The following is a 57,671-nucleotide window of genomic DNA, read 5'->3' on the forward strand; positions in this document are numbered from 1 at the left end:
CACCAACACCCACGTGGGATTAGGGATACCCCCCTTTCTCTGGATGCCTGCCCTCTTCATCAGATCCTTCATCTCGCGTCTTGTTTGCCCCCTCCCCCCCCCCCCCTCCCCCCCCCCCCCCCACGACCTGGTTCTCGCTTCCAACGTCCGCCGTTGAACCGACAACTGCGATCGGCTGCGACGAACCCGCACTATGGCAACCGGTCCCGGGGTTCATTGCAAGGTCCGCCGAAGCAGCACCGTGAACATCCACAGCGGACCGGTCACGGTGCGGTTCGCGCCAAGCACTTGCCAAAGCCGCAGCCCCGGCCACCTGCTACGACGGCTACTAGCTCCGGACCGGCCCAGTTTCACGGCCCGCTGACCAGCAACCGCAAGCATCCGCAGCCTGGCCAACTACCGCCTGCGACCGGCTACGACGGCAACCAGCTCGGGACCGGCCCAGTTTTACGACCCGCTGACCAGCAACCGTGAGCATCCTCGACGAGCGGACCACGGTGCGGCTCGGCGCCAAGCACCTGCCAAATCCGCAGCCCGACCAACTACCGCCTCCGACCGGCTACGACGGCAACCAACTCCGCACCAGCCAAGTTTCGACACGCTTCGCGTGCGAGAGGTCCGCAGACCAGCCCCGCGACGATGGGCCACGGTGCCGCTCGTATCGAGCACCACCGCGCCTATCCGGCAGCCTCTCCTCTTCCGAAAACCTCGCGGACCACAATGGCTCGGCCACCCCGCCAGCCCTTCGCCGCACTTGAGACCAGCCACGACGGACCCGACCTGCTCCAAGCCCCGCCCAGTTTTCCGGCCCGCGCTGAACCAGCGAGCGCGAGCATCCCGCGCTAAGCAAGGCACGGCGCACTCACGCCGAGGCAGGCCAAGCCCCCGCAGAACCAACAACCGCGAGCACACCCAGCCCGACATAACCCGGCCGGGCACCGCCAGGTTTCCAAGCCCGTTGCTCTGGCACCGCAGGAAGAGCTGGCGCCAGCAAGCCTTCCTCACCCTTGCCAGCGCCGGAATCCAAGCCGTACCAGCCGCCCAACCGCCGACTCCCGATCACCCACCGTATCGGCGACCCAGCTCAATCCCCCACCGCGACCGCGTACAGATACCACGTCGAATGCGGCAGCCACTGTTCATCCCACCGCCAGTCATCGTCCTTTCCAGTGACCACGTACCCGCGATCCCATGCGATTCCGCTGCCATCCTCGTTCAAGCCGGTGATGCCGTTGACAATCCCGCCCGCCGTCGGCAGGAACTGCCACGACCCGAGCCAGCCGTACTGCGGGTTGGCGTGGCCGCTCCCGTCCAGCATGCACACGCCGTACGGGTTGCTGCCGCAGATCCAGTTCAGCTGGTCAGCCGCGTACGACCGCAGGCGTGCCGCGAACTCGCCGGAAAACCGTTGCGCGGCAAGCCGAGCCGCGGTCGCCAGCGACGCGATCCGCGCGTTCTCACCCTGCCACCACTGATCTTTCACTCGCGGCGTGACGTTGTGCGGGAAGAAAAATGAGCTATACCTCTTACCCTCCCCATCTTGCACAAGATTCCGCGCATACCCAAACGGGTTAGGCACCTCGGCAGTCACCGCGAGTTCGAACTCCAGCGACCGCCGCACTACGTCCAGAATGGCGGAAACCGTTGCCGCGTCAGCGATCTCGGCGTACGCGAGCAGGCTGATCACCGGAAGACCAGCGTCCGAGGGATGGAAGTACGGCCGGTCGCCGTCGTCCGCCCGCCAGTAGTCCCGGTAGGACTTCCAGGAAACCAAGCGCCGCAACAGGTTGTGTGCCCGACGATCCGCCGCCTCGCGGTACACTGGCTTCTTAGTCGCCTGATACAACTCGACCGCCGCCAGCAACGCACCGTAGTCGTCCTGGATGTTTTCCTTGCCGTCATTGGTCATCTCGACGTTGTGCTGCTCCAAGAAGCTGAACGCGGCTTCCGCTGTCGCCAGATAATCCTCGTGTGAGTAGTCGCCCGACGCGTCCAGCGTGGTCGCCGCAGCCAGTGCCGCGATCGCAACCCCGCCGCCTTCGCGGTAATTCACCTGGACCGGTTCGCCGTCGCTGTTCGCCAGGACGTACCGCAGCTTCGGATCCTTCGGCGGTCCAGGCTGGATCACCGACGTGACGAATGTGCCGTCCGCGAGCTTCACCCGGTGCAAGTAGTCAGCGCCGAACAGCGCTTCGTCGGCTAGCCAGGTCCGCAATTGGGTGAAGTTGGTGTCACCCCGCGCAGTGAGCCGTTGGTACGCCTTGGCCAGCACCCAGGCGGTGAGCGGAATCTGGAGAGTGTTGAAGTAGCTGCGGTCTGACAGCTGCGTGAAATGCTTGCCGAAGTCGCCCGTCGCGTCGTACCAGCCGCCGTGCGCGTCCATGACCTGCGAGCCCTTGGGACCGATCGGCGCTTGCCGGTCCTGGCGATCGAACCGGTCCGAGCTGCGGGTGCCCTTGAAGTAGTGCACGACGTGGGAGAGCGTGTACCGCTCAAGCACCAGCGGAGTGATACGAAACGGCTGAGACCGCCCATCCGCGGCGAGCAGGACGTACTCGCCCTCGGTCTTCAGCGCGGAGAAGTCCGCGGCCCAGTAATACCGGCCGTCCCACCCCGGGACCCGCACCGCAGGCTGCGGGCTGCCAGTGAAGACGACCTTCCCGGTAGCGACGTCCACGACGGTGAACGACCGCGGCTTCGAGGGTGCCAACCAGCCGTTTTACACGTAGTCGATACCAGCCGCCCGTAACCGAGCTTCTGTCCGCTCGACGGCACCCGCCAACTCCGGCCGCGCTATCTGGATGAAGGTCGACACGACGTCGTCCGGTCCGTACCGCTGCTGAATCTCCTTCGTGCGTTCCTCGAACGTCACGACTTGTCCATCTGGCGACGTCGTCATGTCGGCCCACCACAGGGCGTCCCTCAGCGGCGTCCGCTCGTCGGTCCAGTCGGCCAGCTCGTTGACCAGGCCCCGTAGTTCCGCCTCTAGGTAAGCCGCCGAATGATGCGCAACCAACGCGCACAACCGCTCCGGAGCCTCGACCTCCCGGAGATACCGCGCACCATACAGCGCATGCAGGCCTGTGACCGCCAGGTCCGGTGCGTACCCAATGTCGTGAACAAGGCCAGCCGCAGCGAGCACCTGCGCATCATCTGCGGAAAACAGCCTCTCTGCCGTCCCCAACCGCTCACGCACTCCCTGGGGAGTGCTTCCAACGACGCGGCAAGTCCGCACTGAGCCGTCTAGCCGCCAGCTCGCTAGCCCACGCCATTGGTCGCAGCTAACTCGCCTTCTCTGCCACCCGGAACCACTCCTCGCGCACAGCCGAAGTTATCAACCTAGCCAGGTCATTCATGAATGTTTCACACTTTTTTCTATGTGCATCGAATAGGCCAGCTGCGATTCTCTTTTTGCGACTTCCGTGAGCAATATCATTTCTAGCGTTTCGCACAAACTCAAGCGAGGAATAGTAGCTTTTATCAACTTTGTCATCAGGAATAGCCAATCGATAAAGTGTTCTACGCAGCACATCACTCCCGAAGTTCATTTCCATCGAAACGGCAGCCTCCGCATCTATACTCACTGGTGATTGATATGCATCACGCATCTTCTCGATGAATTCGACTTGCTGCCTAGCGCGCCGACTCAGGCGGCCAGACTCACTTTCTTGCTCCGACGCGTTGCCCAGCCTCAAAGCGTCAAACTCAGCTATCAAAGCAGAGGCTGCTAATTGTGGATGAACTTCATCCGACTGCAACGACCTGGAGTTTATAGCGGAAACATATAGAGAGAAGGCGTTACGCGCGAAGCCTTCGAGGTGCGCGTACTGCATTACGAGAATCGCCCGTAATGCAGATGCTGGCCATTCTTCTGGTTCGCGACGTCCTAGGAGTTCGTTCCTTAGGTGGCGCAATTCATCCAAGCGCCACGCAAGGTCCTCCTCTAGAGCAGTACGCAAGTCCTCTATATTCAACGGAGCGCCGCCAAAAATCTATCCGAGAAGTACTCAATTCGAGAACGGGTCGGGTTTCTGTAGTTCTTTCCAGCGCCGCCATGCTTCAAGAACTCTTGATCCGACTTTCCTTCACGTACAACTTCGGCCAACTTTTCGATCTGCTCATCATTTTCCAAGTCCACCCTAGACAGAACACTTTGCAGGCCCAGTGTAAGGCCTTCAAAATGATAAACCGAGAACTGACTTCGGGGTTCATTGCCTCCTCTGCCAATTGTCCCAAAGATCCTGGAATCTATGTTCAGAAGATCGCTAATCGCTTTCAAGATCGAGAAGGTTTTCACGAATGCGACGCGTTCTGAGTCGAAGTCAAAGTCCGTTGAATCAGCAGGATCTGAAACCTTCTCCATGTAGTCTGTCAAGAATTCGCTAACGTCGTGGACATAACTTGAGAAGTCGTTCTTCAGCGCAAAGAACCGCAGAACCAGTTCTTGATCGAACTTTCTGCTTCGCGCATCTACAGAAATAATACTTGTACAAGTGACAAAGTCGGAATTTTGGCTCAGGTCGATAATAAAGCTATTGAAATCGTTCGACAGTAGCTTGATTGTTGCGTTGCGAATTTCTTGCTGAGACAGTATCGCGCCACCAGTATTCAAGCGCTTAAACATATAGTAACGCAGCCGCGGATCACTTTCTTTGCGCAAGATTTCCGCTCGAACATAGCTTCGCCGCAACTTAATCTTTAGGGGACGGGGAAGCGACTCATAAGAATACCCATTGAGCTTTTCAATAATATCGCAATCAGAAAGTTCGAGTGGCGGTAGTGGTTTACCTTCGGGTGCCAACCTGCTGGTGAAGTGCAGGTACGAAGACAGGCGTTGTAGACCGTCGATCAACTCGTAGATACGATCTTCTCGTTCAATCAGGAAAATCGGCGGAATCGGCAGTTCGAGTAAGAGAGATTCGATGAAACGTGATTGCGCCCCTTCGCTCCAACGAAACATTCGCTGAAACTCAGGATCGATGATGAGTTCGCCAGAAGCATGCATGTCCGCCAATTCGTTGAATGAAAAGTCAAGCGAACTGGTGCGAACAGCAGTTATCTTCTCGTCAACCTCACCGATGATGTCTTCTGACTCATCTGGTCGCGCCATACGCGGAACTACCCCTTTCTGAGCGTGAGAACCGTCTCAGACACCTTACCCTTTACGTAAGCCTGAGCAGCCTTATTAACTGTAGTAAGGCTCCGACTTACCTCAAATTCTTCTCTTCCGGAGACCGACCAGCCACGGGAAATGACCTCTTCTTCACATATATCAGCAAGCCTAACCGCAACATCCTTGTAGTACGAGTCTTGCACGACAAGAATTAGTGTTGCTTCTTTTCTGCACACCCGGTCTATCTCGCTTAGGCTACCAACCAGGTCATCCAAGTATTGCACTACTTGCTTGCGATAATAGCCTGATGAAGCCTTACTTTTATGCTCGGATACCTGACGAACTAGGTCATTCGCAAGGTCGCCATACGTAGTCAATTCAGTTGCAGAGGGACGAATCAATGTTGTACCCATAAGGGATGACCTAAGCCGGCGATCGACAGATATATCAACGCCTAGGACCGCAAGTTCTCGCGAGTAAGAAACGGCATAATCGATTCTCGTCAAATATGGCGGAGAAGTTAGCACTAAGTCGACGCAATTATCTTGCAATGGCAAGCTCGCCGAGGAGCCGGTTAGCAAGTTAACTGCAGCATTAGACTGGACGCGACTATCTTTAATTCGCTCCATCAGCGCATACTGATCGGAAATGATCATTTCATCTAGATCGCGAGGACTGATGTCAACAAGGTCATTGGCGTCACCAGCTCGTCGAACCCAAGTAGGGTTACTGCCTTCAAATTTCTTAGTCAGTTGGCGAACCACACGAAAGATCGAAACAATACCTAATGTCGAAGTCGAATTAGCTAGCCCGTCGAGTGAGCGCACCCAGGAGCGTGCCCGGTTCGCTGCACGTGGAGTTAGCCATGCCATGAGCGGATCACCACTCCTTTTACGAGACGTCGTTCTCACCGGAGCTGCAGATACCGCTATACCTTCAGCGGCGTTCGCGCGCAGTCTCGCAACCACGTTCGCGATCGGGTTGAGGTCCAATCCTATAGACCGGATTCCGATATCCTGTGCAGCGAGCGTAGTAGTACCGCTGCCGTTCCACGGGTCGAGAATGACTTCCGTCTCCGAGCTAGCGGCGTGCCTCAGGTGATCCTTTGCCCACTCAAAAGAGAAGCCTGCGTAGTAAGGGAACACATCCGCCAAGCCCTCTACTTCGAGCCGCGGACGTTTTGGGGAAAGCTTCGGGCGGGGAGTTCGAGCAAGAGTGCCGAGAGCGAACATTTCATGTTGACCATCACCCTCCGTTCGGTCGTACGCCACTCTTGGTCCCTACCTCTACTTTCGTGTGCTACAGCAACGATCACCTTACTCGAGTCAAGGGTTGGGCTCGAACACCAGATGTAGCTGCGGGGCAACATGCCCGTTGCACACCAAGCATGGCTCCTGACCTGCATGCTCCCGCCGGTAAGGCTCAAGCTGATCACACCCTTGCCCCTGGGTTATGCGGCCAACCGAACCACGCATGGAGACATCGCATCGTCATCCGAGACTGCAGCCTTAGTCCCTGCCGAACTTGGCTCTAGGGGATCAAGGCACCGCCGTCGGCGGCGCACATCGAGGCCGCGCGGCGGCCCCGCCCAAGTGCGGCACGGACGGCCTGCCGCTCCGCTCCGGCCGCCGGCCGCAGGCGGGCCGCCGGAGGTCACCTTGTGCGCAGCGCCGCCGACGGCGCCACCCCATGAGCAAGAACGCAGCACCCGGTCACATCGCGCGCGGAGTTTGGCCCTGCTCAACGCCGATGCTCTCGGGTGCCGCGTCCTGCACTCTACGGCCGCACGAGCGAGCACCCAAGATCGATGACCAGTTCGGGCGAAGCGGCCGACAGAGCCGACATAGAAGGCGTTCGAGCCGGGGACGGCGACAGGGAGGCTGTGGCCACTCCCTCGCAGGCGATCCTTTAACACCGGCCCGCCGCCATCAAGGGCGCCTGCGGCGTCGCTGCGCGATGAGCTGCACTCACCCTTGACACCGACGATCCGGCTCTAACTGCGGCGGGGGCGAGGGTAAGCGCAGGACTGAGGTCGAGACTTCCCACGTCACGTCGCCTTCGTCTTGTCTGTCGGTCGGTTGCCCTTGCTGTCCCGCTTGCCAGAACTACGTAGTCGAACCCCATGAAGAGGAAGACAATTACGAAGAAGAACATGACCATCGCGATGAGCATCGACCACCACTGATCGACTAGGTACAGCAAGATCCCGCCATAACCCAAGGCGAGGACGAAGATGAAGCACCACAGAGCCCCGAACTTGTTCCGAGTGCCTTCCCGTTCGACCTCGGCCATGGCTGCGATCTGATCCCAGAGATGCTGCGACAGGGCCTTGTGAGCATCCGAACTCTTCGGGGAGCTCCTTCAATGTCTCGGCGTCGTATCTGATGTTGGCTCGCGTCCGACGCTGTCCCTTGGTCCACCCGAGCTGCAGTAACGCCCGCTGCGGCGACCGGTGCAGCTTGACCAATCCATCCGAGATCCATGAAGTGATGCTAGTCACCGGCACCGACAGGCTTCGGCCGTGTAACACACGTACAACTAGCGACGGCAACCTGCGGTCAACAACGGCCACGGCCAAGATCAGCCTCAGACACAAGAAGCCGCCTTGACGTGGGTCAAGACGGCTTCTACGGCTGTGGCCAGGGCCGGGGTCGAACCGGCGACCTTCCGCTTTTCAGGCGGACGCTCGTACCAACTGAGCTACCTGGCCGGGAACGCCGGCTAGGAGCCGAACGATCTTGCGACCCTGACGGGACTCGAACCCGCGACCTTCGCCGTGACAGGGCGACGCGCTAACCAACTGCGCCACAGGGCCTTACTGGTACTGCGTACTCCCAACGGGATTCGAACCCGCGTTGCCGCCTTGAAAGGGCGGAGTCCTAGGCCGCTGAACGATGGGAGCCCGGTCGGTTTCGGTGTACCGACCGACCGCGCTCTCAGGTGTTCCCCTGGGAGCGATTACAAGCATAGGGCACGTTCCAGGGGCCGTGCACCGGGGGTTCCTTAAGCGATCAGCAAGCCTCCGACCTGCGGTAACGTCCACCTCGACGAGCTGGTTCCGCCGCTTAGCGCCGATCGCCCCCTGCGAAGCCGAGCCAGGCGATCGGTGTGTGCCACGCCACTCTACGCCGGAGACAGGCCCGCCCTCCGAGAATCCAGGCCTGCCAGCCCGCGGTCCCGGCCAGCGAGACACGAGTTCACGGCGACTCCCGCCCCGGCAAACCGGCTCACGTCGAGCCGACCCAGCCAGTCCGTCCTGGACAAGCCGAGCTCACGCCAGGGTCAGCGCTGCACGGGCGCCTGGCCGTCGTCGCCCGGAGTCAGCCCGAGCATCTCCAGCAACTGCGCACAGTCCTCGACGTCCAGCGCACCGGCCGCGACGGCCAAGCGGGCTCGGCGGACCTGGTCGTCGGAGACCCGTTGCCCTTCCGACGACCCGCGCTGCGCCGGCACTCCGCCGGACAGTGACGTGCTTCCCCCGTCGGCACCTTCGTACCGAAGGAGGAACTGACGAACTTCGACCGATCCGCTCATGGCCCCTCCGCGCGGTTCGCAACAACTGGCCGCGAGGCTAACCAGCGGCGAGCGGCACCGGCAGCCCCCCGGAGAGTGAACCTGTGAACACTCTCCGAAGCTCCCCTGGTAAAGCATTCCAAGATCGCGCAGAACGATTTCTCGCGGCTTCCCCTCGCCGATCCCCGGAACTCGTGCAACAATCGGTGTTGCTGACACACCCCCGGTCAGCGCCTGTGGAGATCCCCTCCGACCCCCGCGTTCCTCCCCCTGGCGCGGGGGTCTCTCCATTTCCGCACACTGGTGCTGACCTGCGGATCCACTCTCCGTACCCCTGATCAACAGACAGTCGCGAAATGCGTTTACCGACTGGGCTGAACAGGTGATCGAATTAGGCTTGCCGAGTACGGAAATGCGTGTGTCGTGGCTCACAGTGGTTTCTTTGCCGAGACCCAACCGTTATCGTGTCGGCGTGCCTCTTCCCTCCCTCGGCCGCCTCAGCAGCCGCACGAATCTCAAAGCCGTCTCGAGCGGGCGGCATCGCAATGCCGCCAAGGCAGCCGGCGACGAAGTCGTCGAGGACAAGGAGCTCACCAGCTACCTCGCCGCGCTCGCCCCGGACTCCGACCCGGAGAGCACCGGAACCGGCAGCCGCTTCGGCGACGCGCAGGTTTACCAGCTGCGCATGAACCTCATCGCCAGCCAGCAGCTCAAGGACATCGCCGTCGCCCGGAACCTGACCCCGCAGGCCCTGGCGCAGGAATGGATCCTGGAGCGCCTCTCGTGGGAGGGCCAGGCCGCCTCCGCTCAGGAGCGCCGCCACTCCGACGCGATGACCGACGAATTCCACTTCCCGGCGGACGCGTTCGACCAGCAGCCCCTCGTCGGGCACTGATCCCCCGCCCCCTGAACGAAAACCCCCGGCTTCCCCCGACGGCCGGGGGTTTTCCCTTTGCTGGGGCGGGGGGTTCCCGGTGGCCGGGACAGTGCGAGGGTTCTGCCGCCGACGGCTTGGCTCCGATGTGAAAGGGACGGCGCGGCTGATAGTTCGCCACAGGGGGAGCCGGGCAGGTTGAGGCAGGGCAGAACCCGGCCTCGCGCCCGGTGAACTGCGACGCGGCGGCGCTCGGCCTGGTGGCACGGCGCTGCGGCGGATCAGCCGAGCGAGGTCTCGCGGCGGCAGGCTGGACAAGGCCCCGACACGAACCTCGCTCCATTGGCGGTAAAGGCTCGGCAGCCAAGGGCGGCCACCAATCCGGATATCCGGCTCCGCCCCAACCGCCAGCTCCTGCGGACGGCAGCCCGCTTCCGCAGCTGACACCAGATGGCCAACCTCGTCGCCCCGCAGACCACACCGGCCAGCGGCTTCGGCAACCCTGCTCCAGCACGCCCGCTATCGCGGAAGACGGCCAGTCATCGACTCCGGCAGCCCCGCCCACCCGCTCCCGCGGAAACACTGGTCGCACGCACCAGCCGCCAGCCTCCGCTGACGACGCCGGTCCTCGGCCTGGGCAGCCGGGCTCCAGCCGCTCGCTCCTGCAGATGACACCCGTCATCGCCTCTGGCAGCCGCACTAGCTCTCGCGGACGACAGATACTTGTCACCTACTCCAGCAGCCCGCCTAAGCCGCCAACCTCCGTGGAAGACGCAGGTCGTCGGCCCGGGCAACCCTGCTCCAGCGCACCTGATCCTGCAGTCGACACCAGTCGCTCCGACAGCCCCGCGCCCCCCTCCGCTGACGACGTTGGTCATCGAGCCCTCGCGACCCCGCTCCAGCGGCGGACGCCAGTCACTCCGGCAGTCCCGCGCCAGCCGTCAGCCCTCGCAGACGACTCCGGTCATCGCCCCGGCGACCCCGCCGCGCTCACTTTGTGCCGCAGACGACACCGGTCACCGATCCGGCAGCCCGCCTAGCCGCCAGCCTCGCAGGCGACCCCGGTCATCGCCCTGCAACCACCTCGCCCACCACTGCCGCAGAATTCCGGCAACCCGCGCGAACCGGCAGTGACCCGGTCATCACCCCGGCAACCCCGCCGCGCTCACCAGCTGCCGCAAGCGACGCCCGTTGCCAATCTCGACAACCCCGCACCAGCCACCTGCCCGGCAAACAACCCGGTCGCCCACTCCAGCCCACCCCATCCGGCCACGAGCCCACTCCACGCCCGCGCCACTCAACCGAACCGGATCAGCCCCACCCACCCACAGTCGAGCAACCAACCAATCCGGGGTCACCCACCCGTGCCCCGCCCCGAAAAACCCGCCCACACAACCCCGCCAAACCACCCCAGCCCCGCTCCCCGCCCCCCGGCAAGCCCCCGCCCACCACCCGCCTCCCCGCAAGCTGTGACGCATCCCACCGCCCCGCTCAACCCCACCCGAGCCACCCGGCAGCCCCCAACCACCCGCTCCAACCCAGCCCCGGATCAACCGCGGGAACCGTCTCTCCAACCATTCCCCACAACGGATCCAGTAATGAAAAAAGGCCCCGACGGGAAATCCCGTCGGGGCCCTTCATTCAGGCCTGAGAAAACGCGCGGGCCTGACTCAGATCGCGCGGACCTTCTGGGCCTGCGGGCCCTTCTGCCCCTGGCCGACCTCGAACTCCACTCGCTGGTTCTCCTCGAGGGTGCGGAAGCCGCGTCCCTCGATCTCCGAGTAGTGCACGAATACGTCGCCTTCGCCGCCGTCCTGCGCGATGAAGCCGAAGCCCTTCTCCGCGTTGAACCACTTCACAGTGCCTTGCGCCACCGCTGTACTCCTCGTAACAGATCCGCTTCGAATGCCACCGAAGCGGCACCCAGGCCGTCCCGGGCGGTTCCAACGAGACGAGCGAAGAGCTTTTCGGCCCCACGGCTCGCGTCAGAAGTTCCGCGAGTGTGAAGCCACGAACACGCAAAACGACGGCCTGGTCAGCAGCCTACCGGGATCTCACCAAATCTGAACCCCGTTGATCGCAAGGATCGGTTCCATGGTGCGCGCATCACCGGAACGTCGTATCGCCGCCTACGCACCGAAGTCGGACTCGCGGCTACTCTGATCCAGTACACCCAGCGCAATTCGACGATGCACAGTGCGCTGTCGGTCGAACCGCCTCCGTGATGGTCACTCCGTGCAGTGTGATGCTGGTCACACCTTTTCTAGTGAACGTGCAGGCCGCTCGGGACGTCTGGGTGTTCGGGGTACCAAGGGGAGATTGGGGATCGGTGTGACAATCCGACACTTCGCACGCCGCCGGGCCGGCGTCGCGGTGCTGGGCTTGGTCGCCGCGCTGACGCTCGGGGCGTGCAGCAGCGGCGGGTCGAGCGTGAACGCGGGCGGGACCGCGGGCGGTGGGCCTACCGAGGCGCCGGCCACGCCTGTGAAACCGGCGGCCGTGGCGCTTACGCCCGCATCCGGGGCGGGCGACGTGGCACCAGGCGCACCGGCGAAGGTGACCGTCGCGAACGGCACCATCGGGGCGGTCACGCTCACGAACGCCGACGGCAAACAGGTGCAGGGACAGCAGTCCCCGGACAAGAAGAGCTGGAGCAGCACCGAAGACCTCGGCTACGGCAAGACCTACACCTGGTCCGGCCAGGCCACCGGGGAGGACGGCAAGCCGGTCCAGATCACCGGCTCGTTCACCACGGTCAAGCCGCGCAGGCAGATGCAGGGCAGCCTGAACGTCGGCGACGGGCAGACCTACGGCATCGCGATGCCGATCGCGCTCACGTTCCCGAGCGCGGTCAAGGACAAGGCCTCCGTCGAGCGCGCGCTGTCGGTGGAGACCACGCCGAAGACCGAGGGCGCGTGGGCGTGGCTCAACGGCGACACTTCGGTGCACTGGCGGCCGAAGGAGTACTTCAAGCCGAACACAAAGGTCGTCGTCTCGGCCAACATCTACGGCGTTTCGATGGGCGACGGCGTCTACGGCAAGCAGGACGTCTCGGCGAGCTTCACCATCGGCCGCTCGCAGATCGTCAAGGGCAACACCCAGGAACACACCATGCAGGTCATCCGCGACGGCCAGCAGGTGATGGACTTTCCGGTGAGCTACGGCCTCGACTCCGACCCGGGCCGCGTCACGCACAGCGGCACGCACGTGGTGATGTCGAAGCACGCGACGTACTCGATGAGCAACCCGCGCTACAACTACACCGACGTGAACGTGCCGTGGGCGGTCCGGATCTCCAACAACGGCGAGTTCATCCACGGTCTCGCCGGGTCGATCTGGGCGCAGGGCAAGAAGAACATCTCTCACGGCTGCCTCAACCTGTCGCCGGCCAACGCGAAGATCTACTTCGACAGCGTCCTTCCCGGCGATCCGGTGGAGATCTCCGGCAGCACCCAGCAGCTGGGCGCGAAGGACGGCGACTACAGCGACTGGACCTACGACTGGGCGGCGTGGACCAAGCTGTCGGCGCTGGCCGCCTGAGCACCACCGAACAAGCACCAACCGGACGGCCGGGGGCGATCGATCGCCCCCGGCCGTTCGCCTGCACCGGCCGGAAAAAAGAAAAATCCGATGCAACCCCGGCGTCCGCCGACCGCATGACTAGAGCAGAGGAGCGCCACCCGGCGCTCGCCTGAACCAGGAGGAAACTCGTGCGTGTTCGCTTCGCTCTCGCCATCGGTTCGCTGCTGCTCGCCGGAGGCGCGCTGACCGGCGGCGCGGTCGCTTTCGCCGCGGACGCCCCGCCGTCGGTCTCGCAGCCCGCGCCGCAGCAGACCGGTGCCCCCACCGCCGCGCCCGGCGCTCCTGCTCCCACCGCCGCTCCGGCGCCCGCGGACCGCAAGACCACCGCCCCGGGCGCGCGAGTCGCCACTCCGGGTCACCCGGCGAAAGCGGGCAAGCGCGTTCCGACCGCCGTGCCCGCGGGCCCGACCGGCGACCTGCACCTCCCCTCGGTCTGGGGCTGATCACCCGGTGCCCTCCCGCTCCCGTCCGGCGTCCGGGCCGAGCTCGCCGTGGGACGGCGAGTTCGCCCGGTACTTCGGCGAGCGCGCGCACAGCCTGCGGTCCACTGCCTACCTGCTCTGCGGGGACTGGCATCGGGCCGAAGATCTCGCGCAGGCGGCGCTGCTCAAGCTGTACCTCGCCTGGCCGCGGCTGGCCCGGCACGACGCGCTCGACGCTTACGCGCGCAAAATCGTGCTGCGTACTTTCCTCGCGGAAAACCGCCGCAGCCGCTGGAAACGGGAGCGGCTCACCGACGCACCACCTGACGTCCCGGCTCCGGCCGCCGAGAATGAGCACGACCAGCTGATCCAGCAGGCACTCGCCGCGTTGGCCCCGCGCCAGCGCGCGGTGCTGGTGCTGCGGTACTTCGAGGACCTGTCCGTCGAGGAGACCGCGGCGGCACTCGGCTGCCGGACCGGCACGGTGAAAAGCCAGGCCGCGCGCGGTCTGGCCACCCTGCGGGCCCGGCTCGGCCCGCACTTCGAAGCACTGCCCGTCCCTGGAGGGAGGTGAACGAGATGGTTTCCGACGACACCGGAGACACCGAATCCGCTGACGCCGCACGCGCCTTGTTCGCGCGGACGCCGGACGGCCCGCCCATGCGGCTCGACGCGGCGGATGTGATCGTGCGAGGTGCCACCGTCCGTCGCAGGCGCAAGCGTTTGGCGGTCGCGGGCAGCTCCGCCGCGACGGTCGCGGTGCTCGTGCTGGCCGGTCTCGCGGTGGGCCGCGGGACCGCGCCTCCGCCGGTCATGCCTGCCGGACCGGGACTCGCCACCGTCTCGCCCGCCCCGTCCAGTCCGGTCGCGCCGATGAAGGTCCCGCCGAGTCAGAAGCAGGTCCCGACGCCCGATCCGCAGGTGAGCCCAGGCTCGCCGGACAGGGAGCCGCCGTCGGCGCCGCGCGCGGGCACGTCCCGGCCGGGGTCGCCTCCCCGGGCGTACCCGACCACGAACGAACGAGCGCCGGTATCTGTGGGTTCACCTGCGGGAAGCACCTCGTTACCCAGCCCGACCACTCGTTGAAACGCATCCGCGGCAAGAGTGGCGCACGTCACCGGATTCAGTGGGTTTTCGACGAAATATCCCGGGCTTTCGGGGCGATGTTCTCAGTGGCGGCCGGAGCGGCCGTCGAACCCGTCGCTCAGCCGGCACACCATTGGCCGGCCCGAGAACCCGAGGAGGAAGCACCATGGTGCTCGTCGCACTGATGATCGAAACCGTTGTCGCCGTCGTGGTCGCCGGTGGCCTGGCAGCTTGGGCACGCAAGCGCTTCACTCCGCAGGCGGTCGAGGCGACGCAGAACAGCTGACTTCATACGAAACCGCCCTCTGTCCTTAATGGACGGAGGGCGGTTTCGCGTTGGCTCAGAGACTCACTTGCTGACGCCGGCCAGCTTGCCGCCGGTGTCCGCGGTGTCGATCTGCTCGATCGGAACCCGTGCCGTCTCCGGGATCTTGATGATCGGGATCAGTGCGATCAGCGCGGCGATGATCAAGTAGTAGGCCGGCCAGTCCGCGTTGCCCGTGCCGTCGATCAACGCCGTGACGATCACGCCGCAGGTGCCGCCGAACAGCGACGTCGAGATGTTGTAACCGATGGCGAACGAGCCGTAGCGCACGCGCGTCGGGAACATCGCCGGGAACGTCGAGCCGATGACCGCCAGCATCAGCGCCAGCAGGATCGCCACGACCAGGAAACCGACGATCAGCCACAGCAGGCTGCCGCTCTGCATCAGCTTGATGCTGGGCCAGCTCAGCACGATGAACCCGATCGCCGCGGTGAGCAGCAGGGGTTTCCGGCCGATTCGGTCGGACAGCGCACCGAGCGGAATCAGCAGCGCGAACTGCACGATTTCCACGCCGATGATGATCAGGCTGGATTCGGTGTCGCCGATGTGCAGGGTGTTGGTGAAGTACGTCGGCATTGTCGTGAGCAGCATGTAATCGGCGATGTTCAGCAGCAGCACGATCCCGATCAGGTTCAGGATCATCCGCCAGTTGCGCTGGATGGTCTCCTTGAGCGGAGCCTTCTTCGCCTTTTCGCCCGCCGCCTCGAGCCGGCGGAACTCCGGCGTGTCCTCGAGCTTCGACCGCAGGTAGAGCCCGATCGCGCCGATCGGAAGCGCGATGAAGAACGGGATCCGCCAGCCCCACGAGTTGAACTGTTCGGTCGACAGCGACAGGAAAGTGATCAGCACGACCGAGTTGCCGAGCACGTACCCGGCCAGCGTGCCCATCTCCAGGAACGAACCGAAGAAACCGCGCCGTTTGGTCGGCGCGTATTCGGCGATGAACGTCGCCGCGCCGCCGTACTCGCCGCCGGTCGAGAAACCCTGGACGAGGCGCAGCAGCAAGATCGCGATCGGTGCCGCGATGCCCATGCTGTAACCGCCCGCGTACGTCGGCAGCACGCCGACCAGGAAGGTGCAGCCGGACATCAGCAGAATGGTGAGCGCGAGAACCTTCTGCCTGCCGAGTTTGTCTCCCAACGGCCCGAAGAACGCTCCGCCGAACGGTCGCACGATGAAGCCGACGGCCAGCAGAGCGAGCGATTTCAGCACCGCGTTGCCCTCGCCGGGGAAGAACAGTGTTCCGATAGTGGTCGCGATCGCACCCGAGGTGAAGACGCCGTAGTCGTACCACTCGGTCGCGTTACCCATCGCGGACGCGATCACCGCGCGTTTGACTGTTCTCTGATCGACCTCGGGTTTCCCCGTCTTTGGCTCACTCATCCCGGCGGTGACCTCCTCCTGCACACGTCCCGGTCCATCCGTTGGAGCACATTTCCCCAGTCTTGACCCGTTGAACCAAGCTGGCAGGATGAGTCGCGAAATTTCTACCGTGCGGAATTTTCCGACTACCCTGCGCTCAGGAAATACGGACGGGCCGGTCAGGGCGGGTGCGAGCGGGTCCTACCGCCGGGTTAACGTCGTCGCATGAGTCCTGTTTCCGGCCCGTGGCCGCCAGTGCCGGTGGAGCCGCCGGAGATCCACCCGAAGGCCCCGGCCCCCGGCACCGAACTAGGCGCACACTTCGCCGAATGCTTCGGCTGCGGCGACGAGGTAGACGACGGCCTGCACCTGCGATCCGCCATCGGCGAGGGTTACCGGGTGCTCTCGAAGTTCACCGTGACCGCCGCCCACCAAGGCGCCCCCGGCCTAGCCCACGGCGGCCTGCTGGCCTGCGCCTTCGACGAGGCCCTCGGCTCGACAGTAGGAAACCTGCTGCACCGCCCCGCGGTAACCGGCAAGCTGGAGACAGACTTCCGCCGCCCAGTACCAGTCGGCTCCACCCTGTACATCGAAGCCCGCCTGGACGGAGTCGCAGGCCGCAAGATCTATGTCAGCGCAGACGGCCACCTAGACGCCGCAGACGGCCCGATCGCAGTCAACGCCCGAGCAGTTTTCATCGCAGTGGGCTTCGACCACTTCAGCACCCACGGCGACCCCCAAGCACTGGAAAAACTCGCCGAACAACACCGCCGCAACAAACGCGACTGGGACATCAACCCCTAACCCCCGCACCAGTTCCGTGAGGGCCACCCTCACGAACTCTGATTCCCTCAGGGTTCCCCTCACGACCGCCATCCACCCGCAGCCCAACAACCCCACGCATCCAAGCAGCCACACCCGGCCCTGCACCCCGATACGAAGCCTCCCTGCGGTCTGAGGGGGCTTGTCAAGGCACGCTTTCCCGCCTTGACAAGCCCCCTCAGACCGTCAGCACAATCAAGCTTCGGGGTGCCCCAAGCAACCCCACGGCAATGTCGCCCCCCAGGGCGACGAGCCGCCCCTCACGTCAACGTCCGAGGCCGAATCGCATTAGCCCGATCCACCAACGCGATCCGATCCCCAGCGTTATCCGTCAACCGAGCCAACGACCGGTAACACCGCTCCAACCCAAACCGCACATCCCGCTCTTCCAGCTCACACCCCAGCACCTTCGCACCAGCACCCGGCTTAGCCTGCCCAGGCACCCGCAGCCAGTCGTAAGCCGCCTCCAGCACCTCCGCACTCAACCGCGTATGCCGCTCCGCATCGAGATTGAGCCGCTGCAACCGCCCAGACGCGTCGACCAGATCCCCCTCAGTCACCGTCGGATGCCCACCAGCAGCACCGCCCTGCGCCCGAGTCTTGATCTTGATCGCCGCGACCTGCGCATCCACGTAATGCGTCGAAGTAGCCGGAACCCCCTCCAGCACCTCGACCGCACTCTCCCGCGCCCCCTGCGCCAGATACACCCGCGCCAGCCCGAACGCGGCACTCACATACGTCCGGTCCGTCCGCCAGACCAGCTCGTAAAACCGCGCCGCACCAAAGTAATCCCCCACTCCCTCAGCGCTGACCGCCAAGGCGAGCTTCGGCGCGATCTCCCCCGGCAAGTCGTCATACACCGCGTCGAACGCCACATGCGCCACCCGCGGCCGCCCACCGGCCAGCTCGATCAGCCCGCGGTACCAGTCGATCCGCCAGTCATGCGGGAACCCGTGCCGGATCGCCAGGTACTGCGCCGCCTGCAACTGCCGCTGCGCCTCCACGAACTCGCCCAGCTCAATCCGCGCCCGCACAATCCGCAACCGCACCTCGATCGACTCCCGCGGAGCCGTAGCGAGCGCCTCAATCGCCTCGTGCGGATCAAGCGCGGTCGTCGTCGCGAGCACACCAGCCGCCGGGTCATCCGTGTCCACCTGCGGAATCGGCAGCCCGGCAACTACCTCAGCGGCGTCCGGCAGCGGCACCCGCTCGCCCTGCTCCGGCACCACCAGATGGACGCCGAACGTCCGGCTCTCCGGCCCGAACACCGTCGACGCGGCCGGCCGCGGCTGCCCGGTGCCCAGCGCCATGATCTCGCGCAGCACGCCGGTCAGCTGGTCGGCCATGTCGTCGGCGGCGATGAACCGGCGGTCCGGGTCGGCGTGCGTCGCGCGCTTGAGGAACCGGTAGTAGGAACCGAAAAGCGCGAACAGCGGCACCTGGTCCGGGCCGGGCAGCGTGTTCTTGTACTCGCGGGTGTAGCCGGCGAACTCGAAGCTCAGCACGGCCAGCGTGCGGCCGACCGTGTACAGGTCCGAGGACACCGAAGCGCCCTGTGACGCCAGCTCGGGCGCGCTGTAGCCGGTGGTGAAGAACAGCGGGCTCTCGTAGTCGTCGATCCGCCGCACCGCGCCGAGGTCGATCAGCTTGAGCTGTTCGCGGGTCTGGATGACGTTGTCCGGCTTGAGGTCGCAGTACAGCAGGCCCTGGCTGTGCAGGTAGCCGAGCGCGGGCAGGATCTCCAGGCCGTACGCGATGACCTGGCCGATCGGCAGCGGCTCCGGCCGGTTGCTTTCCCGGTGGTGCTGCAGCGCGAGCTGGCGCAGCGACTGGCCGCCGACGTACTCCATGACGATGTAGCCGACGGTGTTGCCGGTCTGCGCGTCCGGATGCTGCACGAAGTTGTGGATCTTGACGATGTTCGGGTGCTCGACCTCGGCGAGGAACCGCTGCTCGTTCGCCGCGGCGGCCATCGCGGTGGAGTCGCCGGTGTCGATCAAGCCCTTGAGCACGACCCAGCGGTCGGACACGTTGTGGTCCTTGGCCAGGTAGATCCAGCCGAGACCGCCGTAGGCGAGCGCGCCGAGCACTTCGTACTGGCCGCCGACGAGCTCGTGCGGCTTGAGCTTCGCGACGAACGAGAACGGCGTGCCGCACTTCTCGCAGGTGCCTTCGGGCTCGCCCGGCTGGCCGTCCTTGCCGCGGCCGACCTTCGCGGTGCAGTTGCCGCAGAACCGCTTGTCCTCGGCCACGACCGGGTTCGCCAGCACGGCGGTCGACGGATCGCGGTAGGGCACCGGCGGCACGTCGATGAGGCCCGCGCCGAGCCGTCCGCGCCGGGAGCGGCGGGTGCCGCGCGAGCCGGTGCGCCGGGAGGTGCCGGGGAACGACCCGGTTCCGGTTCCCGTGCCGGTGCCTTGCGAGCCCTGCGAACCGTGGGTGCCGGTGCCGTGTCCCTCACTGCCTCCGGAGGGCAGGACGCTGTCCGTGCCGTGGTCGGGCAGCGGGCCGCCGTCGGCGGGGGCCACCCGCGGGGTCGGCGGCATGATGCTCTGGGTGTGCGGCGTCGGGCTGGCCAGCACGCTGGTCGGCATCGGCGCGGCCGGGTCGACCGGAGCGACCGGCTGGTTCGACTGCGGCAGGATCACCGGCGCGAGGTCGCCCGGCGGACGCGTGGGGGCGTCGCCGCTGTCCGCGGGAGGCTTGCCCTGCGCCGCGGCCCCCATCGGGATCGGACCGGAGTTCGGGCCGGTGGCGCGGTTCTCCGGCAGCCGCGCGGGACGGTTTCCCTGCGCCTGCTGCGGACGGTTCGGCGGGACCGGCCGCTGTCCGGTGCGCGACTGCGGCGGATACGGCTGGCCCTGCGACGGCGGTGCGGGCTGACCCGGGTACGGCTGGCTTTGCGACGGCGGCTGGCCCTGCGGACGTCCTTGCGGCGGCATCGGCTGGCCGCCGCGCGGAGCCGGACGACCCTGCGTCCGCGGCTGCTGCCCGGCCGGACCTGGCTGAGCCGACTGCCCCTGCTGACCTGGCTGCCCGACCTGGCCTTGCTGGCCCGCCTGGCCCGACTGCCCGGCCTGGCCCTGCTGTCCTTGCTGCGGAGGCTGCCCCGCCTGCTGAGCCTGTCCCGCCTGAGCGCCGGGGGCGGACGGCCCACGCTGCGCCTGCTGCCCGCCCGGAGCGCCCTGCGGACGCTGCACCGGAGCGCTGATCAACGTCTCGGCGTCGGGATCCGGCTGCGGGTTCAGCCGCCCGGACACCGACGGTTCCGGGGTGTCCCAGCGCACCGGTGGCGGCGGGGTCCACGAAGCGTCGGCCGCCTCGCCCCGCCCGGACGGCTGGTCCGCGGCTTTCGCCTGGTCGCCGTCCCCGTCCGGTGCTGCGTGCCGAGGACGGCGCGCCTCCTCCGACACAACTACCTCCCGAGCTCCCCGCGGCAAACCTGCCGCTCAAAAAGTACAACTCGCGCCGCGCTGGCGCTGCGAGACCGGTCTCGTCACCCGTATTGCGGGGACGGCGGGTTCGCCGGTCCCAGCCGGGAGCCGACCCAGTTCTGGTAACTGCTCGCCCAGGTGCCGTCGCCGCGGATCTTGTCCAGCACCGCGTTCACGAAGCGGACCAGGTCCTCCTCGTCCTTCGGGATCCCGACGCCGTAATTCTCCTGCGTCATCGGATCGCCCGCGACCTTCACCGTCGGGTCCTGCGCGGCCATGCCGGCCAGGATCGTGTCGTCGGTGGACACCGCGTCGACCTGGCTTTGCTGCAGCATCACCAGGCAATCCGACCAGTTCGGCACCGACACCGCGACCGGTTTCGCCGGGTCGGTGGCGATCTTCGCGAGCGAGGTCGACTTCGCCGCCGCGCACACGCGTTTCCCGGCCAGATCGGTCAGCGACTGCGCGTTCGACGACTTCGGCACCAGGATTTTCTGCCCGGCCACGTAGTACACCGACGAGAACTGCACCTGCTTGCGGCGGGCGCAGGTGATGCTGTAGGTCCGGACCACCACGTCGACCTGGTGTTCCTTGAGCACGGTCTCCCGCTGCGACGACGTGATCGCCCGGTACTGCACGTGGCCGTCGGAACTGCCGAAAATCGCCTTGGCGATCTCGTTGACCAGGTCGATGTCGAAGCCTTCGAGCTTGCCGGTCTTCGGATTCCGGAAGCCGAACAGGTAGGTCGTCTGGTCCACGCCCGCGATGAGTTTCCCGCGCTGTTTGATCTTCTGCAGACTCGGTCCGGAAGGGTCGAGACCATTCGGGGCGAGGCTGGCCAGCGGGTTGCAGCTGGTGTCGGAATCGCCGCCGGCCGCGGCGTCCGGGCCGCCGACACCCGCCGGGGTCGGCCAGGCCGCGTCAGTGACCGGTGCGGCCTCCATCGGCTTGCTCGCCGTCCCGCAGGCGGCGGCGAGAACCGCGACCACCGCGAGCACGGCGGTCCGGACGAAGTGCCGCGACCGGATCACCGGTACTCCCTCAGTCTCTCTCGCACGCCGACTGTGACGCCGCCCGCGGCGAGCACCGCCAGCACTCCGACGCCCGCCGCGAGCGCGGTGAGCGCGTTGTCGCCGGATCTGGTGCTGTCGAGGAATTCCTGGCGGCAGACGTCGATCGCGGCCTGCAGGTTGGTGTCGAGCCGGGCGAACGCGGCGGCGGCGCTGTTCGGGCTGACGCTCGTCGCGAAGTCGACCGCCTCCTGGTACTGGCCGCCGTCGTCGAGGCGGCGCACCTGGAGGTGGGCGAGCGACCATTCCCGCGCGGCCTGTTCCGCCACTTCGATCTTCTGCTCGCCCGCGGTGCCGGAGGCGAGCCCGCGAGCTTCGCCGAGCAGACCGCCCTTGCCGTCGGCACCGACGAGCTTCTCGGCCAGTTTGATGAACTGCTGTTCGTACGCGCCGCCGTCGCCGCGCGCGACCAGCGTGAGGGTTTCGTCGGCGCGGGCCTGCAGCGCGTAGATCCGGGCGCGCACCAGGATGTCGACCTGCGACGTGCCGTCGGTGCGCCCGGTCGCGACGAGACTGCCCTGCACGACGAGCGCGACCGCGCCCCACAGCAGCGACAGCACAATGCAGCCGGTGGCCACGAGCAGTCCGATGTTCAGCACCCGGTTCGTCCGCCGGGTCAGGTAGATCTGCGCGGCCACGAGTGCCGCGAGGAGCACGACGACCAGCGCGACCGCCGCCCACGGCACGTCGCTGCTGCTGTCCTGCTCGTCGGAAAGCTTCTTGGTGTGCGCGTTGTAGAGCGCGTCCGCGGCGGGCAGGATCGTCGTGCGCATCAGCTGCGAGGCCTCGCGCAGATACGAAGCGCCGGACGGGAAACCCTGCCGGTTGTTCGCGCGCGCGGTCTCGACGATCCCGGTGTAGACCGGGACCTTCTGGTTCAGGATGTCCACCTGGTGGGCGGCGTCACCGACGTCGGCGGTGTCGGACGCCGCGCGGGCGAGCGCGGATCCCGCTTCGGCGATGTCCTGCTCGTACCGCTTCCGCAGCGCGGGCGGTTCGGTGCCGACGGAAAGAAAGGCGCTGGCGGCCGTCGCGTCCGCGTCCGACAGCGAGCGGAACACCTGCTGCGCGGCGGCGGCGAGAGGTTCGCGGTGGTCGATCAGACCGTTGATCGTGTTGTCCTTGTCCTTCACGGACAACACGCCGACGAGACCCGCCACGAGCGACAGCAGCACCAGGGCGACCGCGATCAGCGACAGTTTGCCGGGCGTGGTGGTCGACGATCTGACTACCGCGCGCACCGCCTGGCCGGGCAGCTCCAGCAGGCCGCCGATTCCGCTGCGGCCCTCCGGTTCCGCCGGTGGGGGCTCGGCAGTCGTTTCCGGCCGCGTCGCAGTGCTGCTCATCCCCGATCCTCCCCGTGTGCCACTCGCAGAAGGTAGCCGGTCGGGCAAGTCGCAGCGAACGACACCCGGAAGGTGTCACCTGCACGTGATCTCAGCCGGCGCACCGACCGCGACTTCGGCCTTTCTCAGCGGTTCCGCTCGTAGCAGTAGTGCGCAGCAACCCCTGGGTTGCGGCTTCGGCCATTGCCGCGCGTACGTCGACGCACCACGGGCCGTCGGCGCGCAGTTCTACGTACGCGCCTTCGCCGTTCTTCAACTCCAGCTCGCGTTCTCCGTCTACCGCGATAACGCCCCCACCTGCGGCAAGGTCGACGCGTACGCCCGGACGCAGCACTCCCCAACCGCGTACGCCGACTGGCCGCACCACGCCGGGCGCGATCGCGGCGTGCACCACGTACGCGGAGCTGTCGGCCGGACCAAGCTGGAGCGCGACGCCGTCGGCACTGGAGCGAGAACTCGGACACAGCTGCCCGGCGATGCTCGACAGGCCAATGCCGTCCGGCTCGGCAAAAGTGCAGTACAGCTCAGTGAGCGCGGTGGGATCCCAGAGCGCCTTCGCACCGACGTGTTTGTTCATCGAGACCGCCACGTCCACCAACGCGATCTCGCGGCGGTTCTTCGTGACGACTTCGAGCATGCTGACCCGCTGAGTCACGAGATCGGCGTCGACCTGACCGCTCGCGACCATCCCGGCGGCGAGCCCGGCCACGGTGGCCTCTCCGGCCTGCGGGAACGCGTTGTTGGTGCCAGTCGGGAGCGCGAGCAGAGGCACGTCACCGCACGCCTTCGCGGCGACCCGGGCCGTGCCGTCGCCGCCGAGGCACACGATCACGCCGGCTCCGGAGTCGATCATCTGGCGCACCGCGTTGATGGTGTCCTGCGCGGTGCCGGTGAGCGTGTCCTCGTCGCAGAACCGCACCTCAGGCAGCGGATCGCGGCCGAGATCGCGCAGCACGGCGGCGGAGATGCCGCCGAGATCGGAGGACAGCAGCGCACGGTCGACGCCGGTCACCGCGAACGCCGACAGCAGCCGGCGCACCAGGTTGGCCTTCTCCTCGACTGGAACGGCCGATGCCTGCGTGACGAGCCTGCGGATGTCCTGTCCGGACGCCGGGTTCGCCACGATTCCCGCAACGACTTCCCCCATCGAGCCTCCCCCAAGTCCGCTTGCCGCCAGGGGACCAGCACACGCGTCCGGTCGCGCGGAGGGAAGGGTTGCACGGACGTTGCATCGGCCGTGCCTCCACGCCGGGCCAGAGCCTACCCTGGGTTCCCGCGGGGCTACCCGTCGTTCAAACGAGAGAAGCAAGCCCTTCGTAGGTGTACCCGGCTTCTTCGACGGCGGCGCGGACGGCGGACTCGTCGAGGACTTCGGCGCTGCGGACCGTCACGTGCCCGGTTTCGACGTCGACAGTCACGTTCTCGACCCCGGGCACCTCGGTCAGTTCTTCGGTGACCGACTGCGCGCAGTGGCCGCAGGACATCCCGGTGACGAGGTAGGTGTTTTCGCTCATGCCCGCGAGCCTACGAGCACCCAGACGGTTCACGATCGGGTGATCCACAATGGCCGGTCATGCACGGGAAGCCTTGTCGCGCAACACAATCCGCATCGTGAGACGGAGAGGCCGCGGCAGAAACGAAAGAAGCCACCACCCCCGCGACCGGGAGTGGTGGCGACTTAGCGATTAAACGTGGGTCAGATCAAGCTGACCGACGTGGCCTGCGGGCCCTTCTGGCCCTGGCCGATCTCGAACTGCACGCGAGCGTTCTCCTCGAGGGTACGGAAACCGTTGCCCTGGATCTCGCTGTAGTGCACGAAGACGTCGCCGCCGCCGTTGTCGGGAGTGATGAAGCCGAACCCCTTCTCGGAGTTGAACCACTTCACGGTGCCCTCAGTCATCTAAACAATCTCCATACATAACACCAAAACAGGAAGCCGACCGACGTCCTGGGCCCAGACACGGGCGAGATGCGTTCCCCGGAGAGGAGGCCCACGCCCGCTGAGTTCTGCGAGCGTGCTTTACCACGAACACAAAAATCGAGACCACTTAAAGTAAAGCACAGCGGAGCGGGCGAGGACAAGCCGACTCACCCCAGTTCGCGCGACAGGGTCACTCCCCGCTGGCGTGGCGCAGCGGAGCGCCGAACGGCGACCGCCAGTCCGCGCCCTGGTCGGGCGCGACCACGGCTACGTCGTGGGCCTCCGCACTAGCGCTGAACAGCACCGGAACCACTCCGGACCGGTTCTGGGCGGGCACCTCGACCGCCTGGTCCGATTCCGCCTCCTCGCGCACTACGGACACCAGCGCGCCAGTCCGCGCGGACCGGGCGCGGCCGCGAGCAGTCGCCGCTGCGGTACGGGATTTCCCGTCCTTTTCGTCGGCCATGACGAACTCCCCTCGTTCCTTCCCCGCTCCGAGCGGGGGATGACCGCGATGGTGCCATCCGGCACCGACAAAATCCGGCCGAAACCGGTTGTCCCCACCCCTGAAACGCGCCGAACGGCCGCGAACCGAGCGGGGAACGTGTCCACCCGGGAATTTCCCCAACCGGACGCGGGCCCGTGCGAGCCAAGCGAACCGAGTCCGGATGCCGAACTCCGGGAACACCGTCAGGCTACCCGAGCCGACCCCGGCCAGCTACCGGACAGTCCCGGCGTTTCCCTGTGTTCTCAGGAAGATTTCAGGTCCCGGAAGGACGCTGCGCCCCGAGAAGCGTGCTCAGGCGGACGTCCGGGGTCACGACATCCGGGTCTGTCCGGACATCGATCACACACGGCCGCTGCCGTACGAGCGCGCTCGCGATGATCGGCTCGAGCCGCTCGCGATCGTCCACCGTGTACCCCGCCGCGCCGAGCCCACGCGCCCACGAAGCGAAATCAGTCAGCGGGATGGTCACTCCGGACAGCCGTCCGTGCGTACGCGCCTGATGCATCGCGAGAGGGCCGTGCAAGCCGTTCTGGAACACGACCACCATGATTGGCGCGCGGTAACGCACAGCTGTCTCGATCTCTTGCCCTGTCATGAGCGTGCCCGCGTCGCCGACCATCGCGACCACAGCGCGCCGCGGCTCGGCGAGCTTGGCCGCTACGGCCGCAGGCACCGCGTACCCCATCGCGGCGTTGCTCGGACCGAGCTGGCTGCGCGGAGCGGTGAAGCACCAATAGCGGTGCATGAACTGCGCGAAGTTGCCCGCGTCACTTGTGACGATGGTGTCCTCGGGCGCGAGCTTTCGCAGCGCGCGCACGACGTCAACCGGGTGTACGCGCGTGTTGTTGCTTGTGTTCGGCGGTGTCATGAAGGTGTGCACGGCAGCGTTCGCCGCCGACGCTCTGCGCGTACGCGGCGAAGCGATCGCGCGCAGCTCCTTCAAGAACGGCTCGACCTCAGTGTCCACACGGAACGTCAGGCCACGGCGGCGCTGTTCGTCGATGCCAGTACCGACAAGGACAAGCGTCTGCTGTGGAGTCGGATAGCGGAAGCCCTGCGTCGTGACTTCGTCGAGCTGAGTGCCGAGCGCGAGCACGAGGTCTGCTCGTTCGAGCGCGTCCAGCTGGCGCGCGGGGATGCCGAGGCCGAGGTGCCCGGCGTAGCGCGCGTGGTTTTCCGGGAAGGCGTCCTGGCGGCGGAAAGCGTTGTACACCGGGAGCGCCAGCTCGTCCGCCACCGCGATCAGCTCGTCCCGCGCCGACCGCGCGCGCCCGCCGACGATGACCACCGGATAGCGCGCTTCGTCCACCAGCCCGGCCACCGCTTCCGCCGATCGGCCCAGCGTGCCGGTGACCGGCGGGCGAACCTTGGCCGCCGGTTTGGCCGAGTCGTAGGGCACGCCCCACGCGTCGCTCGGCACGCCGATCACGACCGGGCCCGGCCGTCCTTCGCGACACCGGGCGAGCCCTTCGGCGAGCAGATGCGGCACCTCGTCGGGATCGTCCGCGCGGACGCACCATTTGGCGATCGACTCGAACATCCCGGTCGAATCGGATGCCGGGACCTCGCCGGTGAGCACCGGGTCGAGCGCGGGGGTTTCCAGCAGCACCACCATCGGCGTCTCGTCCTGGTACGCCGTCTGCACGCCCATGACCAGCGCCGCCGCGCTCGGACCGCGGCTCGCGAGCAGCACGGCCGGGCGTTCGGTGAGCTTGCCCTCGGCCTCGGCCATGAAGGCCGCGCCCGAATCGTGGCGCGCCGAAACGAGCGTGACCTCGCGCTCGCGGCGCAGCGCGTCGAGCAATTCCAGGAACGACTCACCGACGACCGCGTACACCCGGCGGACCCGGGCCTCGTTCAAGACGCGTACGGCCGTTTGCGCGACGGTGGTTCCCACTTGGTATCTAATGAGGAGAGCTTAGGGCGGCACCGTGAACCGGCGTCAAGTGATCTTGAACAACTCGCCGCGGGATTGTGCCAATTGCCGGATCGGGCTGCCCACCAGTTGGGAGGACGCCGTCGTGACATCCGCCGAACATGAGACTGTTTTCACTTATGGGGCTCCGGCGCTCAAATACGGAAGCGGGTCGAGCGACGAGATCGGATACGATCTGACCCAGTTCGGCGCGCGTCGCGTGCTCGTGGTGACCGACCCGATCGTCGCCGCGACCGGATGGCCGGAGCGGATCGCCGAGGGCATCCGCGGCTACGGGATCGCGGCTGAGACGTTCGACGGAGTGCACGTCGAACCCACCGACGTCAGCCTGCAGAAGGCCGTGGACTTCGCCCGCGGCACCGGCCCATACGACGCGTTCGTAGCGGTCGGCGGCGGCTCCAGCATCGACACCGCGAAGGCCGCCAACCTCCTGACCAGCAACGATGGCGAGCTGATGGACTACGTCAACGCGCCGGTCGGCGGCGGCCGCGCGCCGGCGAACCCGCTCAAGCCGCTGGTCGCGGTGCCGACGACGACCGGGACCGGGTCGGAAAGCACCACGGTGTGCGTGCTGGACGTGCTGTCGCTGCGGGTGAAGAGCGGGATCAGCCACCTGCGGCTGCGCCCGGCGCTCGCCGTCGTGGACCCGCGGCTCACGGTCAGCCAGCCCGCCGGGGTCACCGCGGCGAGCGGGATGGACATCCTGTGCCATGCCGCGGAGAGCTACACCGCCAAGCCCTACACCGAGTTCAGCCGGAAACGGCCGGAGGAACGGGTGCCGTACTGCGGGGCGAATCCGCTGGCGGACATGTTCGCGGAGAAGTCGCTGGAGCTGCTGTCGTGGGCGCTGCCCGCCGCGGTCCGCGACGGCGAGGACATGGCCGCACGCGAGGCGATGGCGCTCGCCGCGACGTTCGCCGGGCTCGGCTTCGGCAACGCCGGCGTGCACATCCCGCACGCCAACGCGTACCCGATCGCTGGGCAGGTCCGGGATTTCCACCCCGACGGCTATCCCGGCGACGAAGCGATGGTGCCGCACGGCATGGCCGTCTCGCTCACCGCGCCCGCCGCGTTCCGCTTCACCTTCGAGGCGAACCCGGAACGGCACCAGCGGGTCGCCCGGCTGCTGGCCCCGGACTTCGAATGGTCCGGCGACTTCGCCGATCACCTGCCCGCCGTGCTCACCACGCTGATGCGCGAGATCGGCCTGCCCGCCGGGATCGGCGCGGTCGGCTATACGGAGTCCGATGTGGACACTCTGATGGAAGGAACGTTGAAACAGCAACGATTGCTGGCTACCGCGCCCCGTACACCCACCGAAGAGGACTTGGCGGGGATCCTGCGGGAATCGGTGCGGCTGTGGTGAACTATCCGCATTGGCAGACGGTTCCGTTGCGCTGGAAGGACAATGACGTCTACGGCCACGTGAACAACGTGGTGCACTACTCGCTGATGGACACCGTCATCAACACCTGGCTGATCGAACGCGGCGGCCTCGACATCGAGTCCGGGCCGGTGATTGGGCTGTGCGTGGAATCGCGTTGTGCTTACCACGCTTCGGTTTCGTTCCCGGACACGCTGCGGATCGGACTGCGAGTGGCGCATCTTGGCCGGTCGAGCGTGCGGTACGAGATCGGGATGTACACGGATATCTTGGTGGCGGAAGGCCATTTCGTGCACGTGTTCGTGGACCGGGAGTCCCGGCGGCCGGTCGAGGTGACCGGGAAACTGCGGGAGTCGTTGGCGGAACTGGCTGTTTGATCACGCGGGGCGGGCCGCGCGCAGCGCCCGGCCGCCGAGTTCGCGCAGGTGCTCCGCCAGCTCCGGCGGTTCGTGCACCTCGAACTCGCGGCCGAGGCTGGTCAGCCGGAACGCCAGCCACTCCAGGGTGTCGGCCGGGCTGACCACGCGGCAAGTGCGTTCGTCCACCGCGGCCACTTCGCTTGCCGTGCCCCAAATCCGCGCCACCTCGTCGGCTCGCGCGTGCACCGTAACCACCGCCCGATGCGTCGGACGGGAGGTGTGCAGCTTCTCGGTCACGTACGCCGCCGGGTCCTGCGCAGGCAAGTCTCTTCTGGCGAACCGAGCCCCGATGGCCTGCGGTTTTTCGACGCGATCGACGCGGAACACCCGCCAGTCGTCCCGGTCGCTGTCGAACGCGAGCAGGTACCAGCGGCGTCCGGACGACACCAGATGATGCGGTTCGACCAGCCTTTTCGTCGCCTTGCCGTCGTTGGCGAGATAACCGAACCGCAGCCGCTCGCGGTTGGCGATCGCCGTCGCCAGCACCGTGAGCGCTTCCGGATCGACGCGCGGCCCGTCGTTCAGCGGCAACGGCACCGTCGCACTGCTCAGGACGCTCACCCGGCGGCGCAGCCGCGACGGGAGGACCCGCTCCAGCTTCGTCAACGCCCGCACCGACGCCTCGTCGATCCCGGTCACCGCGTGCCCGGACGCCAGCCGCAACCCCACCGCGATCGCGACCGCCTCCTCGTCATCCAGCAGCAACGGCGGCATCGCACTGCCCGCGACCAGGCGATATCCGCCTTCCGCCCCCATCACCGCCTCGACCGGATACCCCAGCTCCCGCAACCGCTCGATGTCCCGGCGAACCGTGCGACCGTCGACACCCAGCCGCTCCGCCAGCTCACTGCCCGGCCACTGCCTCGGCGTCTGCAGGAGGGACAGCAACTGCAACAACCGCGCCGCGCTCATGATCTAGGACCATATCTGACCTACATGGTCTCTAGCGTCCTTCTCATGAACATTCGCCCGTTCCGCATCGACATCTCCGACGCCGCCCTCGCCGACCTGCGCGCCCGGCTCACGCAAACCCGCTGGCCAGCGCAACTGCCCGGCGACGGCTGGGACCGCGGCGTGCCGGTCGACTGGCTGCGGGAGGTCGCGTCCTACTGGGCCACCGGGTACGACTGGCGGGCGCACGAGGCCCGGTTGAACGAATTTCCCCAGTTCCGCACCGAGATCGATGGGGTTGACCTGCACTTTCTGCACGTCCCGTCCGCCGCGCCCGATGCCACGCCGGTGTTGCTGACTCACGGGTGGCCGAACTCCTTCGTCGAGTTCGCGGACTTGCTCGAACATTTGTCGGACTTCCACGTCGTGGTCCCTTCCCTGCCCGGCTTCGGGTTCTCGTCCGCCCCCGGCCCCGGCTGGGACGCCGCCCGCGTGGCCCGCGCGTGGGCCGAGCTGATGCGTCGGCTGGACTACCGCGACTACGTCGTCCAGGGCGGTGACTACGGTGCCTACGTCGCCCCCGAAGTCGCGCGGGTTGGGCCGGTGCTGGGTGTCTACATTACTGCTGGCCTGGGGATTCCTGGTGAATCCGACCTGCCTGACTTGGATCTTGCGGAGCGGGCGGCGTTCGCCGAGATGATGTCCCAGGACTGGCTGAACGGGGTCGATCACCACGCCTTGCTGCGTTCCGCACCTTTGACGTTCGCTTACGGGTGGAACGATTCGCCGGTGGCGGCTTTGGCGTGGATGGCGCAGAAGTTCCACGAGTTCAACGCCGGTGGTCGGGCGCTGGAGGAGATGCTGGATGCGTTCCTGACGAACCTGAGCGTGTACTGGTTCACCGAGAGTTTCGGGACGTCGTCGTGGTCGTTCGTTCTACTCAAGCGCCGGGTTCGCCTGGCCGCGGGGCCAGAAGAACGCGCCGACCGGGGTGTACAGCGGGGTGCCGGGGATCCGGCGGTTGGCGGAGCGGGAGTCGGAGATCGTGCACTGGCCGGTCGACAATCCGGCTGGGCACCACTTCATAGCGATGGACCAGCCAGAGGCCTACGCGGCAGACCTGACGAGGTTCGTGACGAAGGTCCGGTCGCTGGGGTGAGACGGGGCGGGTGCCGGGCCCCGGCGCGGGGCCAGGTGCTGCCCGCTAGACTGAGCGCGCGGGCCGTTAGCTCAATTGGTAGAGCTGCGGACTTTTAATCCGTAGGTTCTGGGTTCGAGCCCCAGGCGGCCCACCAAAACCCCAGGTCAGCGGCTCTTTGCTCGTGGCCGGTCAAGATCAGCTCCCCGGTTTATCCCCGGTTTTGGGGGCGGACGGATTATCCAGCAGCCCTTCCAGGGCCATCGCCGTGACCGGGTCGACGGCCCTCCGCTCCAGGTAGTTGTCCTGCGTCATCGACACCCGCGAGTGGCCGAGGTGGTCCGCGATCAGCCGGGTCGGGATGCCCGCGTCGTCCATCGCGGTCGCCGTCGTCTTCCGGAAGTTGTGCGACGTCAGCCAGATGAAGTCATCGCCACCGCGGATCTCCCGGATGACCCGCAGGACGTTGTTCGGGTCCCGGAGCCCGCCGACCGTGCTGGCGAAAACCGGACTCGCCAGCGACCGGCCGTCCTTCCGCGCCTCAGCCCACCGCCGCTTCAACAGCGCCAACGCCCAAGACGGCAACGGCAGCGCACGCAGGCTGGACTCCGTCTTCGGCCGAGGCTTCCGGAGCAGCCCTTCGCCTTTGACCCGGACCACCGTGTGCGTGACGTCGACCGTCCCCGCTACGAAGTCGATGTCCTCCCAGTACGTCGCCAACGCCTCGCCGACTCGGACACCCGCAGCCATCATGAAGCGCGACAGGTCCGGCAGGTCCCAGCGCCGCGCCTTCTCGTTGGCCTCGACCCGAGCCAGCCACTTCGTACGCTCTTCCGCGTCCAGGGCGCGCGGCTTCTTCTTGCTCTTCGGGATACGCCGGGTGTCCCGCGTCGGGTTGCTGTCAACCGCGTCGTACCGCGCGGCGAGGCCAAGCATCCCCGACAGTGCAGTCCTCGCAGTCTTGGCCGTCGAGGTCCCGACCGTCGTCTGGAGAGTGCCGAGGAACCGGTCCAGCCGCATCACCGTCGCCTCGCGCACCCGCAGCTCCCCCACGCCCGGCGTCACGTGGCGCGTAAGGATGGACTCGTACGTCGTGGCCGTCGTCGGCGATTTGGTGCCCTCTCTGACTTCCTTGCGGATCTGCTCCATCCACACGTCGGCGAGATCCTTCAACTTGGTTTCCCGGGTGATCTCGCCCGTGGTCGACCCGGTCCAGTCCTTGAATGTGTCGCGAAGCCGTTGCGCTGCTTTGCCTTTCGTCTTCCCCGACCGCTCGACCTCACGCGTCTTGCCGTCGAAGTCTCGGAAGAGAGCACGCGCACGGTAGCCGGTCGGAATTGCCGAATAGCGGATCTCGCCGTACGTGCCGATCTCCAACTGAGGGCGAGGCATCAGGCGACCTCGTCCGACAGCTGGTCGACCCACGAGCTGACGTCCTGCGGCCGGTAACGGATGTACTTGCCGACCCTCCGACCGGCAGGGCCGTAACCCTTTGTCCGCCACTGATACAGCGTCGAGACCGGGACGCCGAGGAACTCCGAGACATCCTCAACCGTCCACAAGCGACTGAATTGCACGTAGTTGTCCATCAGTTTCCCCCTTCCCGATCAAGCCGCGAGCTGAGTTGCCGAAGTTTCCGGCGGACTGGCGGCAAGTAGTGCTCGGTCGTATTCGGCTTTCCAGGCGATGCGTTCGGCGATCGCGTGCATCACCAGGTGCGGTCTCGGTGGGATGTGCGGGTCGGTTGCGTCGACCTTGCGCCAGACGAGCCGGGCCGGGTCCGGTTGCGGTTTCTCGATCCCGACAGCGGCCAGGGCGTCCAGGACGAACGCCTTGCGGTCGGCTTTGTGGTCCACGAGCGTCTTGCCCGACCACTTCCGCGACACCAGAACCCGCCGCCCTGGTAGGCCGAGGGTGGTCCGCCGGTGTGCCCGGCCCTTGCAGTGGCCTGGGGTGGTTTTCCCGTTGGCCCCCTTGGGCTGGATGCCGTAGAGCAGCCACACCGCGCACCGAGGCGAACAGGGCGTGACGGCCAGCTCGGCGTGCAGCCGGTCGTGGTGATCGGCCAGGGCCGCCGTGTCGGCCTCAACCACTTCGCCGGTGGATTTGGTGAGGTATTTGGTCAGGTAGCCGATGTGGCGGCCGGCGTCTTCGGTTCCACCGAGGATGCCCTTGGAGTGGACCTGGCGGCCGAACGTCACCACGTGCGCCGGTTCCTCGACCTGGTCGACCGCGTCGTCCCAGCTGAGCAGGGGTTGGCGGGTGTCGGGGTCGACAAATCCCCGCTCCGGACCGTCCCAGCTCGGGAGCCGGTCGGTGTAGACGATCTGGTCGTGGTTGGGCCACCAGACCTGGTGGTAGGTGGCCTCGGTGACCTGCCGGATCACTTCGTGCGGCACGGTTCCCCGGATGGCGGCGTGCAGGTGCGGCGCGGTGCGTTTCTGCGGTTCCACGGTGGCGAAGTACTGCACGTCCCAGCCGACGACCCGGCGCAGGTTCTGCCACCACCGATCCACCAGCGCCGAGAAATGCACCGCATCCCGCGCCGCCCGCCGATAGTCATAGGCAGCGGGGTTGACCGGCGAGCCGTCACCGCGGACCGGGCCGTAAGTGTCGCAGGTCAGGGTGACGAACATCGACGGCCGGAACCGACCCGCGTACTCACGCCCCACCGTGGTCTTGGCGACTTTCCGCCTAGGCAGATTCGGCGCATCCTGCCGTCGCTTCGTCGACCGCTTCACCGCCTTCCTGGTCGGCGGGTCTACGGAGGGCAGACGGCCCCGGACGCCGAGTTGCCGAAGTTCCTCGTCCACACCACGGATCTCCTCGCGCAACTCTTCCGCTTCCGCTGGGTCGGCGTCGGCGACCTCGCGGTACGACGCGACGAGGTCCGCCCGGAACGTCAGTAACTCGGTCTGGTCCTCGGTCGGCTCGTCCGCTTGGAGGTCGGGTTCTTCGGCCATGTGCCAGCCTTCGCGGCACTGGACTTGCCGCAGCGCCTTGGCTTTCCGCGCACACGGCAGACACATCGATTCCACAGTGGACCCGCACGGCACCGGCACGTAGCGGATCTCGCCGGTGTCCTGGTTGCCGACCTCCATCGTGAACGGCCGCACGCACACCCCGTGCTTCTCCGCCGTCGCCCGGATCACGTCGTCGGCCAGCGGCATCCGCATCCGTTCCGCTCGTGTCTCGCCCATCAGGCCGCCGCCTCCCCTCGCGACGCCCACCCGCGCAGCACCTGCACCGGCATTGGTTGCCGGTCCCCGGCCGGGAGGTCGGGGAACACGCTCGGGTCGAACACCACCGCCCCGTAGACGCGCACCGGGATTCCGCACGGCGTCCGGCCGACGATCCCGAGGTGCACCCAGCCGCCCGCAGCGATGCGCCACAACGTCGCGGAGACGTCGTCGAGGGTGTTCGCCCACGTCAGCAGCGCCCTCGCGACCTCGGCCAGGCCGTCGACGTCCAGCTGCACCGTGATCGGCCTCGACCACGCGGAGACGTCCAGCGACGCGACCGGCGGCAGCTGATGCAGGTCGAGGTGATCGCGGATGGTGTCGAGGAAGATCATCAGCCGGTTCATGCCGCCCTCCTTTCCTCGGTCTGTGCGTGGTCGAGGTGGTGGGTGCCGCCGTTGGTGACGTACTGCTCCAGGGCTTTCACCGTGTCGTCGGAGACCCAGCCCGCGCGGACCCGCAGGGGTTCACGGATGCCTTCGCCCCACACGTACCCAGTGCCGGGCATGGTCTCCGGGATGCGATTCGCCCACGCTCCGCGCTCGTACGCGCCATCGCCGAGCACCATCCCGACGTGATTCTTGGAGGTGACGCGCAGGCAGACGCGGCGGGTGAACAGCTCCCGCACCGGCACAGTGTCCTTCGTCGGTTCCTGCACGTAGCCGCGGACCGACACCCCCAAAGCGCGGCCTTGGGTGTTGAGGACCGCGACGTGTTCCACGATCGCCTCGCGGGTCTTGCGGTCGGTGTAGCGGGTCAGCGCGCCGATCTCGTCGAACTCCAGCAGCTCCAACGGAAACTCCGCCGACAACGGAACATCCCGCGTGTTCCCCGCGAACTCACGCTTACGCCGTTCCAGCTCGTCCCGCAGGCCCTCCAGCAGGTCGAGAGTGTCCTTGCCGGATACCGCGTAGCGGGCGAAGATCCCGCGCCCGTAAGCCAGCTCCATCCCCTTCGGGTCCACACCGGACACCCGCACCAGCCCGGAGCGGATCGCCGAGGCGGCCGAGACCAGCGGGCACCACATGACCGAGTTCTTCCCAGCGCCGCTGGCACCGGCCACGAGGATGTGCGCGCCCGCACCGGTCAACGGCAACCGCCACGGCGTCCCGTACTCCGTCGTCCCCGCGTACACCGCCCGTAGGTTCACCTCTGCCGGTTCCAGCCCGGGCAGCTCACGGCACCGGACTGGGGTGGTAAGCAGGTCGCGGCGCATGAAGTCCAGCGACACCACATCCGGCGCGATCTCGCGAACCTGCACTCGCGACACCTTCCGCGCCGTCGCCAACGCCCGCGCCGCGTCATCGAAATCCTCCGGCTTCTGGCCCGGCACCAACCGAACCCGGACCTCGTCCCACGACGCCCCCGACCGGACCCGCACCAACGCAGGCACCGCCACCCCGGACGTCTGCCGCGCCTGCGTGACAGCTTGGCGTTTCCGCCGCCGCGAGACCAGGTTCACGGTTACGTCCACGGGGATGGCTTCGTCGCGAACGGTCAGACCGCAGGCGTGCAGCCAGTCCGGCAGCTTGCGCCCGTAGACCGCCCAGCGCAGCCACCACGCCCGCAGCCACCGACCACACCACCGGTCGAACCCCACCACATCGAGCTGATGCCAGACCACCGCGGTGAGCGCCAGCGTGACGAGTACGACCGTCAGGGACAGCCAGCCCCACCACCGCAACCACGCCGCCAGGGCGACGAGCGTCAGGCACGTGCGCCAGCGGGTGACGATCTGGCGGGCCAGCCAGCCGACCGCCCGCACCACCGTCCAGAGCGCCAGTCCCAGGAATGCCAACGCTGCCAGGGTTTCCACAATGGACGCCAACGCACGCCCCAGCTTCGCCAGCACCCACAGCACCACCGCGACGCCCGCGCCGACAGCGATCAATACCGCCGCGTTCATCGGTGCTCACCGCCCTCAGCCGCAGCAAGGTCAAGCGGCAGCATTCCTTGACATGAAGCGCATTTCTTCTCGCCAGGAACGAGGCGGGCGAATTTCTTGCGTGCGGCGCAACGCATCCGGGTGACCCCGGTTGACGCACGCCGTCCAGAACCGGTTATGTTCGTCATCGTTCACTTCCCAGTGGACAGCGCAGAACCGGTGAAGGTTGGTAGCCAGAGGCCGGTTCTGCGTTTATACGGAACAATTCCGCCCGTTCAAGGGCGCGTTGAACACAGCACACGTCGCCGTGCGCTTTTTTCAGTAACCGCTTAGGTTTCCGCTAGTCGCTGTTTGATTCGTCGGTGTTCGACTCGTCGGTCGCCGGTTCCTCGCCGGTCGGTTCCTCGCCGGTCAGGAGCTGAGTCAGCCCGGCGTCAGTCGCCCGCCGCTGCGCTTTCACCTCTTTCAAGAGCTGGTCCACCACCACCGACAGCCGCGCCAGCGACTCCGCCGGAGACAACGCCGCCGCCTCAAGCCGCTCGATCGTTCCCGTGTACGGGGCCGCTTCCTTGCCGACCAAGAAGACCCCGGCCCCGTGGTGCGGGCAGTACACGACATCCGAGGTGTCCTTCATCGTGTACCGACTGAACGCGCCCTGAGTGACCGCCTGACTCGGAGCCAGCCGGATCGTCACCGCCCGCGCGATCCCGATCAGATCCTTGAGGAACCGCATCTGCCGCAACATCACCTCGGCATCCCCGAAGTGGTTCCGCAGCGCCTCGGACCCGATGAACATCTGCGCAGGGATCGCGCCCGCGCCGAACACGATCCGGTTGCGGTCCAACCGGTGCTCCACCACCTGGTCCAGCGTCTCCTTGTCCCGCAAATCCGGGCCAAACACCAGCCGCGCATAATCCGGCACCTGCAACAGATCCGGCACCAGCAACGGAGCCCACACCGTCACCGACGTCGCCACCCGCTCATGCGCGATCAACGTCGTGTAATGCGCCGGATCAGCCTGCGACCCCGCCGAGAACCAGCTCGGCCCCGACACACCCCGCGCCAACAGCATGATCCAGGCTTTCCGCTCCCCGGTCACCCCGAGCGCGCCCAGCACCCCCGACACCTCCACCGGCGTCGGCACCCGCTGCCCCAGCTCCCAGTTCGACAACAACGCCGGGTTGACCCCGATCCGCCGCCCCAGCTCCCGCAACCCGAACCGCGCCTCGATCCGCGCATCCCGCAACGCAGCACCCAGGCCACGTGCCCGCGGGCTCGCCATATCCGTGCCACGCATCACCCACACCTCCGACCCGGGATCGTGCCTGTCTGCAAACCGAGAACACCCATCTACGCCGCCTTGCCCTCACCAGACGCCGACGACGCCCCCGCCGACCGCGACGACGACTTCCCCGCAACAGCCTTGAACCCCGTCGCCCGAAAGACGTACGTCTGATACTTGAACTCGCCCTGCCCGCCGACACGCGGCTCCGCCGTCAGCCCGTCCAGCTCGATCGGTCGCATCCCCGGCAACGCCTCCGGCGTCGTCGGCACCGGTTGCACGTCCGCCAGGAACGTCACCTCGAACGAGGCCCGCTTCGCCTTCGTCTCGCCCGGGTCCGTCACTGCCGCTCGCCACTGCCGCTTGCCGGTTACCTCATCCACCCGCTGACGCACCGGACGCCCCGCAGCACGGTCCTCCCGCGACTGAAACTCGTTGTCCGGAATAACTTCCCCCACCATCACAAGCCCCTGCGGGAACGCGTCGTCGAAGTCGATCGTGAACCGGTGTCCCTTTTCGATAGCCATAACCGCTAGCTCCCAGTGTTCTTTGTCAGTCAGTCGTTTCCGGCGTCTCGCCGCCGTGGTTCGTCCGTGTCGCTGCGCTCAGCGCTGTCTCTGCTTCGTGGAGTTGCTTGCCCAGAACCGCGATCGCGTCGGAGTCGACGAGCAGGACCACGGGGAACGCCTTGCCGAAGCGGATCTCCGCCCGGTTCGCGTACGTCAGCGCGCGGACGCGGATCGGCAGGTCTGCCGTCACGTGGATCTGGACCGTGTCGCGCATGTCGCCCGCGCCTAAACCACACGCCTGCGAGACACCTGCGCGGCCGGACCGCTCGACCCGCCGCCGAGGGCCGAGGCTGTGCTTGCAGTCGTCATGTCTGCCTCCTTCGGGTTTCTGCCGCCGAGCGAGTCTCGGCAACGTGCCACCCAATCTCCGGCAAAAGACGGGACATGATCACCACGTGGCGGGACATCTTGGGACGTCCCTGGTACGGTCGAAGACGTCCCTAAAAGTCCCAAGGGGGTGCAGATGCCGAACGAACGGCTGCGTGACGCGCTGCTGCGCAACGGGCTCACGCTGGAACAGGTGGCCAAAGCGCTGAGCGTCGACCAGAAGACAGTCGAGCGGTGGATCACCAAGGGCCGCACCCCGTACCCGAAGCACCGGCACAAGATCGCCGCGATGGCGCGCGAATCGGAGACCTACCTCTGGCCGGACTCCGTCGCACCAGAACGCCGGGCCGAGACCGCCGCAGCCGAGGTCGTGAGCGTGTTCCCGCACCGCAACGCCATCCCGGTCGAGCTGTGGGACCGGCTGATCAACGACGCGTCAGAGACCGTGGAGATCCTGGTCCACGCGGCCCTGTTCCTGGTCGAACGCCCGCGGTTCATCAAGGACATCGCAGCCAAGGCCGCGGCCGGCGCGAAGATCCGGCTGGCATTCGGCGACCCGGACGGCGACAGCGTCGCCCTGCGCGGAGAAGAAGAGCAGCTCGGCGACGGGACGCTCCCGGCGCGTGTTCGTAACGCGCTGGCGTTCTACCGGCCGCTCGTCGGCGTCGAAGGCGTCGAGATGCGGTTCCACAACACGACGCTCTACAACTCCATCTTCCGCTTCGACGACGAGATGATCATCAACACACACGTCTACGGGTTCCAGGGCGCGCACGCGCCGTCCCTGCACCTGCGCCGACTCTCCGCCGGGGACCTCTTCGAGACCTACTCGGAGAGCTTCGAGACCGTCTGGAACCTCGCCAAGCCCGCCACCCTCTAGGAGGCACCATATGGCACGCGTCGACTACTACGACGACCCGAACGCTCCCAAAGCGAACAGCATCGCCGTCGCAGTGTCCGCCTTTATCCAGGACAAGGACGGACGGATTTTGATGATCCGGCGGACCGACAATGACCTATACTCAATCCCGGGCGGGCAGCTTGAGCTAGGCGAAACGCTGGCTCAAGCTGCCGTCCGAGAAGTCCGCGAAGAGACAGGCATCGAGTGTGAAGTCATCGATGTTATCGGTCTCTACTCCAACCCCAACCATGTAATATCCTACGACGATGGCGAAGTCCGACAAGAGTTCTCGATCTGCTTCCGAGCAAAACCGATTTTCGGGCAGCCTCGAACAAGCAACGAAAGTCGCGAAGTCGCATGGGTCATTTTAAGCGAAATAGAAAGACTCAACATCCATCCTTCAATTCGACTGCGTCTACACCATGCCCTAAGCATGGAAAACAAGGTGTTCTTTACCTAATTATCAATATTTAGCACGCCGAAAAAGTCCGAGATTCTAGCTACAAACTCAGTCAATTGAGGAGTCGGGCTTTCGTGCCGCCTGGATTCCAAGACCTTAGAAACGAATTCTATTCCATGGTTTGCTTCAACGTCGATGAACCATCTCTCAAGCTCACCGACCGGAACTATAAAGATTCCCAACTCAGCCAGTTCCACGCTTAGCCGCAGGATAGCCACTGCCGCAGAGCCTTCAAAGGCTGAAAAGCCTGACCTCTTTGCTTCCTTCCAGCCATTCATGATTTTAGTGGAGGCGACCAAGACCTTCACGTCTTCGTCTGCTATTCGAGCGCGGTCAGGCCTATCAAGGATTGCTTTAAGCTCTTTCTTCAGGCCTCCAATTGTGGGACTTGCAGACCGATCGACCATCTGGCGCTGAACCAACTTGACATCATCGGAAATACGTGACCATTCACCACCTGCGGCCTCAACTAAACGCTGCATGTACGTAAGATCGTTAAGAAGGTCGATGTCACCTACAACTGCGACCCGGATCCCGAACGAACCTAGTTCACGAACTGCATGAGGAAGCCGAGATTTCCCTCCAACATAAGTGAAAAGTAAGTCATGCTCAGTGCGCTTGTCTAGATATACGTCAATAGCCGATTCGTAGAACCTACAATCCCCATCCGATTCACATATCACGACACCGCGATGAAACAGACTGCTCAGCATTCGAGAATAGCGCAGCAGCGGGTCCTTCCAAAGATTCTCGACACGGTCAGGCGGAAGCGTGCTTTTAGTGCGGATCTTAGATGTCGCCTCGCCCGCGACTCGAATCAGTTTAACTTTCCGGTCAGAATTTCCCGATAAAGCTCCTTCCAGAACCTCAGAGCTATGTGTTGCAATTAATATCTGCCCGTCACGTGGCGTCTCTTCAACCAGGTAGCGTCCAAGCAAGCGAGCTTGCGGAGGGTGCAAGAACGCTTCGGGTTCGTCAATTAGAGTGAGATTTGCACCCGCTGCTATTGCACTCAGTAATATACCGACGAAGCTTTTAATTCCGTCACCTTGCGACGAGACAGGCAGCAAAGACAAGTACTCCTCAAGAAGTTCCCTGCTCGGCGGCGGAGCCTCATCCGCAAGGTTTGGCTTGCCGATCAAGACTTGAGGCGACTGACTAAACCTATTGATCGAAATATCGAAGTCAAAGGCACGCTTTACCATTTTACTAATGGTTTCCTGGAGGCCCAGGTCGTCCCACATCCTATGAATGGGATGCAGTGCCGATGTAAGCGGATCGCGAGCTTGCGCAGGACCCAACAGGCCCATGCGGGATGAGGTGTCGAGATATGATACGAACCGCGGTGCCAGTTGCCCTAATGGCCACCCGGATAGCCAGGCATTCTTCACGCTTTCGTACGTCATAAACTGGGTACCATTTGGTTCCCAGATACCATACTGGCCAGCATAGGCGGTGCCTTCCGGCATTCTTTTGCCAAACAATTGGAACCACTCGTCGAATAATTCCTCATCTTGCTCTCTGTCAACAGTCAAACTATTCAACCATTTAAATTTGGATTGGTCTGGCTCATGCGAAAGCAGCTGGCTGATCTCATTCAGCAGGACGGACTTTCCTGAATTATTCGGTCCGACAATTATGGTTACGCCGTCTTCCGGAATTTCTTCTACGGTGTCATCTTTGAATACCAACTGACGAAGTGAATAGCGCATGCGCTAGGGCTCCATTCATTACTTACCTGCAAGGTTTGCCGAATTTGGCTCTATGGGATCAAGGGCGCACCGCCGGGCGGCGCGCCTGCTACGGCCCGTAGCCCCTCGCCTGGGCGGCCGCCGCGATCCCGACACGGCGGGCTCCCGCTCCGCTCCGCCCACCGGCCGGGCCGCGCGGCCGCCAGCGGTGCCGGACCCCAGCGCCGCCCGCCGACAGCACGCATGGCCCTCGCGCCAGAACCGGACATCCCACCCATGCGGAAACAGTCGCCGATGATCCTCGACCTGTTACGCAGAAGCATCGCCTACAGCCACCCCGAAGCCTGATCGTGACAACGGTCGGTAGCACCGCGTCAAGGCTGGAAAGCGTGCCTTGACCCGGCCCTACCGACCGCGTGTGAGCTTCGTATCGGGGTTGGGGGAAGTATGGGCGGGTAAGATGCGGGCTGAGCGGGCGAGCGTCAGGAACCGTCAGAGCGCATGATCATCTCCCCGGTTTTCCCCCGGAAAACGATCGCGAACGACGAGAATCAGCGACCGAGCATGATCAGCCGCAGAGCGCGCCCGCGCAGGTGAGGACCAAGATCGGCAGATGACGAGAAACAGCCACTGACCTGGTCTTTGTCTCCGTAGGTTCTGGGTTCGAGCCCCAGGCGGCCCACCACTCTCATCGCGCGTTGAACAGCATGAACACCGCCGCGAAGATCCACTTCGCGGTTGTGCGTCCAGGCCGACGTGCTCCGTTTCGCCTCCGTTTGCCCGGCTGTGCCGATGCCGCCGAAAGCCTGCAGCGCAGGTCCAACCGGGTGTGACCGGACGCCCAGGACGGCGGGATCTTGCCCGAGCCGATCAGCCACGGGCCGCCAGCGCATCAACTCGCCATGTTCACGGCGGCCAACCCGGGGCCGGTCGCGAGGCGCCGTCGGCGGTCCGACAGGCCGCTCCGGCAGGCCGTTTCGGCTCCACGCACCGGGAGCTTCGAGCGCGGGCGCGCACCGTGTTGCCGGAGCGGGGACGTGGGCTCGCAGGTGTCCCTGGCGGAGTGCTTCCCGTGCCCGGTTACGCAAGCGCCGACACCCGTTGGGCGTGAGACTGAGCCGCACCCTGCGCCGATGTTTGCCCGGCGATCTCGGTCAGCCAGAGCACATCCCGACTCGGCAGTCCGGCGAATGCCTTTGCCGCCAAGGACTCGTCGACGGCCGTCGTCGCTTCGTCAGCGAAGGGAACACGGCCCCGAGGGTGCCCCAGCAGCGCCGCCCGGCCTCGGCGCCTCCGGCGGCGGCCCGGAGCCGGAGGCGCTCCCGCTCTTGATCCGGGCACGGAATTGGTCAGGAGCAGCGTGCTCGTCCCGGACAGCCACGGAGAAACCGGACCACCGGCGACTGCAGGATCGATTGGCTTTTCGCAGGCATTCCCTGCGGCCATTCGATGGACAAGCTTACCGACGACGAGTTGTTGTCGTAGTTTTTCTCGGCCAGGGTGCGATCGTCGTTCACGGTGTTTACCAGGTCGTAGGTTCCCGAGGGCACGTGCGTGATGTCGAGCCACTGGAAGTCGACGTGGTAGGCGTAGTCGTCGCCGGCTCCGACGGAGATGCCTTCGACCACGTCGAGCGCGTTCGGTTCGTGGTGCCGGCAGTTGTTGGCACGCAACCGTTCTGCCAGTTCGGCGTCCGCTCCGGAGGCACCGGGTGCGTGTTGGAGATCGCCGATGTCCGGCAAGGCATAGCGGTCGCCTAGGCAGAAGCCGTTTTTGCGGTCGGTGACGACCGTCGCGCCGGTTTTCGAGACCAGCGCGAAGTGTTCGAAGTTCATCAGGTGCCAGTGCTGGTGTGCCATCGCCGGTTCGTAGTAGGTGTACCCGCGGGTGGCCTGCTGAGCCGAGGCGTAGTCAGGCGGGATCGATCCGTCGGCCGCGCGGAGTGCTTGGCGGACGGACATTCTGCTGTCTCCGGTACTGTTTCGGTGGCCGTACAGCAGAAGTGGCCCGTCGCCGATGTTCTCTTCCGAGCTGGTGAACCGAAGCCGCACCGCCTTGGCGGCGGCCTCGCCGACACACCGGCCGTTGGGAGCGCTGGGATCCATGACCGGGCACACGTCCCAGTCACCGCACTGCGCGGGATCGCCCGTGTATCCGCCAGGGCACCCCGGAGGTGCTTGGCGGAGGTCCGGAAGGAGCACGGCCTGCGCCGCGTCCACCGGCGGGGCGGACGTGGTGACCGCGGTGAGCAGCAGCACCCCTGCCAGGGCAGCACATTTCGCGAACAAGGCGTACTCGTTTCTGTCGGACTCGATCCACTGAAATCCTAAGTGGACACCGCGGGCACGCCGGGCAGCCACGCGGAAGGTGCACTCGATGGGCTGAGCGGTCGCCACCGCCCGGGCTTTCGCGATAGCGTGCGATGACCTGTCAGGGGAAGGAAATTGGCCGTATGTCGACTACCGTGGAAACGCGCTCCACCGGAAAAGAAAATCCGGGCTTGACTGTTTCTTCGCCGGAGCGAACCGGTTCCAGGATCGTGCTGGTCTGCGGGACCCGGCCGGAACTCATCAAGCTGGCGCCCCTGGTGCGGTGGTACGGCGAGAACTGCGCGATCGTCTACACCGGACAACATTACGATCCGTCGCTCTGCACGCTCCTGGACGCGGGTTTTCCGGCTTCGAGCCGGTTCCACGAGCTGGCAATCGGCAGCGCGCGGCGCGGAATTCAACTCGGCCGGGCGATCAGCGCGGTGGACGAAGTGCTGGCCGCACGCCCTGATCAGGTGGTCTTGGTGCAAGGCGACACCACCTCCGCCCTCGCCGGCGCTCTGGCGGCGAACGCGCAGGGTCTGCCGTTGGTGCACGTCGAGGCCGGGCTGCGCAGCCATGACCGGACGATGCCCGAGGAGCACAACCGCGTCCTGATCGACCACCTCGCCGACCTCTGCTGTGCGCCGACCGGCCTCAACCGGCAGAACCTGCTGAAGGAAAACATTGCCCCGCAACGGATCGCCGTCACCGGAAACACCGTCGTGGAAGCACTTCGGTCCGCACTCCCGTGCGCGGCGGACCGGGCCGCGATCCTGGCGGACCGGGGCCTTGCCGAGGACGGGTACGTGCTCGCCACCATCCACCGGCCGGAGAACGTCGACGATCCGCACCGGCTGACCACGGTCCTGCGGGAACTCGCCCGGCTGCCGTTGCCGGTCGTGCTGCCGCTGCACCCGCGCACCAAACAGAGCCTCGAACGGTTCGGCCTGACCCGTCTCCTGCGGCCGCTTCGAGTGCTCGAGCCCGAGCCGTATCCGACGTTCCTCGCGCTGGCTGCCGCCGCCGCGCTGATCATTTCGGACTCCGGTGGCATCCAGGAAGAAGCGAGCGTGCTCAAGAGGCCGGTGGTGGTGGTCCGCCGGAGTACCGAGCGGCCGGAGATTTTCGGCACCTTCGGCGCGCTGGTCGTCCCGGGGCCGGGGATCGGCACGGAAGCCGCGGCGTGGCTCGACGATGTCGCCGGCCACCGTGAGCGCCTGCGCGACGTGCCCTCGCCATACGGGGACGGCGCGGCCAGCCGGCGGACCGCCGAGGCGATCGAGAAGCTGATCCGAGCGGGGTGAGCCCGCCCCTCCTCAGGCCGGTTCCCCGACCTTCCGCCGTTCGCCGAGGCCGGCGATCAGGTCCGTCACCTTGTTCGCGAGTGCGACGCTGGAATTCCAGCTCGTCACGTCCGGGTAGACGTGCGCGGTGGTCGCCAGCAGCACATTCGTGCCCTCCACCACGACGGGCGGCCGCTGGGCGAGGTATCCCCGCGGGTACACCGGTTCGACGAACGGCGCCTTGAACACCCGCACGTCCTCGATGTCGGCTAGCCGCAAACCGGGGTGCACCCGGAGGAGCTGAGCCGTCCACCGTGCCGCGATGGCATCGTCGGGCTCGCGATAGAGATTCGACTCGCGGTCGGTGTAGTGCATGACGTAAACGAGGTGTGCGTCCTCGTAGCTGCCCGCGAGCGCGGACATCTCGACTACGCCATCGAAGTCCGTGCCGGAGCGCAGCACCGGGGTCCAGTAGTGGCCGGTGAGCGGGCGGCGAAGGAAGAACGCCGCGGTGACGACCCCTTGGTATGCCAGCGCGGTCCTGGGCAGCCGGGTCGCGAGGTCGTCGTCGGCGAGCTGGCGCAACAGCGGCAGCGGCACTGTCGAGACGACCCGGTCGACGTCGAGCGATTCGCCGTCGGCGAAAGTGAGGCGACAGCCTTCCTCGGTGTGGCACAGCCGGTGAACGGGGCTGGACAAGCGAATTGTCCCGCCCGCGCTCTCGATCGACTCGCGCAACGCGTCGATGATCGTCTTGTAGCCGCCGTCGGGGTAACCGCGCGTGGCGACGTTGCGTTCCCGGCCGAGACGCTGCCACAGGTACAGCGCGGGGACGTCTCCGAAGGCGGGACCGAACTTCGAGCCGAACATCGGGGCGAAGAGGTCCTCCCACACGCGCCGTCCGTAGAGACTGCGGAGCCAGTCTTCGGTCCGAAGCGTGTCGAGGTCCCGTCCGCGCCCGAGCTGCCGCAGCAGAAGCGAGACGACGCCGAAGCGCAACCGATCGAAAAACCGGAGCGGGGTGAACCGCAGGAGGTCGAGGGCCGAGTTGAACCGGTGCCGTTCCCCGTCGACGAGCATCCCCATCGTCGTTGTGCGCCACCGCAGCGAGTCTTTCAGGCCCAGCTCGTCCAGCAAGTGGAGCAGGGCGGCGTCGGAGGGCATGACGCAGTGGTAAAAGCGTTCGACCCAGCGGTTCCCGTGCCGGAAGAAGGTGCCGAGGCCACCGAGCTGGTCGCTCCCCTCGACCAGGGTCACGCGGACGCCCCCGCGGGCGAGGCGGTGGGCGGCGGTGAGGCCGCAGATTCCGCCACCGATCACCGCGACGTGGGACAGAGCGGGTGTGGTCGTCACCGGCGAGTCACAACTTTCGGTACGGCGCCGGGCTGAGCCGGTCGCGGGCCAGCAGCTTCAGGTATTGCGCGATCGTCCGTCGGAGCTTCAGTTTGCTCGGCCCCTGTTTGCGGTCGTAACGCAGGGCCAGCGGAACTTCGGTGATCACCGGACGGCAATGGCGCAGTTTGAGCAGCAGCTCGACCATGCAGGCGAACCCCTGCTCTTCGATGAGCCGCTCCCCCCAGTGCGCCGACGCCCGCGCGAGCAGGCTGGCCCGGTAAGCACGGTATCCGCTGGTGAAATCCCGGACCCCCTCGACGGCGAGAGCCCGGTGGAAAAGCTGAGCCGCGCCGCGGGAAAGCAGGCGCCGTACGACCGGGGCGGTCCGGTCGTCGCCGCCGGGCACGAACCGGGAGCAGATAGCGACATCCGAGCCGGCGTCGATTTCCTTCCACAGCAGGCGGATCAGCCCCGGATCGTGCGTGTCGTCGGCGTCCATCACCACGACGATGTCGTCCGGGCCGGCCACCTCCAGCACCGCACGCAGACCCGACAGCACCGCGCGGCCCAGCCCGAGGTTGACCAGGTGCCGCACGATCCGCACGTCCAGGTCGCCGAAACCGGCCTCGGCCGCGGCCACGGTGTCGTCCGCCGAACCGTCGTCGACGACCCAGACGGTGAGCTGCTCGGTGAGCGCCACGTCGGAAAGCCGGCGCAGCAACGGCGGCAAGGATGCTTCTTCGTTGAAGGCGGGCAGAACGACGTGTGCGCGCCCCGCCGTCCGTCCCGTGGCCTGTTCCGTCTTCGTCCTTGTGACCAGGCCCGTGTCTTCCGCTCTCACAAAACCCCTCTCCGGTTCTCGGCGCGATACCGGCCGTCCACCTTCGTTCGGCCGTCAGCTCATATTCGGCTATCTTTGTTGCTTTCTTGAGAGGTTCGCAAAATGCACCGGGAAGGGAGCGCCCGATCGATGCACACGCTGTTTCGGGCCTTCACCGGAACGGGTTTTTCGTGCCCCCTCGATCGAGTGGACTGGTGGCTGTTCCGGGAAAAACCCACTCGATAGAACCGAATTTCCCCCGGGTTGCGGGTTTAGTGGAGGTAGAAACGCGATGGTGATGAAACAGTTTCGTGAAAAAGGGAGACGCCGGTGACGGAGCTGAAGATGCCGGTCTTGGCGCGCATTCCGTTCCAGCGCCGCGGCAGACCGGCGGGCCAGGCGTCCGGCGAGGCCGGGGGCCGTCCGCTGCTGTCCCGCATCAACGCTGTCGCGGTGTTACTGGTCGCGGTTGATCTCGGCGCGCTCCTGATGGCGATCCCACTCACTGATGCCGGTGCCGTGGATGTAGTGGTGGCCGGCCTGACGCTGTGGGGAGCGCGGACCGCGGCGCGGGTACACCGCCGTCGCCTGTGGCTGTCCTGGCTGCAGGATTTTCCGCGTTCAGCGGCCGCCTCGGGGGCGGCGTTCGCACTCCTCACCGGGATCACGCTGGTGGCGGGCCACCGCGGGCCGGGGATGGCCGCGGCACCGTCGCTGGTGCTGGTCTTCGCCGTGGTCAGCGAGTGCGCGCGTCCCTGGGTGTTCGCGATCGGGCGGTGGGGCCGCCGTCGGCTGCGGCGATGCGACCGGGCCATTGTGGTGGGCGCGCCCCATTCCAGCGGCGACTTGATCCGCACCATGCTGCGGCATCCGGAGTTCGGCCTTCTTCCGGTCGGATTCGCCTCTTCGGATCCGGAAGCCTGCCACGGGGAACTCCCGGTCGAACGAATTGGCGAAGATCTCGCCAAGGCCATCACCCGCTTGGGCGCCGGCACCGTCGTGCTCGCACACTCCCGCGCCAGCGACAACGCCGCCGTCGAGGCGGCCATCACCGCGCAACGGCTCGGATGCGTCATCCTGGTGCTGCCCCGGCTTTTCCCGCTCGTGCCGGACGGCACCGGAACGGACCGGCTCCGCAGCTATCCGCTGATGTGGCTGGAGGGCGCACCGACCCGTCGGTTCAGCTGGCGGATCAAGCGGACGCTCGAAACCGCGGTGGCCGCCCTCGCGCTCCTCGTCCTGGCCCCGATCATCGCCCTGTGCGGGCTCGCCGTCGCGATCGAGAGCGGATTCCCGGTTGTTTTCCGGCAAACCAGGGTCGGAGTCGACGGCCGGACCTTCGTGCTCTACAAGCTCCGCAGCGTACGGCCAGCCGCTGTCGACGATTCGGCGACGCGCTGGTCGGTGGCCGGTGACCGGCGGGTCGGACCGGTCGGCAGGCTGCTGCGCCGGACCTCACTGGACGAACTGCCGCAGCTGTGGAACGTCGTGCGCGGCGACATGGCGCTGGTCGGGCCGCGCCCGGAGCGGCCGGTGTTCGTGGACGAGTTTTCCACGATCCACGACTTATACTGGGCGCGACACCGCGTACCGACCGGGCTGACCGGTCTCGCACAGGTCCACGGTCTGCGCGGGGACACCTCGATCGCGGAACGGGCCCGCTACGACAACTACTACATCGCCAACTGGTCCCTCTGGCTGGACCTCAAGATCGTCGTCCTCACCATAGGAGAACTGTTGTGCCGAAAGCAATGCTGACCCGTGCGCGTCGTCGGCCGGCGATCCTGGGGGCCGTGCTCGTCCTGATCGCGGGAGGACTTGCCGGATGCGCCACGAGCGCGGCGCAAGTGACCGCGGCGCCCCCGCCCGAGCCGCTGGCGCCCTGCGCGTGGTGGTACGGCATCGGCCAGCCGCCCTCGCAGAGCGCGCTGAAGCTGGCCGCGCAGCGCTACGAAGTAGTGGTGCTCAACGCCGACCAGACCGCGGCGATGCGCACGCTGCACGAACTCAACCCCAAGATCAAGGTCCTGGTGTACAAGGATCTTTCCAGCACCCGCAACTACCCCGGAGCGGTCGTCGACGGGAAGGACGCGCAGTTCCTGCCGACCGGCATCGGTTACGTCGCGGCGCAGCAGCAGCATCCTGAGTGGTTCGCGACCGACAACCACGGCAACCGGATCGAATGGGCGGGCTATCCCCGGCACTGGCAGATGACCGTCTGGGACCCGGCTTACCAGCAGGCCTGGAGTTCCGCAGTTGTCTCCGAGGTGGCTCAGCAGGGATGGGACGGAGTGCTGGCGGACAACGACTTCAACTCGCTGAGCCACTACTCCGCCGCGGTCCTAGCCGGAACCTCGAGCGCGAGCGAAACCGACCGGAAACTGCGCGACGGCCTCGACGCTTTCCTCTCCCTGGTGGGAGACGCCTTCGAAAAAGCAGGCAAGGAGTTCGTCCCGAACGTGTCGGAGACCCACCTGACCCCGGGCCGGTGGACGGCGCACTCCCGGTTCGGCGGTGCGATGGAAGAGAACTTCGGCTTCCGCGAGGACGCCGGGAGCGGCGGCCTGCTCACCTTCCGGGGCAACGAGTTCCAGGAGATGCGAGCCCAGGCCGCGCTCGGCGAGTCGCTGCTGCTCCTGGTCACCCGGACGCGGACCGAACAACAGGACCGTGCGGGATACGCCAGCGCTGCTTTGCTCGCGGGTCCCCGGACGTGCTGGACGCCGGCCACGACCGACGACTACCGCAACCCGGAGTGGTCCCCTCTGCAGAACAGCGGTCTCGGCGAGGCCGTGGACGCCGCCGGCCGGTTGGCCAACGGCGTCTGGACCCGGACGTTCACCAACGGCTGGGTCGCGGTGAACCCGACCTCGGCCACCCAGACCGTCACTCCTCCCCCTGGGCTCGTCGCCGCGGGCGAGCAACGGCAAGCGGCGCCGTCCGCTTCGCCGACCTCGTCGGCGCCGACCTCCTCGGCTCCGCCCGATCCGGTGCGACTCGCGGCCGCCGACGGATTGGTGCTGGTCAAACCGAGGTAGCGCCTGCTCGGGCAACCAGCGCCGCGTACAGCTCCAGGTGACGGCGCGCGCACGCGTCCGGGGTATGCCGTTCCTGGGCTCGAGCCGCGAGCGAAGCGCCGATCCGGCCCGGTGCCGGATCGGCGAACAGCGCGCGGAGGCGCAGCGCGAGAGCGGGTACGTCGCCCGGCGGGACGAGATAGCGGCAGCCGCCCGGCCCGAGCAGGTCGGCGACACCGCCGGTGTCAGTGGCCACCACGGGCTTCCCGGCAGCCATCGCCTCCGCCACCACCAGCGGCTGTTGCTCCATAGTGGACGGAAGCACCAACGCGTCCGCGTTCGCCAGCAACGTCGTGACGTCCGGGCGGAAGCCCAGAAAGGTGACCCGGCCGCGCAACGGAGGCGCCTGTGCGGCTCGTTCGGCCTCCGCGCGCTGCGGGCCGTCACCCACGACGGTCAGCCGCGCTCCCGCGGGCAGCACCCCGGGTGCGGCGAGCGCGGCGAGCAGGTCGAGGATTCCTTTGCGCGGAACGAGCAGACCCACGAAAATCAGCTGCCGCACCGGTCCGGCCGGCGGGCTCGGCTCGGCTGGTTCGACGCAGTTGCCGATCCGGGCCAGGCGTCTGGCGGGCACCCGCAACCGGCGGCGCAGGAACCGCCCCATCGCCTCGGCGGGCACGATCGTGCGATCGAGCATCCGGGCGACAACCGCGTCGCCGGCGAGCACCGCTCGGGTGTACGCGGAGGGTCCAGTCGCGCGAGGCGCGCCACGGAACCACGGTTCGGTTACGTCGTCGGGGACGCCGTGGTAGGTCTGCACGAGAACCGGCCGCCGGCGAACCGCGCGCAGACCGGCGAGCACGAGTCCCGCGCGCCGGTCCTGTGCGTGCACGATGTCGGGCTCCCACTCCTGGATCGCCCTGCGGGCCCGCGCCGCGGCGGCGAGGTTTTCCTTGTCCGCCACGACAAGCGGCTCATGGTGTGCTCCGAGCGACTCGGCTCCGCGGGCCGGAACCGGGCCGAAAACCCGTACTTCGGCATTCTGGGCGAGCAAGGCCGCGGCGAGCCGGACGGTGAGGTCGACCGGGCCGCCCCGGTCCTGGGTCAGCAGATAGGCGATACGGGTCAACGGGTTCGCTCCGCGGGGGTGAGTTTGTCAACGAGCGCGGTGATCTGGTCGGTCATCCGGTGACGGTCGAAGGAAAGCTCCGCGCGCCGCCGTGCGCGCCGGCCTTCCCGCCGCGCCAGTTCCGGCTCGGCGAGCCGGGTGGCCACGGCATCGGCCAGGAGTGCGAGGTCGCCCGGCGGCAGCACGGCTCCCGCGTCGCCGACGCTTTGGCGCATCCCGCCGACGTCGAAGGCGACCACCGGCCGGGCGCACGCCATCGCTTCCAGCGGCACCAAGGCCATGCCTTCGGCGCGAGAGGGAAGAACGACCACGTCGCCTGCCGTGTAGAACGCCGCCGGGTCGTCGGTGTGCCCCATCCACCGCACGGATTCGTGGGCGGCGACCGGGTGCTGTTCCCGCCAGACCGGGCCCATCGGTCCGTCGCCGACGAGCACGAGCCTCGCGTCCGGCACCCGCCGGAGCACCTCCGGCCAGGCCGACAACAGCTGATCCTGGCCTTTCAGCTCGGCGAGCCGGCCGAGACAGACGGCGATCGGCGTGTGCTGGGGCAGGTTGAGCTCGCGCCGGGCCGCGACGCGGTCGCCGGGGGCGAACCAGACCGTGTCGACGCCATTGCAGACGACTTCGGCGTTGGCGGTGATGCCCGCGCGCTGTCCGGCCGCGAGTTCGTCGTCGCTGACGCACACGACGAGATCGGTCCAGCGGGAGGAGATCCGCTCCCACGCGGCGGACATCCGCCGAAGCGGCCCCCGGGCGGTCTCGAAGGACCACAGATGCGGCTGGAACACCGTCGGACGGCTGCCGCGCAGGGCGAGCCGGCCCGCCAGCCCGGCTTTCGAGCTGTGCAGGTGCACGACGTCGGGTGCCAGGCCGGCCAGGATCCGGTGCAACCGCAGTGTTTCGGTGAGCACGCTCGGCCCGGGAGAACGGGTCGCGGTCCAGGCACAGACTTCGATCCCGAGGTCGCGAGCGCGCGCGGCGAGCCAGCCCGAAGAAGGACATACCACCGTCACCGACCAGCCGCGATCCCGTTGCGCCACAGCGAGTTCCAGCACGACCACGGCGACCCCGGCGGATACCGGCTGGGAAACGTGCACCACTTTCACCGGTACCCGCCTCGGCGCACTGCGGCCAGTTCACCGCGCTGGAGGAGCAGCGTCGCCCCGGCATAGCCGGTGACCAGCAGCACGGCTTCGGCGAGGAAGCCGGCCAGCGAGTCCCTGGCTCCGAAGACCCCGGCGTGGGCCAGCGCCAGCGTGGGCGCCGCGCTGGCAGCCCCCGCGGCCAGCACCCGGAGGGCCATTCCCGCGAGTTCGGCCGAGGGCGGTGCGACACCGAGTTTCCGCAGCGTGGCCCAGGAAAGCGGGACGGCCAACCAGACCGCGCCGAACTGGACCGCCGCGACAGCGGTGATTCCACTGTGGACAAACAGCGCCAGTCCCAGCGCGAGCAGTGCCAGGTGGGTGCTTTCCAGGGCCAGGTACCGCCGGGCATTCCCGGTGGCTTTCACCGCCTGGTACCAGATCTGCAGCAGGCACAAGCCCATTCCGTAGCCGGCCAGCAGCAGAAGCGGGCCTGCCGAGTCGCTCCAGCGCGCGCCCAGCAGCACGATCCGGTCGGAGAGAACGGCCAGCGCGAGGTACAGGCCGCCGGTGACCACGAGCACCGCGCGGGTGAACCGCGTGACGGTTTCGGCCAGCGGAGCGCCTTCCCGCCACAACCTGGCCAGCAACGGAAAGGCCACCGCCCCCAGTACGACCGCCACCATGATGTAAGGCACCCAAGCCAGGCGGTAAGCGAGGGAGTAGACCCCCACAGCGGCCGGGCCGAGCACATGCCCGACCGCCAGGTAGTCCAGGTTGACCAGCAGCGCCCCGACGACGGCCGCGGGTCCCACGACCGCGATCCAGCTCGCGGCTTCCGCGGCCGCCGCGACGTCCCAGCGGGGCCGGACGGCACCGCCGGCCAGCGCGCCCAGCAGCGGTTGCGCCACCGCCGTGCACACCAGGCCGATCACCAGCGCGGCCGGGCCGACGCCGCCGAGGGCGAGCACGATCGTGACTGCCGCGCCCAGCACCGCGCTGCCGCCGTCGGGCAGCAGCCGCCGGCGGAAGTCCAGCTCGCGGTGCATCAGTCCCATTTGGACTCCGCCGACGGCCGAGAACGGCAGCCCGACCGCGGCCAGCCGGACCAGCCCGGCGGCATCCGGGGTCCCGAGCAACGCGGTGATCGGGCCCGCGGCGGCCACGAGCACGGCGGCCAGCAGCACCCCGGCCGCCGCGCTCATCGTCAGCATGGTCCCGGCCATCCGCCGGGGATCCCGCCGGGTCCGGCTGATCACGTCGTAGACGCCGATCGACTGCACCACCTGGCCGAGGTTGACCAGCGACACCGCCAGGGCGACCGCACCGAGCTGCGCCTCGGCCAGCACCGCGGCCAGCACCAGGGTGACCAGCATCTGGCTGCTCTTGCTGACCAGGTTCGCCGCGCCGAGCCACAACGAACCCCGCACCGCCCGGGTTCTGAGCCCACTGCTCATCCGTTGCCTCCGGCTGAAACCCGCGCGCGCGACAGGCGGACCGCGGCGAATGCCACCAGGCACCAGGCCGCGACCACGGCGACGCCGTCGAGGGTGACCGCGGCCCGGGCGCCGAGCGTGGCCACCACGACCGAGTCCACGAAGTGCAGATGCGCGAACGGCACCGCCAGCGCGAGGACCCCGAGCAGGGCAGCGTCCCGATGCGGCCGTCGCCGCGCGACCACAGCCACCAGCGCGACCACAGCCACCAGCGCGGCCACAGTCACCAGCGCGGGCACGGCGATCAGCACGTCTCCGGGTTGATGCACCACACACACCACGACCGCGAGACAGGTGAGCAGGTCGGCCAAGGGGACCGCACCGGCGCGGTCGAGCCGGCGCACGAGCACCGCGCTGACCACCAGCACCCCGGCCAGCACGACCAGTTCCCCGCCGGCCGGCGCCCAGCCGGTGAGCCGGAACAGCACGGCGGCCACGTCGATCCGTTGCGAGGTAAGGGAATCCACAGCGCCGTAGTCGGTGGCCCTGGCGTGGGCGAGATTTCGCATGACGACGTCGAGAAACGCGCCGACGCCCCCGCCGCGGACGACCAGCACGAGCACCACCGGCAGGCTCGCGAGCGCTGCCACCGCGGTGCCGGCCACTGCTACCCGCCGCGAGCCTCGCGCGAACAGCAGAATCGCCAGCGGGAAGCCGTACTGCGGTTTCAGCCACGCGAACGCGAGGGCGACGCTCGCCAAGCCCGGGGCGTCTTTCCGAGCCACGAGCGCGCCCGCCACACCGAGCGCGATGAGCGGATTGATCTGGCCGACATAGAGCTGTGCTTTGCCGACCTGGCTGGTCACGAGCAAGGCGGCGACGACGATCGCCGTGGTCGCGAACGGAACGGGGACGAACCGCCGGACGGCGTGCGCGGCCACGGCCGCGAGCGCGCACAGCAGCAGCAAGTTGAGCACGGTGAAGGCCACCGCGCCGGGCCGGTATCCGGCCAGCACGAACGGCGCGTGCAGCAGAAGGTGGTACGGCTGGTAGAGGTTGAAGTCCTGGCGTACTGGCCAGTGCGCGAACATCGTGGCGGGGTCATAAGGATTGCCGCCGGCCAGGAACTCGCGGATCGGGAAGTAAAGCGCGTCGCGGAAATCCTGGAGCCGTTCCTCGGCCCGGTTCGCCGAGGTCGGCAGCGGAACCTGCCACGACGGCGCCAGCGCGTGCCAGGCACTGACCGAGCCGACCGCGACGGCGACGACCAGGATGGCTCGATGCGCCAGGTTCAGGGCGGCGGCCCGGTCGCGGCGGGGAAGGCCGAGCCGCGATCTTTCCTCCGCTCCACCGGCCGCGAGTTCGGTGCTGCGTCTCAGTTGCACGCCACCACCACCGCTACGAGGACCGCGCCGGCCGGCAGGACGCTGAGCGTCGCCGTGAGTTCCGGGTGCCGCTGGCTGTCCGCGACCGCCACCACCGCGGCGCTTCCTTCGTCCGTCTGGTCCTGCGGGAGCGCGGCCGCGAGCTTGGCCGCCGTTTCGGCGAGTTCCGGCGCGACCGGAACCACGCGCAGCGGCAGCCCGGCCGCGCGACCCAGCGTGGCCAGCTGATCAGCCGTGGCCGGATCGTCGCCGCGCAGCACCGCGACCGGGCGATGGACACCGGCCGCGGCGAGCGCGCGGCGCACGGAACCCGAGCCGCCGCGCGGCCGCGCCGCTTTCAATCGACCGGCGACGACGATCGCGACCCCCGTCGCTACGGCGGCGACCAAGGCCAGCCCGGCCACCAGTGGCACGTCCGCGTCGCCCTCGATCACCTCGGGCCGGGGGTCCAGCACGCGCAAGCGGGCCACGGGCGCGAGCAGGTCGGCGTTGACCATCGCTTTGCCCAGCGCCTCCGCGATGGTGCTCGCTTGACCCGCCAAGGGTGCCCGGACCGACACCCGCACCAGCGCGGACGCCGGCACCAGCTCGACCGAGATCCGGGGACCGAGCTCGTCCGGGGAGTATCCGGAACCCGGCGCGACCGACCGCAGCACCGAAGGACTTCGCGCGAGCTCGACCACCGCGGGCATCGCCAGGGAGACGACTTCGCCGTACTGCGCACTGGTCTGGTTCACCGGTTCGGCCAGCAGGCTTACCCGGCCTTGATACGTGCCGCCGCGCAGCAGGCCGACGAGCAAGACCGCCAGCCCCACGATGAGCGCGCCGGCGACCGCCACCGCCGTCGAGCGGGAAAACTTCGTCACCGCGTGCCTCCGAGGGAGGTGCGCAGCAGTTCGTCATAGGCCTTCATGAACGGGTGCGGGTCATACTCGCGCTCGATGGTGCGCAGCGCCTCGGCGGCGGCGATCTCCCGGGCGGCGGGATCGAACAACAGCTCGCTGAGCGCCTCGGCGGCAGCCGCCGGGTCGTCCGGCGGGACCACCCGCCCGCCTCCGCCGGAAAGCACGCCGCGGACGCCGCCGACGTCGGTTGCGACGACCGGTCGCCCGGCGGCCATCGATTCGAGGACGGCCAGTGGCAGACCTTCCCAGTCGCTGGTCAGCACCGTGAGATCGGCGGCCGCGAGCAGATCGGCCACGTCCTGGCGAGTGCCGAGAAACCGGACCCGGCCGTCGCACGCCTCGGCGCGGCGCTCGAGTTCGGCGCGCAGGCTCCCGTCGCCGGCCAGCCACAAAACCGCGTCACCGTCGAGCCGGGCCCAGGAATCGAGCAGCACGTCATGGCGTTTCTGCGGTTCCAGCCGGGCGAGGCAGAGCGCGACCGGCACGTCGTCGGCGACCCCGAGCGACGCCCGCGTCTCCGCCCGCCCGAAAACCGGCGGCCGCGTGAAAACCGCGTTGCGTATTTCCACCGGCGTGTCCACGCCCGCTTCGACGAGCCGGGCAGCCGTGGCCGAGGAGACGGCGACGACCCGGTCGGGGGTGTACCGCAAGATCCGGGCGGCCGCGGGGAAGTCTTCGTCGGCGACGCCGTGGAAAACGGTCAGCAAAGGCATTCGCTTGGGCAGCATCGCCAGGCGGGCAACCAGGCTCGCCCCGACATTGTGGGCCAGCACCAGGTCCGGCCGGAACCGGGCCGACGCCGTGCGCACCGCGGCGGCGGCCCGCAGCACACCGAGCTTGCTGCGCCGCGCGAGCGGAACCGGGAACGTCGCCACGCCGGCCGCGGCCAGTTCGTCGGCCCGGAAGCCGCCGCCGCTGGCGACCGCCGACACCCAGCCGTAATCCTGGCCGCGGACCGCCATGCCCGCGACGATTGTCTCGGCCCCGCCGGCCCCCATCTCACTGATCACGTGCAGGACACGCATCGGCACCAGCCTTTCCGGTTCGGATTCCGGCCGCGACGCCGAGCGCGGCGAGCGACCACAACGGCAGGTAGTACTGCTCGGACAGAAACGCGGAAGCCACCAGCACAGCGAGCAGGGCGGCCTGGATCACGATCGCCTCCGTCCGCGCGGGGCTCGGGCGATCGGCGCACCGGACCGCCCGCTCGCTTCCGAGCACGGCGGTGCCGAGCACGCCGGCGAACAACGCGAACCCGGGCAGGCCGAGTTCGGCGGCCACCTCGAGATACATGTTGTGCGCCACCGGGGTCTGCTCGTCGATCTCGGCGTTGTGCGAAGCGGCGGCGTACTGCGTCCGGAAGGAACCCGGGCCGACGCCCAGCACCGGATGCGCGGCCACCATCCGGGCCGCGGCCTGCCAGCGCAGTTCCCGGGTGTCCACATTGGTCGCGGCGATGAACGTCTT

Annotated in this window: 50 protein-coding genes, 4 tRNA genes and 1 pseudogene (1 of these 55 only partly in view); 16 read left to right on the plus strand and 39 right to left on the minus strand. The window is 67.0% G+C overall.

All coding sequences use genetic code 11. The annotated features are described in order from the left end of the window. Positions 1 to 1,084: 1,084 nt before the first annotated feature. The 9 genes from ACZ63D_RS17780 to ACZ63D_RS17820 all read right to left on the minus strand — a co-directional run bounded on the left by ACZ63D_RS17780 (position 1,085) and on the right by ACZ63D_RS17820 (position 8,647). The gene (locus tag ACZ63D_RS17780) at positions 1,085 to 2,710 is read right to left on the minus strand and encodes a glycoside hydrolase family 9 protein (protein WP_465355379.1); all 1,626 of its coding nucleotides are present in this window, start codon (positions 2,708 to 2,710) and stop codon (positions 1,085 to 1,087) included. Positions 2,711 to 2,719: 9 nt separating this feature from the next. Continuing rightward, positions 2,720 to 3,196 (minus strand): HD domain-containing protein, encoded by a 477-nt coding sequence (locus tag ACZ63D_RS17785; protein ID WP_465355380.1) that lies wholly within the window; start codon positions 3,194 to 3,196, stop codon positions 2,720 to 2,722. An 85-nt stretch (positions 3,197 to 3,281) separates the two neighbouring features. Beyond that, on the minus strand, positions 3,282 to 3,974 hold the full coding sequence (locus ACZ63D_RS17790) for an MAE_28990/MAE_18760 family HEPN-like nuclease (RefSeq protein ID WP_465355381.1): 693 nt from the start codon (positions 3,972 to 3,974) through the stop codon (positions 3,282 to 3,284). Continuing rightward, complete coding sequence (locus tag ACZ63D_RS17795; protein ID WP_465355382.1) at positions 3,971 to 5,110, minus strand: DUF262 domain-containing protein; 1,140 nt, start codon at positions 5,108 to 5,110, stop codon at positions 3,971 to 3,973. The genes ACZ63D_RS17790 and ACZ63D_RS17795 overlap by 4 nt, the downstream gene beginning before the upstream one ends. A gap of 8 nt (positions 5,111 to 5,118) precedes the next feature. Continuing rightward, the gene (locus tag ACZ63D_RS17800; protein ID WP_465355383.1) at positions 5,119 to 6,384 is read right to left on the minus strand and encodes a DNA methyltransferase; all 1,266 of its coding nucleotides are present in this window, start codon (positions 6,382 to 6,384) and stop codon (positions 5,119 to 5,121) included. Positions 6,385 to 7,749: 1,365 nt separating this feature from the next. Then, positions 7,750 to 7,823, minus strand: a tRNA-Phe gene (locus tag ACZ63D_RS17805). A 31-nt stretch (positions 7,824 to 7,854) separates the two neighbouring features. Then, positions 7,855 to 7,928 (minus strand) — tRNA-Asp (locus ACZ63D_RS17810). 14 nt (positions 7,929 to 7,942) lie between these two features. Beyond that, a tRNA-Glu gene (locus ACZ63D_RS17815) sits at positions 7,943 to 8,015 on the minus strand. A gap of 380 nt (positions 8,016 to 8,395) precedes the next feature. Continuing rightward, on the minus strand, positions 8,396 to 8,647 hold the full coding sequence (locus ACZ63D_RS17820; protein ID WP_465355384.1) for a hypothetical protein: 252 nt from the start codon (positions 8,645 to 8,647) through the stop codon (positions 8,396 to 8,398). A gap of 451 nt (positions 8,648 to 9,098) precedes the next feature. Between ACZ63D_RS17820 and ACZ63D_RS17825 the strand changes: the two genes are divergently transcribed. Further along, positions 9,099 to 9,521: a hypothetical protein gene (locus ACZ63D_RS17825; protein WP_465355385.1), complete on the plus strand. Its 423-nt coding sequence runs from the start codon at positions 9,099 to 9,101 to the stop codon at positions 9,519 to 9,521. A gap of 1,649 nt (positions 9,522 to 11,170) precedes the next feature. Here ACZ63D_RS17825 and ACZ63D_RS17830 read toward each other — a convergent pair. Next, complete coding sequence (locus tag ACZ63D_RS17830) at positions 11,171 to 11,374, minus strand: cold-shock protein (RefSeq protein ID WP_003097368.1); 204 nt, start codon at positions 11,372 to 11,374, stop codon at positions 11,171 to 11,173. Positions 11,375 to 11,831: 457 nt separating this feature from the next. On the opposite strand from ACZ63D_RS17830, the gene ACZ63D_RS17835 reads away from it, so the two are divergent. The 4 genes from ACZ63D_RS17835 (at position 11,832) to ACZ63D_RS17850 (ending at position 14,590) form a co-directional block, all read left to right on the plus strand. Next, a complete protein-coding gene (locus ACZ63D_RS17835; RefSeq protein WP_465355386.1) occupies positions 11,832 to 13,040 on the plus strand; it encodes a L,D-transpeptidase in 1,209 nt (402 codons plus the stop codon). 170 nt (positions 13,041 to 13,210) lie between these two features. Next, the gene (locus ACZ63D_RS17840) at positions 13,211 to 13,525 is read left to right on the plus strand and encodes a hypothetical protein (protein ID WP_465355387.1); all 315 of its coding nucleotides are present in this window, start codon (positions 13,211 to 13,213) and stop codon (positions 13,523 to 13,525) included. A gap of 7 nt (positions 13,526 to 13,532) precedes the next feature. After that, complete coding sequence (locus ACZ63D_RS17845; RefSeq protein ID WP_465355388.1) at positions 13,533 to 14,078, plus strand: SigE family RNA polymerase sigma factor; 546 nt, start codon at positions 13,533 to 13,535, stop codon at positions 14,076 to 14,078. A gap of 5 nt (positions 14,079 to 14,083) precedes the next feature. Next, the gene (locus ACZ63D_RS17850; protein WP_465355389.1) at positions 14,084 to 14,590 is read left to right on the plus strand and encodes a hypothetical protein; all 507 of its coding nucleotides are present in this window, start codon (positions 14,084 to 14,086) and stop codon (positions 14,588 to 14,590) included. A gap of 349 nt (positions 14,591 to 14,939) precedes the next feature. On the opposite strand, the gene ACZ63D_RS17855 is transcribed toward ACZ63D_RS17850, so the two are convergent. Further along, positions 14,940 to 16,298, minus strand: a complete 1,359-nt coding sequence (locus tag ACZ63D_RS17855; RefSeq protein ID WP_465355390.1) for an MFS transporter — start codon at positions 16,296 to 16,298, stop codon at positions 14,940 to 14,942. A gap of 204 nt (positions 16,299 to 16,502) precedes the next feature. Between ACZ63D_RS17855 and ACZ63D_RS17860 the strand changes: the two genes are divergently transcribed. Further along, positions 16,503 to 17,081, plus strand: a complete 579-nt coding sequence (locus ACZ63D_RS17860; RefSeq protein WP_465355391.1) for a PaaI family thioesterase — start codon at positions 16,503 to 16,505, stop codon at positions 17,079 to 17,081. 278 nt (positions 17,082 to 17,359) lie between these two features. On the opposite strand, the gene ACZ63D_RS17865 is transcribed toward ACZ63D_RS17860, so the two are convergent. The 8 genes from ACZ63D_RS17865 to ACZ63D_RS17900 form a co-directional block, all read right to left on the minus strand. Next, complete coding sequence (locus ACZ63D_RS17865; RefSeq protein WP_465355576.1) at positions 17,360 to 19,825, minus strand: tetratricopeptide repeat protein; 2,466 nt, start codon at positions 19,823 to 19,825, stop codon at positions 17,360 to 17,362. Positions 19,826 to 20,595: 770 nt separating this feature from the next. Next, entirely contained in the window at positions 20,596 to 21,531 is a 936-nt protein-coding gene (locus ACZ63D_RS17870) for a glutamate ABC transporter substrate-binding protein (RefSeq protein WP_465355577.1), read from the minus strand. 29 nt (positions 21,532 to 21,560) lie between these two features. Continuing rightward, positions 21,561 to 22,949 (minus strand): hypothetical protein, encoded by a 1,389-nt coding sequence (locus ACZ63D_RS17875; RefSeq protein ID WP_465355392.1) that lies wholly within the window; start codon positions 22,947 to 22,949, stop codon positions 21,561 to 21,563. Between the two features lie 91 nt (positions 22,950 to 23,040). Continuing rightward, the gene (locus ACZ63D_RS17880) at positions 23,041 to 24,096 is read right to left on the minus strand and encodes an ATP-NAD kinase family protein (RefSeq protein WP_465355393.1); all 1,056 of its coding nucleotides are present in this window, start codon (positions 24,094 to 24,096) and stop codon (positions 23,041 to 23,043) included. A 145-nt stretch (positions 24,097 to 24,241) separates the two neighbouring features. Then, entirely contained in the window at positions 24,242 to 24,463 is a 222-nt protein-coding gene (locus ACZ63D_RS17885) for a heavy-metal-associated domain-containing protein (RefSeq protein WP_465355394.1), read from the minus strand. 182 nt (positions 24,464 to 24,645) lie between these two features. Next, positions 24,646 to 24,849: a cold-shock protein gene (locus ACZ63D_RS17890; protein ID WP_009071749.1), complete on the minus strand. Its 204-nt coding sequence runs from the start codon at positions 24,847 to 24,849 to the stop codon at positions 24,646 to 24,648. A 211-nt stretch (positions 24,850 to 25,060) separates the two neighbouring features. After that, positions 25,061 to 25,336, minus strand: a complete 276-nt coding sequence (locus tag ACZ63D_RS17895) for a hypothetical protein (RefSeq protein ID WP_465355395.1) — start codon at positions 25,334 to 25,336, stop codon at positions 25,061 to 25,063. Positions 25,337 to 25,631: 295 nt separating this feature from the next. Next, positions 25,632 to 27,275: a thiamine pyrophosphate-binding protein gene (locus ACZ63D_RS17900; RefSeq protein ID WP_465355396.1), complete on the minus strand. Its 1,644-nt coding sequence runs from the start codon at positions 27,273 to 27,275 to the stop codon at positions 25,632 to 25,634. 124 nt (positions 27,276 to 27,399) lie between these two features. Here ACZ63D_RS17900 and ACZ63D_RS17905 point away from each other — a divergent pair, with 124 nt between their 5' ends. Next, positions 27,400 to 28,680 (plus strand): hydroxyacid-oxoacid transhydrogenase, encoded by a 1,281-nt coding sequence (locus tag ACZ63D_RS17905; RefSeq protein ID WP_465355397.1) that lies wholly within the window; start codon positions 27,400 to 27,402, stop codon positions 28,678 to 28,680. Then, positions 28,674 to 29,075: an acyl-CoA thioesterase gene (locus ACZ63D_RS17910; RefSeq protein ID WP_465355398.1), complete on the plus strand. Its 402-nt coding sequence runs from the start codon at positions 28,674 to 28,676 to the stop codon at positions 29,073 to 29,075. Before ACZ63D_RS17905 ends, ACZ63D_RS17910 begins: the two co-directional genes overlap by 7 nt. On the opposite strand, the gene ACZ63D_RS17915 is transcribed toward ACZ63D_RS17910, so the two are convergent. Continuing rightward, positions 29,076 to 30,029, minus strand: a complete 954-nt coding sequence (locus ACZ63D_RS17915) for a helix-turn-helix transcriptional regulator (protein ID WP_465355399.1) — start codon at positions 30,027 to 30,029, stop codon at positions 29,076 to 29,078. It abuts the gene before it with no gap. Between the two features lie 45 nt (positions 30,030 to 30,074). On the opposite strand from ACZ63D_RS17915, the pseudogene ACZ63D_RS17920 reads away from it, so the two are divergent. The 3 genes and pseudogenes from ACZ63D_RS17920 to ACZ63D_RS17930 form a co-directional block, all read left to right on the plus strand. After that, positions 30,075 to 30,860, plus strand: a pseudogene (locus ACZ63D_RS17920) (epoxide hydrolase family protein); the annotation flags it as partial. A gap of 169 nt (positions 30,861 to 31,029) precedes the next feature. Then, positions 31,030 to 31,167 (plus strand): hypothetical protein, encoded by a 138-nt coding sequence (locus ACZ63D_RS17925; RefSeq protein WP_465355400.1) that lies wholly within the window; start codon positions 31,030 to 31,032, stop codon positions 31,165 to 31,167. A 60-nt stretch (positions 31,168 to 31,227) separates the two neighbouring features. Further along, positions 31,228 to 31,303 (plus strand) — tRNA-Lys (locus ACZ63D_RS17930). Between the two features lie 41 nt (positions 31,304 to 31,344). Here ACZ63D_RS17930 and ACZ63D_RS17935 read toward each other — a convergent pair. The 8 genes from ACZ63D_RS17935 to ACZ63D_RS17970 form a co-directional block, all read right to left on the minus strand. Continuing rightward, positions 31,345 to 32,538 carry a tyrosine-type recombinase/integrase gene (locus ACZ63D_RS17935; RefSeq protein WP_465355401.1) on the minus strand — a complete coding sequence of 398 codons (1,194 nt, stop codon included), beginning with the start codon at positions 32,536 to 32,538 and terminating at the stop codon, positions 31,345 to 31,347. Beyond that, the gene (locus tag ACZ63D_RS17940) at positions 32,538 to 32,735 is read right to left on the minus strand and encodes a helix-turn-helix transcriptional regulator (protein WP_116199570.1); all 198 of its coding nucleotides are present in this window, start codon (positions 32,733 to 32,735) and stop codon (positions 32,538 to 32,540) included. Before ACZ63D_RS17940 ends, ACZ63D_RS17935 begins: the two co-directional genes overlap by 1 nt. A gap of 18 nt (positions 32,736 to 32,753) precedes the next feature. Further along, the gene (locus ACZ63D_RS17945; RefSeq protein ID WP_465355402.1) at positions 32,754 to 34,346 is read right to left on the minus strand and encodes a replication initiator; all 1,593 of its coding nucleotides are present in this window, start codon (positions 34,344 to 34,346) and stop codon (positions 32,754 to 32,756) included. Further along, the gene (locus ACZ63D_RS17950; protein ID WP_465355403.1) at positions 34,346 to 34,732 is read right to left on the minus strand and encodes a hypothetical protein; all 387 of its coding nucleotides are present in this window, start codon (positions 34,730 to 34,732) and stop codon (positions 34,346 to 34,348) included. The genes ACZ63D_RS17945 and ACZ63D_RS17950 overlap by 1 nt, the downstream gene beginning before the upstream one ends. Then, positions 34,729 to 36,291: an FtsK/SpoIIIE domain-containing protein gene (locus ACZ63D_RS17955; RefSeq protein WP_465355404.1), complete on the minus strand. Its 1,563-nt coding sequence runs from the start codon at positions 36,289 to 36,291 to the stop codon at positions 34,729 to 34,731. The genes ACZ63D_RS17950 and ACZ63D_RS17955 overlap by 4 nt, the downstream gene beginning before the upstream one ends. Positions 36,292 to 36,610: 319 nt before the next feature. Beyond that, positions 36,611 to 37,567 (minus strand): Scr1 family TA system antitoxin-like transcriptional regulator, encoded by a 957-nt coding sequence (locus tag ACZ63D_RS17960; RefSeq protein ID WP_465355405.1) that lies wholly within the window; start codon positions 37,565 to 37,567, stop codon positions 36,611 to 36,613. Positions 37,568 to 37,620: 53 nt separating this feature from the next. After that, complete coding sequence (locus ACZ63D_RS17965) at positions 37,621 to 38,079, minus strand: hypothetical protein (protein ID WP_465355406.1); 459 nt, start codon at positions 38,077 to 38,079, stop codon at positions 37,621 to 37,623. Positions 38,080 to 38,104: 25 nt separating this feature from the next. After that, positions 38,105 to 38,335 (minus strand): hypothetical protein, encoded by a 231-nt coding sequence (locus tag ACZ63D_RS17970; RefSeq protein ID WP_451991070.1) that lies wholly within the window; start codon positions 38,333 to 38,335, stop codon positions 38,105 to 38,107. Positions 38,336 to 38,584: 249 nt separating this feature from the next. Between ACZ63D_RS17970 and ACZ63D_RS17975 the strand changes: the two genes are divergently transcribed. Beyond that, positions 38,585 to 39,328, plus strand: a complete 744-nt coding sequence (locus tag ACZ63D_RS17975) for a helix-turn-helix domain-containing protein (protein WP_465355407.1) — start codon at positions 38,585 to 38,587, stop codon at positions 39,326 to 39,328. A gap of 10 nt (positions 39,329 to 39,338) precedes the next feature. Then, positions 39,339 to 39,809, plus strand: a complete 471-nt coding sequence (locus ACZ63D_RS17980) for an NUDIX hydrolase (protein ID WP_465355408.1) — start codon at positions 39,339 to 39,341, stop codon at positions 39,807 to 39,809. Here ACZ63D_RS17980 and ACZ63D_RS17985 read toward each other — a convergent pair. Then, positions 39,806 to 41,521, minus strand: coding sequence for an ATP-dependent nuclease (locus ACZ63D_RS17985; protein WP_465355409.1), 1,716 nt, complete (start codon positions 41,519 to 41,521; stop codon positions 39,806 to 39,808). The genes ACZ63D_RS17980 and ACZ63D_RS17985 overlap by 4 nt on opposite strands. Before the next feature lie 1,328 nt (positions 41,522 to 42,849). After that, positions 42,850 to 43,758, minus strand: coding sequence for a lysyl oxidase family protein (locus ACZ63D_RS17990; protein ID WP_465355410.1), 909 nt, complete (start codon positions 43,756 to 43,758; stop codon positions 42,850 to 42,852). Between the two features lie 242 nt (positions 43,759 to 44,000). Between ACZ63D_RS17990 and wecB the strand changes: the two genes are divergently transcribed. Then, positions 44,001 to 45,116, plus strand: coding sequence for a non-hydrolyzing UDP-N-acetylglucosamine 2-epimerase (wecB, locus tag ACZ63D_RS17995; RefSeq protein ID WP_465355411.1), 1,116 nt, complete (start codon positions 44,001 to 44,003; stop codon positions 45,114 to 45,116). Between the two features lie 12 nt (positions 45,117 to 45,128). On the opposite strand, the gene ACZ63D_RS18000 is transcribed toward wecB, so the two are convergent. Both ACZ63D_RS18000 and ACZ63D_RS18005 read right to left on the minus strand, forming a co-directional pair. After that, positions 45,129 to 46,448 (minus strand): NAD(P)/FAD-dependent oxidoreductase, encoded by a 1,320-nt coding sequence (locus ACZ63D_RS18000; protein WP_465355412.1) that lies wholly within the window; start codon positions 46,446 to 46,448, stop codon positions 45,129 to 45,131. Positions 46,449 to 46,455: 7 nt separating this feature from the next. Then, positions 46,456 to 47,271: a glycosyltransferase gene (locus tag ACZ63D_RS18005; protein WP_465355413.1), complete on the minus strand. Its 816-nt coding sequence runs from the start codon at positions 47,269 to 47,271 to the stop codon at positions 46,456 to 46,458. Between the two features lie 309 nt (positions 47,272 to 47,580). Here ACZ63D_RS18005 and ACZ63D_RS18010 point away from each other — a divergent pair, with 309 nt between their 5' ends. Continuing rightward, positions 47,581 to 49,008 carry an exopolysaccharide biosynthesis polyprenyl glycosylphosphotransferase gene (locus ACZ63D_RS18010; protein ID WP_465355414.1) on the plus strand — a complete coding sequence of 476 codons (1,428 nt, stop codon included), beginning with the start codon at positions 47,581 to 47,583 and terminating at the stop codon, positions 49,006 to 49,008. Then, on the plus strand, positions 48,990 to 50,288 hold the full coding sequence (locus ACZ63D_RS18015) for a putative glycoside hydrolase family 15 protein (protein ID WP_465355415.1): 1,299 nt from the start codon (positions 48,990 to 48,992) through the stop codon (positions 50,286 to 50,288). Before ACZ63D_RS18010 ends, ACZ63D_RS18015 begins: the two co-directional genes overlap by 19 nt. Here the strand turns inward: ACZ63D_RS18015 and ACZ63D_RS18020 are convergent. The 7 genes in view from ACZ63D_RS18020 to ACZ63D_RS18050 are tightly spaced (each overlapping or abutting the next) and all read right to left on the minus strand, a layout consistent with a single transcriptional unit that may run on beyond the window. Beyond that, positions 50,275 to 51,396, minus strand: a complete 1,122-nt coding sequence (locus ACZ63D_RS18020; protein ID WP_465355416.1) for a glycosyltransferase family 4 protein — start codon at positions 51,394 to 51,396, stop codon at positions 50,275 to 50,277. The genes ACZ63D_RS18015 and ACZ63D_RS18020 overlap by 14 nt on opposite strands. After that, positions 51,393 to 52,502, minus strand: a complete 1,110-nt coding sequence (locus ACZ63D_RS18025) for a glycosyltransferase (protein WP_465355417.1) — start codon at positions 52,500 to 52,502, stop codon at positions 51,393 to 51,395. Before ACZ63D_RS18025 ends, ACZ63D_RS18020 begins: the two co-directional genes overlap by 4 nt. Next, entirely contained in the window at positions 52,499 to 53,935 is a 1,437-nt protein-coding gene (locus ACZ63D_RS18030; RefSeq protein WP_465355418.1) for an oligosaccharide flippase family protein, read from the minus strand. Before ACZ63D_RS18030 ends, ACZ63D_RS18025 begins: the two co-directional genes overlap by 4 nt. After that, positions 53,932 to 55,299: a glycosyltransferase 87 family protein gene (locus ACZ63D_RS18035; protein ID WP_465355419.1), complete on the minus strand. Its 1,368-nt coding sequence runs from the start codon at positions 55,297 to 55,299 to the stop codon at positions 53,932 to 53,934. Before ACZ63D_RS18035 ends, ACZ63D_RS18030 begins: the two co-directional genes overlap by 4 nt. Beyond that, complete coding sequence (locus ACZ63D_RS18040; RefSeq protein WP_465355420.1) at positions 55,290 to 56,165, minus strand: hypothetical protein; 876 nt, start codon at positions 56,163 to 56,165, stop codon at positions 55,290 to 55,292. The genes ACZ63D_RS18035 and ACZ63D_RS18040 overlap by 10 nt, the downstream gene beginning before the upstream one ends. Next, complete coding sequence (locus ACZ63D_RS18045; RefSeq protein WP_465355421.1) at positions 56,162 to 57,229, minus strand: glycosyltransferase; 1,068 nt, start codon at positions 57,227 to 57,229, stop codon at positions 56,162 to 56,164. The genes ACZ63D_RS18040 and ACZ63D_RS18045 overlap by 4 nt, the downstream gene beginning before the upstream one ends. Next, on the minus strand, positions 57,204 to 57,671 hold the 3' end of the coding sequence (locus ACZ63D_RS18050; protein ID WP_465355422.1) for an O-antigen ligase family protein. Its footprint extends 768 nt past the window's final position; the window shows 468 of its 1,236 coding nt (coding positions 769-1,236); its start codon lies beyond the right edge, outside the window; its stop codon occupies positions 57,204 to 57,206. The genes ACZ63D_RS18045 and ACZ63D_RS18050 overlap by 26 nt, the downstream gene beginning before the upstream one ends.

Source organism: Amycolatopsis sp. NPDC104775, from assembly GCF_055583325.1.

Excerpts from the sequence above, each read along its gene's own strand:
- ACZ63D_RS17795 (WP_465355382.1), bottom strand. The coding sequence starts at position 5,110 with ATGGCGCGACCAGATGAGTCAGAAGACATCATCGGTGAGGTTGACGAG.
- ACZ63D_RS17820 (WP_465355384.1), bottom strand. The coding sequence starts at position 8,647 with ATGAGCGGATCGGTCGAAGTTCGTCAGTTCCTCCTTCGGTACGAAGGT.
- ACZ63D_RS17850 (WP_465355389.1), top strand. The coding sequence starts at position 14,084 with ATGGTTTCCGACGACACCGGAGACACCGAATCCGCTGACGCCGCACGC.
- ACZ63D_RS17855 (WP_465355390.1), bottom strand. The coding sequence starts at position 16,298 with ATGAGTGAGCCAAAGACGGGGAAACCCGAGGTCGATCAGAGAACAGTC.
- ACZ63D_RS17860 (WP_465355391.1), top strand. The coding sequence starts at position 16,503 with ATGAGTCCTGTTTCCGGCCCGTGGCCGCCAGTGCCGGTGGAGCCGCCG.
- ACZ63D_RS17865 (WP_465355576.1), bottom strand. The coding sequence starts at position 19,825 with ATGGGGGCCGCGGCGCAGGGCAAGCCTCCCGCGGACAGCGGCGACGCC.
- ACZ63D_RS17875 (WP_465355392.1), bottom strand. The coding sequence starts at position 22,949 with ATGAGCAGCACTGCGACGCGGCCGGAAACGACTGCCGAGCCCCCACCG.
- ACZ63D_RS17880 (WP_465355393.1), bottom strand. The coding sequence starts at position 24,096 with ATGGGGGAAGTCGTTGCGGGAATCGTGGCGAACCCGGCGTCCGGACAG.
- ACZ63D_RS17885 (WP_465355394.1), bottom strand. The coding sequence starts at position 24,463 with ATGAGCGAAAACACCTACCTCGTCACCGGGATGTCCTGCGGCCACTGC.
- ACZ63D_RS17890 (WP_009071749.1), bottom strand. The coding sequence starts at position 24,849 with ATGACTGAGGGCACCGTGAAGTGGTTCAACTCCGAGAAGGGGTTCGGC.
- ACZ63D_RS17895 (WP_465355395.1), bottom strand. The coding sequence starts at position 25,336 with ATGGCCGACGAAAAGGACGGGAAATCCCGTACCGCAGCGGCGACTGCT.
- ACZ63D_RS17915 (WP_465355399.1), bottom strand. The coding sequence starts at position 30,029 with ATGAGCGCGGCGCGGTTGTTGCAGTTGCTGTCCCTCCTGCAGACGCCG.
- ACZ63D_RS17935 (WP_465355401.1), bottom strand. The coding sequence starts at position 32,538 with ATGCCTCGCCCTCAGTTGGAGATCGGCACGTACGGCGAGATCCGCTAT.
- ACZ63D_RS17940 (WP_116199570.1), bottom strand. The coding sequence starts at position 32,735 with ATGGACAACTACGTGCAATTCAGTCGCTTGTGGACGGTTGAGGATGTC.
- ACZ63D_RS17945 (WP_465355402.1), bottom strand. The coding sequence starts at position 34,346 with ATGGGCGAGACACGAGCGGAACGGATGCGGATGCCGCTGGCCGACGAC.
- ACZ63D_RS17950 (WP_465355403.1), bottom strand. The coding sequence starts at position 34,732 with ATGAACCGGCTGATGATCTTCCTCGACACCATCCGCGATCACCTCGAC.
- ACZ63D_RS17955 (WP_465355404.1), bottom strand. The coding sequence starts at position 36,291 with ATGAACGCGGCGGTATTGATCGCTGTCGGCGCGGGCGTCGCGGTGGTG.
- ACZ63D_RS17960 (WP_465355405.1), bottom strand. The coding sequence starts at position 37,567 with ATGCGTGGCACGGATATGGCGAGCCCGCGGGCACGTGGCCTGGGTGCT.
- ACZ63D_RS17965 (WP_465355406.1), bottom strand. The coding sequence starts at position 38,079 with ATGGCTATCGAAAAGGGACACCGGTTCACGATCGACTTCGACGACGCG.
- ACZ63D_RS17970 (WP_451991070.1), bottom strand. The coding sequence starts at position 38,335 with ATGCGCGACACGGTCCAGATCCACGTGACGGCAGACCTGCCGATCCGC.
- ACZ63D_RS17975 (WP_465355407.1), top strand. The coding sequence starts at position 38,585 with ATGCCGAACGAACGGCTGCGTGACGCGCTGCTGCGCAACGGGCTCACG.
- ACZ63D_RS17980 (WP_465355408.1), top strand. The coding sequence starts at position 39,339 with ATGGCACGCGTCGACTACTACGACGACCCGAACGCTCCCAAAGCGAAC.
- ACZ63D_RS17985 (WP_465355409.1), bottom strand. The coding sequence starts at position 41,521 with ATGCGCTATTCACTTCGTCAGTTGGTATTCAAAGATGACACCGTAGAA.
- ACZ63D_RS18030 (WP_465355418.1), bottom strand. The coding sequence starts at position 53,935 with ATGAGCAGTGGGCTCAGAACCCGGGCGGTGCGGGGTTCGTTGTGGCTC.
- ACZ63D_RS18045 (WP_465355421.1), bottom strand. The coding sequence starts at position 57,229 with ATGCGTGTCCTGCACGTGATCAGTGAGATGGGGGCCGGCGGGGCCGAG.